The organism is Paenibacillus sp. FW507-14B1B (assembly GCF_058781425.1).
Genome location: NZ_JBYSWS010000002.1, coordinates 1,261,568 through 1,319,238 on the forward strand (window position 1 = coordinate 1,261,568; position 57,671 = coordinate 1,319,238).

The following is a 57,671-nucleotide window of genomic DNA, read 5'->3' on the forward strand; positions in this document are numbered from 1 at the left end:
TAATCCGGTTAACCCACCGCTGAATGCACTCGTCACGATTTTGGACAGCGGAGCAATTAGAAGAATAAAGAATACGAAATACGTTAGCCCGATCCATAATCTCCTCATCCACGCCGCCCCCTCTGCTGCACCCGGTTCATGATCCATAGGATTGTAAATGACAGGGTAAGCAGTACAACAGATACAGCCGCTGCGCCCGCCGGATTATCACTTTCTACCTCACCATAAATAAACACCGAGGCGACGAGTGTTCTGCCAGGAATGTTGCCGGCTACCAGTACAACAGCTCCAAACTCAGCTAAAGCCCTTGAGAAGGCCAACATCCCTCCACTAATAATTCCCGAACTCATGCTTGGAAGAATTACTCGGAGAAAGGTTCTCGCTTTCGAAGCCCCCATGGTATATGCCGCTTCTTCCTGTGATGCATCAATCTCCTCCAAAAGAGGCTGAACTGCACGTATCACAAAAGGAAATGTTACAAATACCATCGCAATAACAATAGCCGGTTGGTGGAACACGATTTCAAAACCAAGCGCTTCGGCTGCTTGCCCAATCAAACTCCCTGGTCCCAGTAAGAGCAAAATCATGAGTCCTCCCACAGCCGTTGGCAATGCAAAAGGTAAATCAACAAGACTATTGAGTAGCGTCCTTCCCGGAAAACGATATCTGGTCAAGACCCATGCAATCATCGTTCCGATCAATATATTGATCAGTGTTGAAATCATTCCAAGCTTCAGGGTTAGGAATACTGCCTTCCATGCAATCGGATCGAGAATACTAGCAGCAAAGTGCCCCCATCCCGCAGAAAGTGACTGCACATACACACCTAGAACCGGTAGAACAATGAGTACGGCAAAATAAAGCAAAATAGTGCTTCTAAATCCCCACATCCAACCTTTATGACGGATCAGTGCTGTCAAGATTCGTACCTCCTGCCTCCGGATGGCCCGGTCAACTTGATAAACTCATATTTCCTATTAGTATACTTGGAATTAATTGTTATACACACTTTACCAAAAGAAGATTGTAATCGTCAATCCATCTTTTGGACTTTATCGGGTAATATATAAAGAAACCTATTTCATTATTTCATAAGGAGCTGATGATCCATGCTGCATCATATGGAACTTTCGACCGTAAAACGCGATGAAATGAGGGACATCACGCGCGAAATCACCCGCCTTGTCAAAGAGAGCAGTGTACAAAACGGAACCGTTCTGATCTACTGTCCCCACACGACAGCGGGCATTGCCATTAACGAAAACGCAGATCCGGATGTAAAGCGCGATGTTATCATGCGTCTTGATGAGGTCTATCCGTGGGAACACCCGAACTATCGGCATGCTGAAGGGAATACGGCATCTCATCTTAAATCAATCACTTGCGGGCCGTCCCAGCATATTATCATTTCCGAAGGGGAATTATTGTTAGGCCGCTGGCAGGGCATCTACTTCTGTGAGTTTGACGGTCCCCGTTGTCGTGAATATTACGTTAAAATCATGCAGGGTTAATCTTATAGATAACACAAATAAGACAGGTAGCGTATAAAACGCACCTGTCTTTGATTTCATTAGGAAATTGACGTTTCAACGCTCCAACGAAGTAATTCGTTGAAGTGTAAATGTAACAAGCATTGTACCATTCCACATTTAGATGGGGTTAAACTCTGCTATATAAACTTCGACATAGTACTTTCACATGAGCAACAGCGGCTGGTTTAATCTCTTCGTAGTCGATTCGATCTTGAATATAGAATGATATAAAGCCATGCGTAGACAAAAACAAAGTCAGAGGCAAATTCCTTCTTTCCTCATCACAGTAAGCATCATCTAGCAAATGTTGACGAACTAACGCAGAGAACATATCAAAACATCGACTCTGCTCGGAGCGACAATAAGCAAGCAGCTCTTCATCTCGAATCATAAACATAATCTCATATTGATAAGGATTATTCAGTCCGAAACGGATAAACTCGAGCAAGAGCTGCTCCAGCTTAGATATACCATCACAAGGTGTTCTGCCAGCAGCCTGGTTCAGCAGCAAAGCAAGATCGTTGAAGTCTTTCATGACAATGGCGTAGAAAAGCTCCGCCTTTTCCTTAAAGTGATAATATAAGGACCCGTGGCTGTAACCCAGGTGCTGCCCGATACTTCGCATCGAGATGGCCCGGTATCCCTTCGTAATAAACAAATGCCTGGCCGCTTCTAAAATACGCTCCCTAGATAACTCCCGTTCTACCGCTCTTCTAGCCATATCAATTATTCCCCTTCAATAAAATAGAACCGCTCTCCCTCCGTAATTACGGACTGTCCCTGAGTCAAATCGACCATCCATGCAATAAAGGCATCCGTCTCCTGATCTTCCGGCAGACAGATGAGTGTAACTTTATCTGCGAACAACGTCTCACCCATACGGGTGTTACGGCTTCGAAGTTCATTCTCAACCTTCCCAAGCCAAGTGTAATCCAGCTCAACTCGTACTTCTCTGTGAAGCACTCTTGTGATGGGCTCACCAGCTTCTATTGCTGCTACAGCACCATCTGTATAAGCTCTGATCAGCCCTCCGGCTCCTAGCATGATTCCCCCAAAATAACGTGTCACAACAATAGCTACATTCTTAAGCTTCTGATTACGAATGACTTCAAGAATAGGCTTGCCAGCCGTTCCGCTTGGTTCTCCGTCATCCGATTGCTTCTGAATCTCATCCCGTTCCCCAATCATATAAGCGGAACAGTTATGTGTGGCATTCCAGTGCTTCTTCTTCATTTCCTCAATGAATGCGACAGCGGCTTCCTCAGTTTCCACCGGCATAATATGCCCGATAAACCGTGATTTCTTAATGACAATTTCCTTTGAACCCGCCAAGCGCACCGTTTTGTAGCGTTCCAGCATATGCCGATTTCAACCCCTTATTACCAAGAAAGCAGTCCCCGGCATAAAAAATACCGGAAAACTGCTTCCTTCAGCTTTTGTGTCTGATGTGTGATGTGGTGTTACTCGGAAAGTCTGGCTTCCAATTCGGCTTTCTCTTTCTCGTAACCCGGCTTGCCAAGCAGAGCGAACATGTTCTTCTTGTACGCTTCTACACCCGGTTGGTCAAACGGGTTCACACCAAGCAGATATCCGCTGATTCCGCATGCCTTTTCGAAAAAGTATACCAGATATCCGAAGGAATAGGGAGTAAAATCTGGAATTGTAACAATCAAGTTTGGAACTTGGCCATCTGTATGTGCCAGCATGGTTCCTTGGAATGCTTTTTTGTTAACAAAATCCATCGTCTTACCCGTCAAGAAGTTAAGACCGTCCAGATCGTCTGGATCGGATTCAATTGTAATATGACTCGCTACATTCTCAACTTGGATCACGGTTTCGAAGATGTTACGGCTACCTTCTTGAACGAACTGACCCATGGAATGTAGATCTGTTGAGAAGTCTACGGATGCAGGATAGATCCCTTTATAGTCTTTACCTTCGCTCTCACCGAACAATTGCTTCCACCACTCGGAAACAAAGTGTAGCGACGGCTCATAGTTAACAAGAATTTCAATGGCTTTACCTTTGCGATAAAGTGCATTACGAACCGCTGCATATTGATAAGCTTCATTCTCAGCTACGTTCGGGTTACTGTATTCCTTGGCAGCATCAGCCGCACCTTGCATCATCTCTTCGATGTTAATGCCCGCAGTCGCGATTGGCAGAAGACCTACTGCAGTCAGCACGGAGTAACGTCCGCCCACATCATCTGGAATGATGAAGGATTCATAACCTTCTTCATTCGAAAGCTTCTTGAGTGCGCCCTTCTCTTTATCCGTTGTTGCATAGATACGTTTGCGCGCTTCTTCCTTACCGTATTTCTTCTCCAGTGCTGCACGGAAAATACGGAAAGCAATCGCCGGCTCCGTTGTTGTACCCGATTTCGAAATTACGTTGATTGAGAAATCTTTACCCTCGATCAATTCAAGCAAGTGGTTAACATATGTGGAGCTGATGTTGTTACCTGCGAAATAAATTTCTGGAGTCTTACGCTTGTCCTTCGGAAGAATGTTATAGAAGGAATGGGACAGCATTTCGATAGCTGCACGAGCACCCAGATAAGAACCACCAATACCAATAACGATGAGAACTTCAGAATCGTTCTGGATCTTAGCAGCAGCTTTTTGAATACGAGCGAATTCCTCTTTATCATACTCGGAAGGAAGGTCAATCCATCCAAGAAAATCGGAGCCTACGCCAGTTTGTTTATGTAACTGATCATGTGCCGTACGAATCGGCTCAGCCAAATAATCAATTTCATGTTGGTTAATAAACGAAAGGGCCTTGCTATAGTCAAACTTCACTTTTTTAGACATGCTAATAGCCTCCTGTTTTATCTTGTTAGAGAGAGTCAACATTTATAAGTAGAATACTTTAATTTGGTATAGGGATCAAGTTATGCCCGTTAACCGCTAAGCTTTTTTGCCATATCTGGATAAGCCCGCAACACCAAACAGCTAGAATAAAGAATAGCCCCATGTTAAGATTAACCCGTTCGACGAATTTACATACGAAGGTGATATTTGATGAAAAAAATCGGATTTATCGGTCTTGGCACCATGGGTGCTCCCATGGCTTCCAATCTGCTTAAACAAGATTACGAAGTAACCGTCTATAACCGCACGGATGAGAAATGCCGTCCACTCGCTGAGCAAGGAGCTTCCACTGCCCCAACACCACGTGAAGCATCAGAAGAAGTCGATGTTGTCATTACCATGGTCAGCAACGATGATTCTGTTCGTGATGTCTACTATGGCGAGAATGGCGTCCTCTCCTCGCTTACAGAGGGCATGACTGTGATCGACTGCAGTACCGTCTCCCCTGCGCTAGTGAAGGAAATCGCTGCAGAAGTAACAGCTAAAGGTGCTTCCTTCCTCGATGCACCCGTGACAGGCAGCAAGCCTGCTGCGATCAATGGTACACTCGTATTCATGGTGGGTGGTGATGCATCCGTCATTGAAGCTCAAGCCGATGTATTCGATACCTTAGGTAAAAAAGTCATCCACATGGGACCCAATGGTAGCGGTGCAGTCGCTAAACTTGCCCATAATACGGTGGTTGGAATTAACAACCTTGCTCTTGCCGAAGGATTTGCTATCGCAGCGAAATCAGGAATCCCAGCGGATCATTTTCTCGAACTTGTCCAGCTTGGTTCCGCAGGAAGTAAAGCCGCGGAATTAAAAGGCCGTAAAATTATTGAGGGCGATTTCAGCAATCAATTCTCACTTGCTCTGATGCTCAAAGATTTGAAGCTCGCATCTTCACTAACTGATGGGATCGGAATGCCTTCTCCTATGCTAAATTTAGCAAAAAGCTTGTTCCAAGCAGGAGCTAGTGAAGGTTATGGCGATGAAGATCTTTCAGCTGTCGTCAAATGTTATGAAGCCTGGATCGGCCAGACGATCGGTGGTCAATCACAATCATAAAATGTGTTAAATAACACACCTGCTCTTCTTAACTGTCATTCCTTACTTTATAAGGGATGGCACTTATAGAAAGCAGGTTTTTTCTGTATGCCTGAACATTTCAGTCTGCAACCTTTCGCAAGATGTAACGTCCAATACACAGAAGGGAGGAATTACCAAGATGAAATTTAAAGGGATAAAACCACTTATGACAGCTGCCATATTATCCACCTTACTAACATCCACGCTAAACCCAGGCCAGGCACAAGCATCATCCAGTACGAATCAAGCCCTATCTGCCAAGGCTTACATTAACAGTCAACAAGCGTATGGTGATGTTCTCATAAGACAAGGAACCACCTTTATCACGCTAACCGATCTGAAATCGCTGGGAGACTATGTCTATAAGTACGACAACAATAAAAAGCAAATTACGATGATCAGCAAGGATACCACAGTTGTCATATCCGCTGGCAGCAAACTTATAAGGATTAATGGTAGTAACAAAAGCCTATATGCTGCACCGTTTCTCTATAAAGGCAAGACCATGATTCCGCTTCGTGCCGTATCAGAAGCCTTCCATGCTAAAATCTACTGGAATGCTTCTACTAAGACCGTGTATATCGCTAAAGCGGACCCTAAAGTCTTAGCAGGATTGAAGAGCGACAAGCTAGTGACCGCACGAAACGCAGCTATTAAGGCGCCTAGAATTTCCTTGATTCCAAAGCCACTCATTGAGAGGACTTACTTAGAGATGCAAGGGGTGAACTATTATTTCCCTAAACATAAAGCTGACAGATATTTCGAGCTTGATAACGACCTAATTAGCTACTACGAAATCCGAAATAGCAATGCCGAACTGAAATGGCAGGCTAAAGTGGATTCGAATAAGGGAAAAAATCCGAAGAGTGATCTCTTCTTTCTCCCCTTCTACTTTATGAAAGAGATTGGCAAACAGCCTAACACATTAGGCTGGACCGTGGCCCAGTTCAATTTCCGCTATCCTGTTGGTTCAACCTACTACAGTATGCTTAACAGCAAAGATGAACCTGTCTTTGGTGATGTTGAGCTGGACAACCAGAGTCCAGACTATCAAGGCGTTATCGTAGAAATCCCTGAGGAATCAGACAGCGAATAGTATAATATTCGCGTCTTAAAGTTCTGCAGGATAGGAACAGCAGTAATCCGTTACTGTCCGAATTTCTAGCTTAAAGGATGAGTTCCCAGGCACAGAGAATGACGTAGGCTCTTGGATCTCTTGCCAATCTTGCTCTCCTGGAAGAAGAACTCGCAAATCACCCGACAGAATTTCCATAATCTCAGGACCTGCTGTACCAAACTCATAATTCCCCGGAAGCATAATCCCCAACGTGACTTTCTGCCCATCTTCCAAAATGACGGTACGACTCGTTACTTGACCCTCGTAATAAATATTAGCTGCCTTGTGAACCTGAACATTGCTGAATACCGACATAACCTACTTCTCTCCCCTCAAGAATATGTATATATAGATCAGCACCCGCAAATAAGCGGGTGCTGAGATCTAGCTTAATCTTGATGAACGAATGGGTGATTAGATGAGTGCCTTCACTCGGCTAACCACATTTTCTACTGTAAAGCCGTATTCTGCAATGACACGGTCACCAGGAGCCGAAGCGCCGAATGTGGAGATACCCAGAATGTCACCTTTGTCTCCTACATAACGCTCCCATCCAAACGGATGAGCCATTTCAACAGCAAGACGCGCTTTTACGTCAGGCAACAAGACAGAGTCTTTATATGCTTGATCCTGTTTATCGAACAGATCCCAGCTTGGCATGCTGATAACACGAACCTGAATACCTTCTTCAGCAAGTGCTTCTTGTGCTTTTACAGCCAGTTGAACTTCTGAACCCGTTGCAATAATCTGTGCTTGAGCCTTACCTTCTTTAGCATCAGCAACGACATAAGCACCGCGCTTAATGCCTTCACGAGCATTGTCCGCTGTAGCATCAAGGATTGGCAGGTTCTGACGAGTAAGAACAAGAGCAACAGGACGGTCTTGGTTCTCAGCCGCATAAGCCCATGCCGCGGAAGTTTCATTCGCATCAGCCGGACGGATAACCGTTAAGTCAGGGATAATACGCAGGGATGCAAGTTGCTCGATCGGCTCGTGAGTCGGGCCATCTTCCCCAACAGCGATACTGTCATGTGTCAGCACGTACGTTACAGGCAATTTCATGATCGCAGCCAAACGGATAGCCGGACGCAGATAATCTGTAAATACGAAGAATGTACCACCGAAGATTTTAAGTCCGCCATGCAGTGCGATACCGTTCATTGCAGCTGCCATTGCGAATTCACGAACACCATAGTAAACATTGCGTCCTTCGTAGCTTTCTGGCGTGAAGGAAGCCAAGTCGTTCAAATGCGTCATGGTTGAGCTTTCGAGGTCAGCAGATCCACCTAGCAGATTCGGTACGCCTTCAACCAAGCCATTCAACGCTTTACCAGAAGCAATACGTGTCGATACGGCTTTATCTTCTGTGCTGTATTTAGGAAGATCCTTGTCCCAACCTTCAGCAAGTTCGCCAGATACGGCTCTTTCGAACTGAGCTGCAAGCTCAGGGTAAGCTGCTTTATATTTCGCAAACTGCTCTTCCCACGCTTTGTAAGAAGCGATACCGCGTTCTTTCACTTGTGCGAAATGTTCACGTACTTCTTCCGGAACATAGAAATCCTCTTCATAAACCCATTTGTAGAATTCTTTAGTCAACTTAGCTTCTTCAGCGCCAAGTGGAGATCCGTGAGTACCGCCATGTCCACCCTTACCTTGCTTGTTCGGGCTTCCGTAACCAATCACAGTCTTCACTTCAATCAATGTAGGACGGTTCAGATCAGCTTGTGCTTCGGAGATTGCTTTCTCGATTGCAGGCAGATCATTACCATCTTCTACGCGCAGAACTTGCCAGCCATAAGCTTCAAAGCGCTTCGCTACATTTTCAGAGAATGCAAGATTGAGCTCACCATCAAGGGAGATATCATTGGAATCATACAGCATGATCAATTTACCAAGCTTCATATGACCTGCCATGGAAGCTGCCTCAGCGGACACACCCTCCATTAAGTCTCCATCGCCGCAAATAGCATAAGTGAAATGGTCTACGACCTTATAGTTGTCTTTATTGTAAACAGCACCCATGTGGGCCTCAGCCATAGCCATACCAACAGCCATTGCAACACCCTGACCAAGTGGTCCTGTCGTTGCATCAACGCCTGCAGTATGTCCAAATTCTGGGTGACCCGGAGTTTTACTTCCCCATTGACGGAATTGTTTCAGATCATCCATCGATACATCGTATCCTGTAAGGTGAAGCAAGCTGTAAAGAAGCATCGAGCCGTGACCTGCTGATAAAACGAAACGGTCGCGGTTGATCCACGTTGGCTGATCCGGGTTATGGTTCATCGTTTTGGCAAATAGTTGGTAACCCATTGGTGCGGAACCCATTGGCATGCCGGGATGACCCGATTTCGCCTTTTCAATAGCGTCAATAGCTAGTGTCCGGATTGTAGCAATGGACAAGTTGTCAATTGTCTGATTGGTTGTCATGATTCGTCCTCCTCAAATACGGTGCTTGAATTCCATTCCACCTACATTTATTAGGTTAAAAAGGCAGTTAGGAATGTTGAGAATATCATTTTGACTCTTATTGTATCATCTGTATCTTTGCATTTCCACACACGATTTCTTTTCTTGCTAAAAGACAGTCCAGTCCTTCATGCATTATGTCCTTTATAACAGGGGTTATAACCGGGAAATATCTAGTTGAAGCATGGAGGAAATGACTATTTATTGAATAATCCCTATGTAGTCTTTACATAATAAAAAAACCGGAACTCCACATTTCTTGGAATTCCGGTTCATCGTTCTCTATTCAGCTTTCACCAAAATCTTAACTTGGTTTCTTTCTCGGAGCAGGCCTTCGAAACCTTCATCAATCACTTCATCCAGCTTAATTCGTTTGGTCACCAATTTATCAGCTGGGAAGTAGCCCTGAGCCATCAAGCTGATGACCGCCGGGAACACATCGCGGTATCCGATAATACCAGTGACTGTACGTTCTTTTAATACAATGTTTTGCGGGTGGATCGAAGCTTCTTTCTCAAAAATGCTGACGATCATCGTTTCTCCGCCAATTCTTGTGGCATTGATCGCTTGTGTTAACACAGGAGGAACGCCCGTAACTTCAAAGGAAACCTCAACGCCACCGTTCGTGCGCTTATGAATTTCCTCTACAGCGTCATATTCTTTCGGATCGATGACAATAGCACCAAGCTCGGCTGCTTTTTGCTTACGCTCTTCAGACAGCTCAACAGCATAAATTTCAGAAGCGCCGGAAGCTTTCAATGCTTCAATCACTAGCAGTCCGATAGGACCTGTACCAAATACAGCGGCTTTGTCTCCTACTTTTAATTTGCTTGATCGCACGGCATGCAGAGCTACAGCAGATGGTTCAACTAGCGCACCTTGCTCATAGGATACCGATTCTGGAATTTTATGAATCATCACTTCAGGTACAGCAGCGAACTCAGAGAAACCACCGCCACCACCAGCGAGACCATAGAAGCCCATTTTGTCGCACAAATTGTATTTGCCTTGTTTACAAGCTTCGCAAGTTCCACACGCATATATTGGCTCAACAACAACCCGATCTCCAACGTTTGCTCTCGTTACACCTTCTCCAACTTCAACAACTTGTCCGGAAAATTCATGACCCATAACAACTGGGGCTTTATCTCCACTCAGCGGATGTGTTTCCAGCGGAATAAAAATCGGACCCGCCGTATATTCGTGCAAGTCGCTACCGCAAATCCCGCACCATTCAACTTTTATTTTTACCTCACCTTTAGCAGGCTTCGGTTCTACAATGTTTTCCAATCTCAAATCTTTAACGCCGTGCCATCTCAAAGCTTTCATCAAAAATCATCTCCTGATGTAAATTTTGTTAATCGCTTCTTACACCTCAACTCTACGCCTTATTTTAATTTTAAACAAAGGTAATATATTAAACTTATGTCAATCGAGAACTACCATTTACAATTACTTACTTCGAAGTAAGTAATTAAAAAAATCCCGTCTCCAAGCTCTGTAGCTTGAAGACGGGATAAAGGGTAATACAACATACTAAATGCTTAGCGTGCATTGCGGTTTTTGGCCTTGAGTAGACGGTCCATGGCAGATCCGCTTTGCTCCTCACCATCGCCGGCTGCCTTCGGCTTCGGCGGTGGTGGGGACGGCGGGCTTGCAGCGCGCCCGCCCGCTGTGCCGGCCGGCTTCGCCTTGGCCGGCGGCTCTTCCCGCAGCGGTGCCTTCGGCCGCTGCGGCATGCGCGCCTCCGGCGGGGCCTTACGGCCCCCCGCCGGTGCGCTGGAAGCCGGGGCGGTTCCCCCGCCCACGGCTTCGCCGCTGCCCGCGCCGCGATCACGTGGCTGCGCGGGCACCTCGGCAGCAGGCGGCTTGGCGGAGCCGCCGCTGCTGCCGTAGAAGCTCGCAGCGCGCTCCTTGCGCGCAGCGAGCCGATCGAGGCCGGCGTCACGCCCGGCCTCGGCGGCAGGAGCTGGCCGCCTGCGGAGCAGGGCGGCCACGCGAGTGCCGATGGCGGCCCATGGCAGAGCCAGGCGCCGCACGGCGATGTCGGCGACCCACAAGAGGAGGGCCGCTATGAGCAGCGGGTAGCTCCAATCATGGAGCACCCGTCTAGACGTTGCCTCACGGTCGAATACATCCTCCGGCTTGTCCCAGGAGAGAACACGACCACCGGTTAGCTCAGCCAGCTTCTTGAGCCCATCTTCACCGCCTCCCGAAGATATGCGGTACTCCGGCGAATATGGAACAACAAAACCTGTGCCTGGCGCAGCTTGAACGGACTGTCCTCCACTAACATCTTCAAGTGACATCAGAAATGCACCAGGTTTAGACACTTGAACTTGACCCGTGTAACGTCCGGGTGCCTCTTGCACGAGGTCAACGGTCTTCTCCCCGGCTTCATCTCCGGAGATCTTAGCAACCATCTTCTCAGGTGGGTTATCGCTACTCTCTTCCACCTGCAGCTTAACCTGATTACCCGCTGTGGTCGTTGATACTTCATAGGGCGAGGACGTGAATTGCGGAAAGGTCCACTTTACCATTTCCGTTAAAGTATCCGCGAATGCAGGCCATGACACCCACTCCTTCGACCACTTTCCACTAAGGTCACTCGTCCATGCTACCGTTCGACCAGAGCCATACTGCCATCTTGCAAGGATTGGATCGGGCTCTGGGCTCACCAGCACCGTTTGGGCTGATGCTTTGGCCGTAGTTGCCACATAACCATATAATCCAGGTACACCTTGATCGAATAGTGAAGTCCAGTCCCCCGCATTTTGTATCGCAGGAACAAAAGGCTTATCCACAATATACGACTTCGCCATCAGCGCAGCCTCCCGGCTGAATACAGCAGGAAGTGTCGTCTCATCCTCAACATAGTAGTACCGACCTTTTGCGGCATCCGCAAGATATTGCAGTAGATTACGGTCTGCATCCATACCTACAGCGACCGATGATAACGTGATCTTATTCTTCACCATCGTACTGGTTAGATCATCGTAGCCCGAATGCAAAGCCGATTGACCATCGGTCATAAGGATAATATGTCTTCTCTGCGCTTTAATGTTCAGCATCTCATTCAGAGCCGACTCCACGGCTGGATAAATATTCGTTCCGCCCGCACTCGGGATGGACTGAATGGATTCAAGCACATCCTTCTTATCGCCCAGCTTCTGCGGTGTAACGACCCACCATGGCTGATCATCAAATGCAACCACACCTACTGTATCTTTGGAGCGTAGTAGCTCCACGGTGCGCATCGCTGATTCTTTGGCAAGCTCTATCTTTTCCCCACTCATACTACCGGAGCGGTCGATTACTAGAATCAATCCTTGGGATGGAATCTCACGTTTGCCTTCGAGCTCCATAGAGACAGGAAGTGCTTTTTCAATCGGTGTCTTGAAGTAACCACCCATCCCAAAGCTATCCTCGCCTCCAACCATCATGAACCCGATCCCGAAGCTTCGCACAGCCTGCTCAATCAGTTCCATCTGCTTCCCACCGACATTACTACCCGATACATTATTAAAAATAATACTGTCATACACAGCATACTTCGCAGGCTCAAGCGGAAGCATATGTGGTGGAATCACTTCCGTGCCAATCATGCCGGATTTCAGTGCAGCGGTAATGTTCCCGGATGTCCCCGGCGTACCCTCAACAATCAGCACGTTCGGCGGACCATCTACACGCGTGAAGTCATATCCTGCATTGTTCGCAGCTGATTCGTCACCATCCATGAAGATCTCAGCCTTATATCTGTGAAGACCCGGCGACTTCGCTAGACCTTTTACAGCAAAGCGATTCTCGCCTGCAGAAAGCTCTACACGCTCCCGTCCGATCTCCCGGTTATCCTCATAGATTCGCAGTTCTCCATTAGTCTTAAACGTACTCTTGATCATCACTTCGACATAGAACGATTCAGCTTGATACAACTTATCTGGTACACGTAATTCCTCAACAGCAGCATCCTTGATATCTAGCTGTGGAACAGGCAAAACATCAACCGCGATCCCGCGATCCTTCAGCAATCTTCCTACGCCCAGCATACTGCCAACATTCTCTTCTCCATCCGAGAGCAGCACAATCCGAGAATCCGCCGTACCTTCGAATAGATTACCTGCGAGCTGAAGTCCGGATTCAAGACCCGTGAACTTACCCTCTAACGCTGCATTAAGTGAAGCCCCTGCTTCCTCCGAGAAAGATAGTTTACGTTCAACGGCTCCCTCAAGTCCTGTAGAGACAAGAGCAGTGCTATCTTCCTCACCTTTCGCTTTAATAGAAGCTTGAATCCATTCACTGAGCCTTGATGTGTCTCCCATACTGTCAGAACGGTCTGCCAGATAGACAACCTGTTTATCGTGTAGAATCGTAAATCCATGAAGTCCCGATAAGACAAAAATAAGTAAGATAATAACGCAAGCTCTAAGAAATAATGCAAGTTTCTTACGGAAACCACCTAACCGAAAATCCGATTTATAAGCATAATAGAGAAACGCTCCAGCCGGAATCAGCAGCAATAAAAACCACGGCATACTAAATTGAACGCCCACGCTGGTACACCCCCCATTCTGCCGCAATCACAGCAAGCGCTAATGCCGCAAGCCACGGAATAAGTGAAGTTGCACTCGTATCCGCATTGTTCGATGAAGTAGGAGCCGCGCCATCCTTCTCTCCTTCGGTCTGCCCATCAGCTGATTGACTTACGAGAGGACCTTTGCCTATCGATAGCTCCCCTTCAAATGGATCAGAGATTACAGCAAGCGAATAACTGATCTTCTCTCCGGCCTTGTTCTCTTGTTCAAAAACATATAACCCTGGCGTTTCAGGCACCGTTTGTGCTGCTGAAAATCCTTTATCCGTACGCATTGCTTCACTCGGTGCGACACCACGCTCAAGTGCTAATCCATCTTTGGCAACAAATCCTGCCTTCACGGTGTCTGCAGCAATCGGAATATCAGCAACAGCCCCAGCCATGTAACGACCGAGCCCACTTCCTTTACCTGCGGTCAACCATTTCAGTGCATTATTCACAAGCACAGGAAACTCTGATGATAAGGGAAGATCGCTATCCTGTAGTAAAAAACCGAAGGATAAACGGGGATATCCCCCCTCTTTACCTGCATAAACGACAGGCGTATCTCCAAACTTAATGATCGGCTCACCCCAGATGGGTTGTTCGTCCACTAAATTACCAACATATACGCCAGATAACGTAATATACGATGTTACCGGGTGACTGACCATGACCGGTCGACCTCCAGGGTTCGGCTTCTTCGTCCCTTGAGTACCTATGGTCCAGAGAGGAGTTTTGTCTGTTAATACAGCCCACTCTCCCTTGGTATAAGCTTCTGGCATCGATCCATCCATCACGATCAGGTCAAAATCCCCCGCGGGAACAGGCACTTCATTACTCTGTCCTGTTTCTACAGCCGTGCCTGCAGTGCTCTCCGTGTTCACAACAACCTTCGTTACTTCTGCTCCGCTTAATTGAAGTGCCTTTTCCAGAAACATGTTCCCCGGCGTGAGCAGCAGAACCCTTGAGCTTCCGAGCTTCGTGCCAAAAGCATACGACTCATTATCCGCGCGATACTCATCATCCCCGGCAAGCTCCAGACGGTACACCTCTGCAAACGGAATATCTGCAAACGTGACTGTCGCTTTTGCTCCGGATTTCACTTCCACTTCTCTGCTTATGAGCAGCTTATCATCGCCATATAGATTCGCTTCCACCTCCACAGCCTGTGCTGAGTTACTACTGATCACAGCTATTGCAGAGCTGGGTGCAGCTGCGTTTGATTCTTTGTTTGAAACACCGAACTGTTCAACCGCATAATTTAGTGGCAATCCCCCAGCTATTTTCTCAACAGATATCGGTACATTGAATACCATCTGATCCGTATCTTCCTTCCACTGCCCGTCAGTGAACACGATCACTTCTGCATCCGTTTCCTCACGTGTTAAAGCTGACGCTAGTGAAAGCGTCTCTCTGTAGGAAGCTTGTCCGTAATAAAGCTGCATTTCATCTACTACCTTCCGAATTACATCCCTGTCCTCTTCACGCGACAGCAACGTAATGGGTCTTGCACCGACGGTCAACAGTGTAATGTCTTTGCCCTTCCCCTGATCTTTAACGTATTCCTGAATACGTTCCTTCAATAGATCAAGCCTAGTAAACGTGCCCGCTTCGTCCTTCGGTTTCGTTAATCCGCCTTGAACTTCCGCCTCCGCGCTCATGCTGCCTGAGGTATCGGCGACGATAACGATATGCTGACTCCCACTGCCGGACACCTTCAAAAAAGGCTGCATCAGCGCGAAAATAATGATAGCTGCTGCCAGTAGCTGCAACCATAACAATAATCGATTTTGCAGCTTCTGCCAGGGCCGGTTCGCCTCCAAATTACGCAGTACTCGGTCCCATAGCATATGGCTCGGCACTGTTGTATCTATATATTTTCGCTTAAACATATACATCAGCACGATGGCTGGTATAGCAAGTCCGAACCATAGACTAACCCAAGATTGAATCCCCAAAAAGTCCTCCTCCTTAAAACCGCTGCCTGGTATAGCCTAAGAACCTTCGTATGAACAAAACCGTAAAGGCCCTTATACCAAAGCTAACCCTTAACCAGTCCAGCACCTGCCAGAATGCCGAATACCGCTTCCTGTAGCGGCATATCCGCCGGAATGAGTACATAGGTCATACCACGCTCTGCGCATACCCTGGCTAACATCTGACGATAATTCTCCAATTCCTCTCGATATGCATCCAGCACACGCCCCGTTATAGCAACTTCTTTCCCCGTCATCCGCTCACTGTCCACTAGTCTTAAGTCTCCAGAAAGGCGTGGTTCCAGTTCTTCTCTCGATAAAACATGAACTAACACCGTTTCCTGACCGGCTCCGGCTAATAGTGACAATGATCTAGATAACTCCTCTTCTCCACCCTCTAGCCAAAAGTCCGAGAAGATCCAGGTCATTCCAGGAAGTCTTGGTAATGCACCAGGTACCGACAGGGCCGCTGCAAGACTTCCATCTCCGCCAGTAGGAGCTTGCTGCAGGTGAGAGAATAACCGATGGGCTGCTCCTTTTCCTCGAAGAACGGGCAGCCTTGAATCGAGCGTACGACTGTAACAAGCCACCTGCAAACGATCATAAGACGATAGGGCCATGTAACCAATGCTTGCTGCTAATTGTCTAGCGAGCAGCCATTTTGACCCCTGTGAGTCCTCTCTAGATGTATTGCCTCCCATAGACGGGGATAAGTCGAGCGAAGAAGTTGACGTTCTTGCATTCATCGAGGCAGAGCAATCCACGTAAATACTCACCATAAGCTCCTGCTCGTCCATGAACTGACGTACAAACGCCTTACCTGTTCTGGAATACACTCCCCAATCAAACCGCCGCACATCATCACCGGGTGTATACAGGCGATAATCTGCGAACTCAAGCGACGAACCAAGACGGCGGGAGCGCCGCTTTCCTTGTAACGTGCCGGCCACCCTCGTTCTTGCGCCTAGACTGAGCCGCTCTAGGCGAGTCATCCACTCAGGCGGAAGCAGATGTCCGGTTTTGCTCATGCTGTTCCCTCCAGTTTATCCAGTACAGCCTGAATCACCTGGTCTGTCGTTACACCCATCGCTTGCCCTTCAAAGTTCAAGAATAGCCGGTGTCGCAGTGCAGGTAATGCTACTGCCCGAATATCTCCTGTAGATAAGTGCATTCGTCCATTACAGAGCGCACGTACCTTGCCAACCGAAATGATGGATTGGACCCCACGTGGACCAGAGCCGAATCGAACATACTTACGAACCTCATCCGGTGCTGTTGCTTCTTCTGGATGGGTCATCATTAACAGCTTGACCGCATAGTCGAGAATCTCCTCAGCCACGAGCACCTCTTTGGCACCGTGCTGAATTTCGAGGAGTTGTTCAGCAGACATTTGTCTTTGAACCTCAGTCTCTTGGGAAGATGTCGTTCTTCTCACAATTTCCTTCAGTTCATCTGCGCTTGGATACGAAACCTCAATCTTCAAGAGAAACCGGTCTAACTGAGCTTCCGGCAGCGGATAAGTCCCTTCGTTCTCAAGCGGATTCTGCGTAGCCAATACGAAGAAGGGCTTCGGAAGTCGGTGCGTCTCACTACCAACCGTAACCGTCTTCTCCTGCATCGCTTCAAGCAGCGCACTTTGCGTTTTCGGTGTGGCACGGTTAATCTCATCGGCAAGCACGATGCTGCTGAAGAGAGGTCCTTTTTGAAATGACATTCCTGTGCTACCTTGCTGACCAAAAGATAAAATATTCGTTCCTGTAATATCGCTCGGCATCAAGTCCGGCGTAAACTGAATCCGTGAGAAAGATAAATCGAGTGCCTCAGACACCGTACGAACAAGCATTGTTTTCCCGAGCCCCGGAATACCTTCCAGAAGTGCATGCCCCCCAGCAAAAATACACCACAGCATCTGCTCAACAACTTCCTGCTGTCCTACAATGACTTCACCGATCTGGTTCCTCAGTTTTGATATATTGTCTACCCATTCCTGTGGTTTAACTGTAATTTCAGACATGGATTGCTACCTCTCTTCATCGTTCTATATTTATAACAGCTACGGATTGGGATTGATCTGAGTGAAATAATCCTCCACCAGTCCCTGCATCTGCTCAGGCAAGGGATTCCGCCCCAGTGACTTTCGCGCCTCGGCAGCATAGTCCTTATATACTTCCTCATAAGGTCTGGAAGTTCCCGGTATGGTCGGTGATACGCCGCCTTTTTGAACTTCGCCACCTTTACCGTTCAGGGCACCGGAATCGTTCTTCACATTTCCGCTTCCTTTCAAGTCTCGAGGAGTTGTCACCAGTTCACGCCCCCCTGAGCCTAATCCTGCACCAGCTCCTTGACCCGAACCTGTTCCTGTACCTGTTCCTGACCCATTTCCAGATCCTGAGCCACTACCTGAACCCGAGCCGCTACCGGAACCTTTACCAGATCCTTCACCGCTTCCTGAGCCCGAACCTTCTTCGTCAGATTCTTCGTCTTCGCTCTCACCATCATTTGAGCCTTCGCTCAGGCCAGCCTGAGCTAATGCCTCTGCGCTTCCTCCGGTACTCCAAGTATCGGACACCGACATACCTGCGGCAGCCATTTTATCAGCTAGACTTAGACCTTGGGAAGCTAATGCAGCAGCGAGATCAGAAGCAGCCTTTGAGGCAGCATTTGAAGATTGTTTCGCTTCTGCAGCTTTTGCAAGTTCCTCGGCAAGCTTCTGAAGAGCTTCTTCCTGTTCCTTCGTCAGCTGCTTTCCGGACTTCAATGCTTCTGCGGCTTTTTGAAGAGCATCCTTTAACTTATCAGCTTCGGGATTTTTGGCTGCTTCAGCAGCCATTTGCTTTAGCGCCTCAGACAGCTTTTTCTTCTCTTCTTCGGACATCTTCTTAACCTGCTCTGTCAGCTTCTTCATTTCCTGCTTCAGCTGTTCGGCTTTGCCTTGCTGAAGACTCTTTCCTGCGTTCGCCATCGCTTTATTGTTCATCATTTGCTTCGCCAGCTCGGAGATCGCCTTGGTCTGTTCTTCTTGCTTCTTTACCGTCTTCTCCAGCTGCTTCATCACTTCTTCTAGCTTCTCAAGTGCCTTCTCAGGATCCTTCATTTTCTCGAGCTGTTTCTTTAACGCATCAATCTGCTCTTGAAGCTTCTGTTTATCCTCCGGCTTTATAAGTTCTTTCTTTAGCTCTTCAGCCAGCTTTTCCGTCTCTTTCACCTGCTGCTTGACCCAGGTCTGTTGTTCTTTGGCAGCTTCGACCTTCTTATCCATCGGATTCGGAATGAATACCATGATTAGAACGGCAACGAGCCCAGCGCAGCATATGACAAGTTGCTTCTTCCATTTCGGTGTAGGCAAGCGGTGCTTGATGGTAGCTGCAAATTGTCCAGCATACCTCTCTGCTTGATTCCGCTGAAACTGTGCAGCCAGCGATTCGTCTTCCTTGAAGGAGAGAGCGGTGACCATCATGTCGCTCCGCTCTGTTCCTTCTATCGATTCATCCATCACCGAAGCAGCATCCTGTACAGGGACTCTACGGAACCAACCGATCACCAATCCGAGTACGACTCCAGCGACGGGCAGAATGTAAACAGCTACCTGAAGCCATAGAATAGGTATGAATCTCCCGATAATGAGCAGAAGTAACGCAGCTGCAAACCCTGCAGCTAGACCTGTTAAAGCATATGCAATCATCCGGAATCGCTGTAGCCTGCGACGGGCCATTTCAATGAAACGCATAATATTGTCCATCTTGTACTACCCTCCGGTCTTTTAAGGCTTAGACACTAGCATCCGGCATAGGGCTCGATGCCTTTTTTCTACCAAATAACTTTCCTCTGCGTACAGGGCGGATTCGGCGGATGGCAACCCATAGCGAAACAACAATAACTACCGAATACACAAGTATAAATTCAAGCCATAATGATATCGGGGCTTTACTATTAAGCGTCCCTCCCTGTACTAGGAACACCTCTTTCGAAAATGACGGTTCGAATATACTAACCATCGCTCCCGCAGGATTCAGGCCGAGCATGTAACCAATCCATGAATGTGTCTGCGTTGTAGGTGTAGGAGACATGAACATATTCCGCTGCTCAATCCCTAAGAAGAACAAATATAGTAAACCTGTAACCAAGAAGATAACGAGCCCTGTTCCATAAGTTACAATAATCGCTACAATCGTCTTTTTGAAAAGAGTCGAGAACATCACTCCTAACGAACCTAAGAGCAGCATCACAAAGAGATAGAACAAGAATACGGATACCAGTTGCTTAGGAGAAATCCCTCCGTACAGAAACACGATACTGTAGATGGGGAGTGTCGACACGATAATCAATGTCATGAAGCTAAGGGACGAAACCAGCTTACTAAGCACGATTGTCGCCGAACTTTGCTGCGTTGTAAGCAGCATACTGAGCGTCTGCTTCTCCCGCTCACTACTGATGACACCCGCTGTGAGTGCCGGTGCCATAAATGCGATCAATACGAGCTGGGCGAAGCTAAGCACATAGAACATGAGCTGGCTTCTCGTAGGATCGAAGCGCTGAGAATTGTTCTGTCCTAAATATAGAAAGATGTATATGAATCCCATAGCAATCGCACCCAGTGCCAATACATAGAACAACACAGACAACATGGAACGAGGAGAACGCATACGTAGCCGGAACTCTTTATCCATTACAGGGTTAATCATTCTTCTGCTCCAATTCATACCTGAGTCCCCCCTTTCGTAATTTCCAAGAACACATCTTCAAGATTACTTTGTGCTTCCTGGAAAGACACCACAGGTATTCCCCATGATATGACTTGTTGCAGCAGAGCACTTTGCTGATGATCATCACCGCTAAAATGAACATGAACGCCTGTATTATCCGTTAAGACCGATGTAACGAATGGCTCGTCACGCAGCTTCCCAGCTAGGCTATCCTCTTGCCCCAGTGTGCGAATATGAATGACCTTTTTGACCCTGAGTCGATTCTGAATATCGGATACCTTGCCTTGGGCAATCATTTCACCATGCTCAATAACGCCAATCTCGTCTACCATCTCTGCAAGCTCCGGCAGTATATGTGATGAGATAATGATTGTCTTACCCATCAGTTTCAATTCCTTGAGAATCTCACGCATTTCAATTCGCGCCCTTGGATCAAGCCCCGAAGCTGGCTCATCCAGAATAAGCACATCCGGATCATGAACCAGACATCTTGCTAGACAGAGACGCTGCTTCATACCACGTGAAAGACTATCTACATAGGCATCAGCCTTATCGCTCAAGTTCACAAGCTCTAACAGCTGGGGGATAAGCTTCTCCCGATCTGTACGCGGAATTCCATAACTCGCTCCATAGAAATGAAGATATTCCGTTGCCTTGAGCTGGTCATATACACCGAAGAAGTCCGGCATATACCCGATCCGCTTACGAACTTCCTTAGGGTATTCGGTCACCTCATATCCGCCCACTTTAGCTGTGCCTGAGCTTGGAAGTGCCAGTGTCGCCAAAATAGACATCGTGGTCGATTTGCCAGCTCCATTCGGGCCAACAAATCCGAATACGGTTCCTTTTTCGATATCCAACGAGATTCCCTTCAGCGCATGGAAGGTCCCATAATGCTTACTTAAGTCTCTAATCTCAATCATTCTTTTACTTCCCCTTTCAGCGACAGCTCCGGCATCTGAAACATTCCCTGATCCTTAGCAGTAACGGAGAATCGAATCTTCTTATCCACAATATATTTCTCCGTATTGTCTTTCACGGTAAAGACACCTTTACTATCAATCGGCTCCCACGTATTATCGGCAGCATTCCATATCTCCATCGTCATACCTCCGCCAAGCTTTGTTCCCTTAATTGAGAATTCGGAATAATTTATGTCCATCGCTGACATTAGCGGGAACTCAGCAACCATGGTCCCTTGTGCCAATTCTATTCCATAAGGATTAACAAAGAATGTAGGAGCATTGGCTTGCGCTACCTGGGCATTGAGATATCCGTATGGAATATTTACGGTCCCATTTTGCCCCCATTCCATAGTCACGGGTTGGATCCAGAAGTTGAGCTGATCACTCTGCACTTCCTTCCCCTTTAGTTTATAACTCGTTAACTTATCCTCACTCCAGCCAAATACATAAGCATCTTTAATGGTCGTACTCGATCTGCTCGTGTAGGAGGATAGTATATCTCGATGACGATTATATTGATCATTGTTTTGGTTGTAAGGGTAGATCATGCCGCTTAAGTCACCACCCATGATTTTCATAACCGCGTTGCCTGATGTAGGAACATCCGCTGAGCCCTTAGATGCAATATCCCCGAGCTTATGTGCTTTCCCCCCAATAACAAGGACAACCTCTTTAAGATCATTCGTCGTCTCATTCGTCACTTTACCTGTTAGTTGACCTTTGCTATCCAATTTCAACTCGGTCTGAATTTGTCCTGACTTTTCAGTTCCCGTATATTCGGCTGATAATTTAGCCAAAGACCACTGCGGCATATCTCTTAATTCCAGCTTGGTCTGTTCATCTTCGATACGAATATAATTCTTATTCTCTGATATCCCACCGCCAAAGGTACCGCCTGAACGCTGGGTTTTCAGATACGTATTCGTAGGGAACTCTAACTCGTAATCACCACTTCTCGGTGTGAAGAAAGCTGAGGCTGTTGTTTTCACCGCACTTCCTTCTCCATTCAGCTCCATGATGTTAATCGTATGAGCCATTTCTTGAGTCTTATCCGAAGAACCAATCACATAAACAGTTCCACTTGCGATTACGGCAATCAGCGGAATAAGGAACCAAGCCCATTCACGCTTATCTGCTTTTTTCAAAATATAATAAAGTACGGGTGCAACGATAAGTGCATAACCAATAAGCAACCATAGAAGTACTTGGAATGATGGCATTTTTAAGGAAGGGAAATAATCGAGCACATAACTTAAGTTATCTAAGGTTGACCCGTAGTAGTTATTCGTCAATGGAAGTGCATCTTTAAGAACAGATGCCCATACTGTACTATGACCAGCCCATGAACTAACTGGCTCCATTGCCACATCATAAGCCGCATAATACACTTTTCCCTGCTCAATGCTTCGCGAAGCAAAGAGAGGAACGCCCGCTGTTTGACTTTCAACATTTGCGCCTTCTACTAAAGTGGCTTTCGAAATGGTAAATTCACCATCGAGTTTCAGTACTTTACCACCAAGCTTTTGAAGTTCAGGAAGAGTCCCTACCTCCATCGTTCCATTTCCTTGAACAGGTGCAATATCTGTGAATGGAGCGGCTGTCTTGGAGTATCCAGCTCCACCAGCCAATACGAGCGATCCACCGGATTCCACCCATGACTTAATTGAATCCTGTTGCTGTTTCGACAATATATCGGATGCAAAATTATTAATGACAAGGACATCTAACCCATCCAGCAGCATCGGATCACTAGAGATATCCTCTTCTGTCATAGGAACTGTGATAAGCGAAGTCCCTTTTGCGTTCAGTGCACTCAGGAAATTCATCGTATCTGGATCATCAGATAGAACGCCTACAAGCCCATTCTGCATTGACGCCTTCTGGATTATGTTCTTACCTGCTGCGAATTTAACCGGCTTACCATTCTTGTATGAACCTTCATAGAATGTAATTTCATTGTTGTCCTTATTGTAGTAAAATCCAGGAACGGCCATAATCAATTCCTTTGGCGTATCCTTCGGCAGCTCGACATGCTGGACATAAGCCGCCTCCTGACCGTTTCCATTCGTATTGGTTACCCGCAGAACAATATCTCCGGAAATGTCGCGGTCACTTGTTAGTGTCAACTTCAATGGATTCCACTTGTCCTGTTTGAGGTTTCCTTTGTATCCAATCTCGGTCTTCAGTTCAATCTTCGCGCCATCAGCATATGCTGTTCCGCCCATTAACGGATACGGAAGCACCGCTGTAAGGAACAGCGCAATGGATAGCACCATGATCCCCATTAATTTTTTATAAAACGACAAAATGATGATTCCCCTCTCTTCTAATTAATAGCTACTAAACATGGTTTTTCTCATAACGACTATTTACGGTTTTTGAACGATCTCCTAGTTAATGACGAGTCTCTCCATTCAAAAGTTTGCCTTAACATCCTTTTTAGACAAAAAAACACCCCGTCTCCAAAAATGGAGCGGGATGTATGATCCAAATTGCAGCAAACTCAGCTGCTCCAATAAATCGATGATTATGATTAGAAGCGGTCGTTTAAAATACTACCGTTTTATTCTGATGAACAAGGATTCGATCCTCAATATGCCATTTCACGGCTCTCGCAAGCACAACCCGTTCAATGGTTCTTCCGATACGCTTCAGCTCATTCACGTCATCACGATGGCTTACACGCTGTACGTCTTGCTCAATGATCGGCCCACCGTCTAGCTCTTCTGTTACATAGTGAGCCGTAGCACCAATAATCTTCACACCACGCTGATAAGCCTGTGCGTAAGGTTTACCACCGACAAACGCCGGAAGGAAGGAGTGATGAATATTAATGATACGATTCCGGTAATGCGTGATGAAAGTAGGTGAGATGATCTGCATGTAACGAGCAAGGATGATGACATCGATATCATCGCCAATCACTTCAAGCTGACGCTTCTCTGCTTCCGGCTTCGTATCCGCAGTAACCGGAATATGATGATACGGAATTCCGAAAGACTCTACATATTCCTTCATATCTAGGTGGTTGCTGACTACAAGCGCAATATCCGCGTCGAGGTCTCCTGCCTGCCACTGCCACAGCAGTTCTACCAAACAGTGATCCTCTTTCGATACGAAAATAGCAAGCCGTTTCTTGCGAGCAACGTGATTCATGCTCCATTCCATCTGGAATTTCTCAGCTACGCTGCTGAAGGATTGCTCAAGATCATGAAGCTTCGCCGCAAGTTCTGGCAGATCGAACTCGATACGCATGAAGAACATGCCGCCATCCGGATCCATCGTATATTGGTCAGATTGCACGATATTGGCACCATGCTGGTGCAAAAAGTGTGATACCGCAGCTACGATTCCTGGTCCGTCTGGACAAGCGATAAGCATACGAGCGCGATTCAAATATTGTCCTGCCTCTGACGGCAAGTTCTTTTTTGCTTGAATATCCATAAAGACGACTCGTCCCTCCTCTATAAACCCCATAAATTCTTGCGATAAAATTAAGCCTGCTGTCCTTTACCAGCTAGCCAAGCGATAATGCGCTGGTTGATCTGTTCCTCGTTGCATTCTTGCAATAAACCAGCAGCCGTCACCATATCATAAAGACGTTCCATCGGCTCCCGAGGATCTGCCTTTTTCGCTTTGGCATCATTCTTCAGTACAGCCCAAGTATCCAGCACGAACTGACGACCTTCAATTCCCTCTTTGGCAAAGAACTGTCCCAGTTCTTCAACCTGAGCAATGAATTCAGAACCGAAACGCGACTCTACATCACCGCGAAGCAGTGCAATCTCGATTTCATACATTGGACGCTGAGTCTTGGCATCTTTACCAATCCATGGCGTCTCCAGAATGAATGGACGACCTTGCAGGCGCTCGTTATGAACGATGCTATTAATTGCATCAAATCCGATCCAGCCTGTTCCAAGCGGAGTGTGTCGGTCTTTCGCCGCACCGCGTGGGTTCTTACTATCGTTAATATGAACAACGGTAAGACGATCCAAGCCGATCAGACGATCGAACTCGTCCAGTACACCATCCAGGTCATTCACGATATCATAACCAGCATCATGAATGTGGCATGTGTCTAGACAAATCGCCAGACGATCATTGTATTTCACCTTGTCAATGATTTGAGCAATTTCCTCAAAACTGCGGCCGATTTCAGTGCCTTTCCCCGCCATTGTCTCAAGTGCAATCTTTACATCCGTCTCGTCTGTTCCACCGAGAACTTCATTCAGGCCTTCGGCAATGCGGTCAATTCCATATGCTGCATCTTTATCTGTAAAAGCACCCGGATGCAGAACAATGTTCTTCACACCAACTGCATGCGTACGGCGGATCTCTTCTTGGAGAAAGCTCACTGCAAGCTCAAAAGTATTAGGCTTGTACGAGCCGAGGTTAATAATATATGGTGCGTGAACGACGATCTCGTCGATACCGCACTCTTGCATCATCGCTTTGCCTTCTTCTAGAAACATCGTGTCAATCGGCTTACGGCGCGTATTTTGCGGTGCGCCAGTATATATCATAAACGAACTTGAGCCATAGGATTTGGCTTCTGTCGCTGCACTCAGCAGCCCCTGCCCTGAAAAGGACACGTGGGAACCGATTTTCAGCATGTGGCATCCCTCTCTTTCAAACAATTATCACCTATTTTAGCGTGATTACAGAAATAAATCTAGGCGAGGCATAATAAAAACAAACCTTACCCATAAATTCAGTAAGGTTTGTTTTGGCCCGTGAATATTCTCTATTTGATTTTCCTGTTGGAGACGCTCCACGGTCAAAATATTTCAATCATGCGATGGAGAGACGCTCCACGGTCGAAACATTCCTTCGAGGACAAAGGCGACCGCTTCGCTTCTACGGAATTATTTCGTCCGTTCCGCTGCTTCGTAGCTCCTAACATAAATAACAAGACACAAAGCTAAAAAATTCTCTGTTTAAAGAGGGCAGAATGAATGCTTTACCCCTTAGGAGTTCGCTGTTTCCGGCTCGTCCAGTACCGAAGTGCACTGCGAGCAGCGGGTAGCTTTAACCGGAATTTCGGATAGGCAATAAGGACATTCCTTCGTAGTCTTCTCAGGTGCTGGCTTCTCATGCTCTTTTCTTTTTAACCAATTGATTCCCTTAACAAGCATGAAAATACAGAAAGCAACGATCACAAAATCAATCACGGAATTGACGAATTGGCCAATCGCAATAACTGGGGCACCCACTGCATTCGCATCTGCTAAAGTCGTAATCTTACTGCCATCTGGCATATGCATATCCGGCTTGAGATTAATGATAAAATCTTTGAAGTCAACGCCACCAAGCAACACCCCAATTGGAGGCATGATAATATCATTGACAATCGAAGTAACAATCTTACCGAACGCGCCCCCAATGATGACCCCGACAGCAAGATCAATCACGTTACCGCGTACTGCAAATTCTTTGAACTCATTAATAAACCCTTTCAAGCGTAATCCTCCTTTTATATGAATGAACCAATTTTCAATATTCGGTACAAGATTCGTACATATCATTTTTCCTTACACATTATATAGCTACTAAACTGAGGCTATCAAGCCTATTAAAGTAAACAAGTATGGAACCTTAGCACTCTACTAGCAAGTTAGGTGCATTGATACGCCTCAGTGACCTTGCTTCACTCAAGGGTAAATTTACCTAATATGCTCGAAATATGTAGGGAACTACGTTATAATTCATATAAAAGTAATAGGTGACATTAATCATAGAGGTGAGATAAAGATGCTGAACACTGCGGCCATCCTTAAGACTTTGACTACCAGTGCACCGCCGTCTTGGTTCATGAACTCCATTGCATTTTGGGGATGGGTCATGCTCGGACTGATGTGTGTCGGTGGATTCTTCATGTTCCGCAAATTTTTAAAAGTACTGCCCAAAGCCGATGGCAAGTCCAAGCTGGACTGGCAGAATTATTGGGTTGAGCGAAGCCGTCCCCTCTGGACAGAGGATTCCAAAGCATTCTTAGGCGAACTTGTGATGCCGGTTCCTGGCCCGTTTCGGGATATCGCGAAACACTCGATTGCAGCCGAAATTGGTAAAATAGCCGTAGAGACCGGATCTAGTGAAGTAACTCGTGATCACTGCATTAAGGGTTATATCGTAGCCACACCGAAACGTGATTATAAGTTCCTTATGAACTTTCTTCACAAAAAAGGCATCGACTATACACCTTACCAGCATCTCATTAATAAGTAGAGCACTTACATAAAGCCCCCTGCATCCTGCGGAATTTGTCCGTAAGAGGCAGAGGGCTTTTTTGAGTCATAGTCAGATTAATCATAGTTAAAGTAAAGGACTACAGGGATCCGCTGCCTAATAAGAAGAACCACAATACGAGGGCTAATCGCATTGTAGTTAGTTTGCTGACAACCAATAAATCATTAGATGACAGCACAACTTCCTTTTCTGATATTCTCCAGTCAGAATATATCTCCCACGCTTCATTGATGTAACGAAATTCTAATATCGGGCCGTCATGCTCAATCGAGTTATAAATGAAATTTGTTGTCTCACCTGCATTTAATTTTATAGAATAAGTCGATCTATGTTCATCGCTCCCGAAGTAGTTTTTTGATTGTGCCCCCTTCTATTTTTACTTCTCCCTACCTAAATATGTCTTCAATGCTTTGACTCCATCCTCAGATAGAAGTGGCATTACGATATCGTAAAAAATATCATCCTCTTGAATTTCAAGCCCATTAACAAAAATGCTGTTATCATTGCCCCACATAGAAACATCAAGTATCTTACGATTCTTCTTATTTTCGAATACGTAATAAAATCGGGCATCTATACTAGATTTATTTCCAACAGGTATTAAAACATGATTATTTAATTGATTGAGAAGATCAATATGTTCTTCCAAACTGCTACCGTTAACGACCTCTTTATAGACGTAATTACTGTTAATTAAACCATCAACACTTAAAGGAGAACGAGTAAGATTTGATGGAGATATATAATATATTGTCAAACTAAGATCATCAATATTATTATTCTCTATTAATTTTGAGAAGCTATTTAATACTTTTTCTGGACGTATATTGTTCCCTCCACAACTGGCTAAAATAGTGATTGTAAGTAATATAAATATAGGGAATTTAATAATGATAAGTTTTTGTAGGTTCACTACTACTCTACCCCTTCATAAGTTTTCATAATTACAACATTTTTAAATTACGCCCTTTAATCTGTAACGATTTCCCCCTGAGCGGGCAGAAGATAGCCCACCCTCTCAATGTAATGCTGAACTAAATCACGGTGTCCAAGGATTCTGGTTCTCCAATTTTTTATTGGGTTCTCCCAAATTCCAAGTCGCTAAAATAACCTCACAACTCTACTTATTCAATTATATTACATATATCCCTTTTTACCCCTTATAAAGACACTTCTAGGCTTACGTTCAATACAGTCGAATTGCACTATCGAACAAAATGTTTTCTATCTCAGTGCATTCTAGTTTCCTTAAACTTAGGCCTGCTTAATTAATTCAATGGAATAACCGAAAAACAAACAGGTTAAGTCTCTTAGATAAGAATACTTAACCTGTTATAAATTTCGGTATTATATTGATGAAGCTGTGAATATGAGATTTTATATGAGCTAGATTCATAATAAAATCTCATCAGAGTAAGTCTATGCGACACGAAACATATACTTACCACCCGCAATCAAGAACGTATCTCCTTCTTCCAGGGAATACTCTTTATATGGAACCATCGACTCCCCTTTTAGGATCGTCCCGTTCTTGGAGCCCAGATCTTTAATCTTAAAACCAGCAGTTCCCCGAGAAATCTCTACGTGCGCTCGTGAAGTTCCTACAATCTGAGAAACATACTGAGACACCTCTGCCGAACGGCCAATAATAAAGTGTGGCTGATGAAGTTCTACTCGTTCGCTTACACCATTGTCATCCATGTTGACTTCCAGGAAACGCGTCTTCATCCTCTTTATAATATGGTGATTCGCATTCTTCAACAAACAATCCACTTGCTTGAATGCTATCTACTACGTCCTTACATTCTTTGCTTACACCAATATACATGTAATAATCATAACCAAAATGAACATACATTTTGTTCTCGTTAGTCAGCCTAAATCCCATCAGTTGCCTCAATCTCAATTTACACAAATCTTCCAATGACCTACCTGATACGTTTTGGCTTTCTGTAGCATTCCGATACAATCTTTTCATATTAGTTGTATATATTTCGTGCAATGCCGTTATCCGTAAGTTCTTGTGATATTTAATAACATTTGATAACTCCAATTCATTAAATTGCAAACAGTCCATTATTCGTTCAATAGCAGAGTCTCCGTTCGCAGATATTCCTCTAACTCAAAAATTCGACCATTAAATTCCATACCAACATTAGAGAAACAAACCCATTCCTCTCTCGTATACGCACCGAACTCATCCCTATATTTCGGATTATATTTAGTAATCCTGTAACTGTACATATACATCTCCTACTTTTTTTATATAATTTAATAATGCATCGTAAGTACCATATCTGTTAATATCCGAGTTCAAATCGCTATTCTTTTTCCAGCTTTCCACATCCCTTCATTATGTGAATCAATATCATTCAAAATGAATATATTACCATTTTTATAAAATTCAGACCATCATCAAGGGTAGATGTGAATGTTTGGGTCGAACAGTAGGAACTTCCTATAAGTTCAATGGATTCGGATATGGTAATTCATTCAGCACTGGGTGAGGTATATTGAACTTGCTGCCGCGGTTGTGAAACAAAGAAAAGCCACGATACGATGGTTAGTCGCATTGTGGCTACATTGCTTAAAACATCCCATTTTTCAGCTTGATTTCATAAGCATCCATAAGTCTAGCTTCAAGTTCTTTTAGAAATTTTTCACTAGAAACTAATAGTTTGTCAGATGACAACACAACTTCCTTTTCTGATATTCTCCAGTCAGAATATACTTCCCACGCTCCATTGATGTATCTAAATTCTAATATGGGACTGTCATGCTCAATGGAGTTGTACACAAAATTTGTTATTTCGCCATTTTTGAATTTCCTCACCCATTTTTTGAGTAGTAAACCGAACTCCAGTATGAGAAATTCCTTTTCATCGAAGTAGGCTACGTCATCAATGTAAATCTGAAAATCACCGTCAACCTCATGCAATGTTTTCCCCTTAGATTGCTTCTTCAATGAACTCTTATCAAGACTTGGATTGAGACGGAAATCAAATCTTATTTTATCGGATAGGTCGACCATATTGTTCCCTCACTTCCGATAATAGTTTTTCACCTTTGTTTGCTCTTTTGTACTATTTACGTGCACATGGATTAATTCTTGATGCCATCTACTGCGCTTTTAACATTTGTAAAAAAATACTCCAAACTAAGGATATCGGAATTTATTACTGTTTTAGTAACAAGAACAAACGGTTTGAGAACTATCTTCTCTGAGCCTGCAATATTTTTAATATAAGGCCCATCTTCTGAACTATAATCCCATTCCGCACCAAAATTATGTTTTATAATCTCCCCAAGACAATAGCTTATTGAGTATATCTCCTCTTTTGAAACTTCTTGTTTTAGCATCTTGTCTAAGATTGAAATTGATTCAATGTTATCAAATTTAATACTATTCTTCCTGATAAATGACTGAAGTAATGGAGCCCACTCCTCTTTAAGAAAGTTATCCGGCAGGTTTTTTTTCTTAACTTTTATTTGTTCAAACCATCTTAAAGCATACTTTTCTGTTATATCTACTATCAATTTCAATTCTTCTTTTAACTTAGATTCGTCTGAAAAAACATGCACCTGTTCTATACGATCTCTCGAAAAGGCAATAGTATTTCTAGTAGAAGTTCCTTTTCGATACTCACAACTTAAAGCATTTTCATACCAATTGCTTTTTTCAATCTCGATAAACTCCTTTACCCCGTCAGACTCCCTTATAAAAATCCAACCGGTATCTAATTTCTCATAGTTAAACCCAAGCTGGGCGAACCTATCTACTAAAATATCTTCAATACATTTACTAATATTCATACATTTTCTCCTCTTAACGTAACGGTATTAGGCAATGGTATCCCATTAGGAAAATAATCAGCCGAATAGAAATCCTTTATTCCTTCTCAGATAGTTTGAGGTTCTAGCTTCACTTGAAATGCATTATCTTTCACACTGTAATCAAATCCTGTTTCTAATGTAGAAAGATATCCCCAAGCCCACGTCGAATGCAGTCGATTTACGTTGTCGAACAAAATGTTTTCTATATCTCAGTGCATTCTGTTTCCTTAAACTTTGGCCTGCCTAATTAATTCAATGGAATTACCGAAAAAACAGGTTAAGTTTCTTAGATAAGAATACTTAACCTGTTATAAACTTCGGTATTATGTTGATGAAGCTATGAATCTGATATTTACCATTACTTTATCTGATGAGCTAGATTCATAATAAAACCTCATCAGAGTAAGTCTATGCGACACGAAACATATACTTTCCACCCGCAATCAAGAACGTATCTCCTTCTTCCAGGGAATACTCTTTATATGGAACCATCGGCTCCCCTTTTAGGATCGTCCCGTTCTTGGAGCCCAGATCTTTAATCTTAAAACCAGCAGTTCCCCGAGAAATCTCTACATGTGCTCGTGAAGTTCCTACAATCTGAGAAACATACTGAGACACCTCCGCTGAACGGCCAATAATAAAGTGTGGCTGATGAAGTTCTACTCGTTCGCTTACACCATTGTCATCAACAATGACTTCCAGAAACGCGCTCGGCTGCGAAGGAGATCTCCTCTCTCCCTCCTTAGTCATACCTGCCTTACGTTCCAGAAGAACAGTTCCGGCATCACCTGAGGGGGACAACATTTCTGTCCGCTGTGGCAATTGTTTGTAATAATCTCCAGATGAAGTCTCTGATTCGCTGTCATCGGGCTGATACTCCGAACTGACGTTACTTCGCCGTTCTCCAAACTGAAATTCCTGATGAGCATGTAATGAGGAGGGAGCTTGTCGTTCCCAACGCCATTCTTCATGATCAGAGGATTCCTCACCCTGCGTCTTATCTTTCGCTTTGCTTCCGAACCATCCCGTCAATTTATCCGCTTGAAATCGAAATGATTTAGGCCTCTGCCTCCCTGATTCTTCAAGCTCAACCGAATCAAACATCGGCAAAGGTTCCGAATAATCATCATGCCCATCTGGTGACTTTCCGATCTTCCCTTGCCATCCCATCAGGGATACTCCTACAAGCACAATGGTACCAAGGATTGAAACGAGCAGCATGACTTGACTAGGATTGTTCAAATAAAGGAATCTCCACATCGTTGCTGAACCCAGCAGACCACCTAAGAGCCAGTAGATTCGTACTGATGAGGTGTTCTTCTGTTCATCTGAATCATCATCTAATGACAAATCCGGTTCTGGTTGCCCTCTGGCTGGGAGCATGGCTCTTGAAGATTCCTTCCCTCTGCTTTCCACAGCTACTGAACTCCGCCCTGTACGCTGACTATCCTCATTTAAACGGTACGCGCTACTAGAATTCATATCTGTTAATGGATGATCAGAACGCGCTCCTCTTTCATATGTAAGGTTCGACCTACTTGTATGAGTGTCGGAAGCCTTTTCCCTAATAATAGCTGGGTCATCACTCATAGGGTCGCTAAATTTAGAGATCGTGGAGTCTGACATCATAATCCGTGGTTTAGAGACATCAGATGGTAGTTCTCCATGACCTCCTTCACCTGCCAGCAGATCAATTAGTATCTGTTTCAACCCAAGGAGATTAAAGCTCTCATCATTACAATACTGCATCAAGGTCTGCACTCCACTGCCTCTCAGCTCAGATACGTAAGATACAAGACGCATTACCAGGTCCTTGAATGAATGTCTTAATGCTTCTGATTCACGCTCGTACCTGTCAAGCGGCACATAAGTCATATACAATTTATTCAAGTGAAGCGGTCCTTCAATAAACATGTATTCTTCATGCAAAATGTACTGTTCTGGCCGTAGCATATACATCGAACAATCATTCAACGCAGAAACAATCTGTAACAGCAATCCATAAAATTCGGTCAGAGTTAGCTTCTCACCACGAAGTGCCTGTGATAACATCCGTTTACCTGTTATGTTGTACTGTAGCGTTACACTCAAATCCAGTTCTTTCGTATGCATAGGTAAGAAACAAGGAATACGGGAGGATCGGATCATGCCCAATTGCACCTGACTAAGATCATTGGACATCAGTCCCTCCTGTCGATCCAGAACCATAAAGGTCCCTCCCTGTTCTACAAAATCCCGAGTCAGCCCGAACAATATCCATCCCTCCTACAAGTGATCGTTCATATAGGTTAAGATCGCACCGGGCAGAACAGCAATCATAAAGGGAAATCTTAAGTAGGCCTCTTTACTGTTATTCCACGGCATTAGGCTCTTAAATATAAATACTCCAGCTACATTCTCAGCCATTCTTCGTAATCTCTTGAAGGTTTCACGGCGCCACAACAAAATGAGTATCCCAATTCCTCCTGCGAATAACACAGAATAAATGATGGCCTGAACTGTAAACCAAAGCCCGCACCACGCACCAATACCACCAAACAATTTAACATCTCCCGCACCAACCGCACCCATAAAATACATAATCAGTAATATAGCAAATCCGCCAACCATTCCTTTGGCTGAATAAGCCATTCCTTCCAGGCCGTTAGTTGCTCCATGATAAATCACACCCACTAGCATCGTGGGTAGCGTTAGAAAATTCGGGATTTTCATAGAGCGCACATCGGTAATACAGGCTGCAACTAAATATACTCCACATAATACATAAGCCAATTCCATTGCAAAATCTCCTTCTACCCGTGTCGTTACCCCTACTGTCTTTCAACGACCGTAAACATCACTTCTAGACGACCTCCATCTGCCGTCTCAATAATAAAAGGCCACGTACCCGGTGTTGTATTGAAACCTACGTTCCATTCCCATTCGATGAATCCATTCTCATCAGCAGTCTTCCAACCTAAGTACTTGGCAGTGCTCTGCCCACTTTTGTAATAGACTGATAATTGCGCATCCATTCCCGGTTCTACCCTAACCTTGACTTTAGCTTGTTTACTTGCAACAGCTGGATCTGGCTTTTCAAGCAACTCGATGCTACTATGTTCCCCTTCATCCCCGTTAGATCCACTGTCTCCACCTTCACCCGTATCTCCAATCCATAATCGTTCATGAGCTTTCGCTTGTAGCACGATCTTTTTGTTCATAAATGGAACACGAATAGGCAGCTCATAACTAAGTTCAATGCCGAAGTAAGGACTCTCCCCACTCTTTAGATTGGGAATGGAAACATTCGATATGTGAATTCTGTCGTACTCAAGTAAGCGCTCAGGCATAAATGGCTTCAAGATCGGCTTGATCACAGGATCAAGCATAGTTTCAGCCACCTCATTTCTTAGCTGCCCCAATGGTTCATCGCCCTTAGCCGCTGCTTCCATGATCCACTCATTAAGTGGAGAAGGCAGAGAAGAGCTATAATCTGATGCCCAGTCCTGAAGCGATAATTTGGGTATTTCCCAATGTGACGTCTGGTTCTCATCATTCGTATCTCCACTGCCATCGGCACCTTGATTTTGATTTATAGCAAGGGATACAGGATAGATATGGGATGTTACCGTCTTGACAGTATCCGCGGCCGTGCTCTGGAGTGCTGTGGAAATCAGTGTCATTTGGACGATATAAATAAGGAAGATGACAAAAAACATGAACATGGGCAGTACAATGGATGCCTCGACCACCATGCTGCCTAGTTCGGATTGTGAGGTTCTTCGCCTCCTGCTCCACTTCATACGCATGATCAATTAACTCCTAATAGGAAAAATCAGCTCTACGAGTAATTAGGTAGCGATTTCCCTCCACCTGATCCGTACCATCCCCAATAATGGTACCAATAGCCTTGGCGATTCCAGGCAAGAACCACAGCCGTATCCCCGTGACAATTTCACTGGATGCATAGGTCCCCCTGTCGGCCGGGTTCACTCCTGTATTGAGCCGGATTAAAGCTAACATCCGAGACAACTTCTTATCGTTATTACTATGGATAAATAAAAACATTCGTAAATGATCTCTATATGTAATTTCCACGGGTACGTATTTGGAGAGTTGAATGGAGCCCTTTTGACAGAGATGGAGCATATCCATAATGGCCTGCTCAATACCATACAAAATAGCAGCAGCCAAGATAAGCAATGGATTCCCCATCTTGCTATTGACTACAAAGCCTTCCATCGTTCGTATGGCAAGCCTTGAAGCGAATATTTCGCCATAGGCAGCTGCGATATTTCCTGCAGGATGATGAAATCCATAAAGTATGTATTCAACCTCCTGCTTACTTACAGCGAACTCGTCACTTAAATCTTTGGCTGAGCCGGGATTCTTCACAACCTTTTCTAACTGGGTAATATCAAAATGCTGAAAATAATGAACGGCATATTCATTCTGAAAAAGCTCATCTCGAATACCAGTAAGAACATTCCCCATCGAGCCGTAAGCATTGTCCATATCATTCATTGAGGATTTCCCAGCTTCGTAAGGATCTCTCTCCCTCGATGTTCCTTTACTAACACTCGGTTGTTCATTGTTAAACGTAATACTGTCATCATAGTAACGCTGGAGCTCACGGAACTGATCCAGAATCTCTTGATTCTGAGCATTTGATCCGCTTATGGCATCGATGACTTTGTAAGCTTCCTTCAGCTTCATCTGCGCCTTCTTCTCCGTCTCCTTCCGCTCCTTGTCAGAGGAACGAAACTGCTCTAACATGGCCAGCTCACGTTCTATAATGTTCTCACTCCCAGATACTCCATATTTCCTAAGATAATCCTGGGTCGAACTGCTTACACGGAGAGTAGCCCCCTTCATCCCTGATCCGCCCATAGAAGACAGGAGACTTTCAATTCGTTCATTCACTTGCCCCCATCGGGTTTGTTGAGTAGCAATTTCATTCTTAAGTCCATTCAGTAGCTCATCCGTATGGATGAGCTTTTCCGCTTGTCCACGTATCGCCTGAATCATCTCCGCATCCCCAGCACTTGAATTGTCCGCCCCTGGAGAATGGTTATTCGTTACTTGATCATACCCTTCAGTCTCAGAGCGGGCTTCCGCATCCTTGATGACCTGCTTCATTTCTTCATTAATGGATCGCGCTTCTTCCAGCCGTTCATCGGCTTCCTTAAGCAATTTATCCTGTTCTTTCTGCAGCTTCCCTGATTTGCTTGCTATATCCGAAGACACAGAAGAAACATCCCTTAGATATGAAGCGATTAGAAACGTATACAACTTCTCTTCATCTGACGCGCGTGATGCATCTTCTTGAGATTTAAGTAAGTAATCGCTATACTGTGCAGCTGCGTCTGCCGCTGTATGAACAGCGCCACCTAGCGAATCATCCGTGATGCTTGTTCCCGGTGGATGCATGATTAATTTAGATAAAGATTCTACACTCTTCCCCGCTTTACGCTGCTTCTCAAGCATGTCATCCAGCGCTTCCTCCCGTTTGTCATATAGCTTTCGTAGCTTTTTCAAAACATCTACAGCATTTGAAGCTTCTTTCATGGATTGAGATAGCGGTTTATACTTATTGACTAACTCTAATGTAAAATCAATAGGTGCTTTGTACTTCATATCTTCACTAATCTGACGATTGAAAATATCATATTTACCGAGAGGACGCTGAATTGAAAGACCTGAGCTATCAAGCTCCAGGGGAAGCAGACGAAAAGCGTCACCTCTTTCTCCTGGGCTCAAGCTGTCTTTCAGCATTTTGCCCATAATGTAGTCCCCGCTGCTCTCACCGTAAGCAAGCAATCCATATTCCTGTTGAAGCTGCGGATCATACGAGGACATAACTGACCTCACGGTAGCACGGACAAGCCGCTCACTCTGGACCTTCATGGCTGCTACGCGTGCATAATCGATAAATACTGCCACGAATATAAACACCATGGATAATGCGATAATTAAGAATATAGAGACTGCTCCATCAGAGGAGCCTCTGAGCCCGACCCATCCCTTTCTACCGACTCTCTTTATGGTCATCGACGACCTCCATACATCTGCAGTACCTCGGAAGCCGCCCCAGCATCAGTGCGACCTCCACCTGTGCCCTTGAACTTAGACCCATAGTAGCGCATGAGCTCAACGGTTCGGATAAACTCTACCGGATCAACAATATTCGAGTTAGAACGAACTTTAAGTTCTGTTCCACCTGACATCACCTTATCTAATGGAGAGATCGATATTGGCCAAGCTAATTCTGTACTCACTTTACGTATTAACACCTTATTGTCATATTTCATTTCACCCTCCATTCCATTCGGTATGGAAGCTGCCCCTTTAGTCATTTTTATATCGGTTAATTCACCACCCTGTGTCCCTCCAGGAATTGGAATGGTCCGTGCTGAGGTATCGCTCCCTAAACTAAATAAAGAAGATAACAACTGATCCTCTGTAAGTCTCCAATAGAGTGGATCGTACTGCCCTTCTGGCAACTCTCCACGAGCTACATCTTTATGACTGTTATCCCATATGAAAGCTGAACGTTCTGAAGCAGCAGATGAGGCCTGTACAAGAAAGGATCTTTGATATACATACAGACATAGAAAGAGAAGTAGCGCCGTTACCAACAATACGATCGGTAGAACAAACGATGCTTCAATCGTGAAATTCCCGTCATTGTTCTTCGAGAACCAAAGCTTAATCCTATTTAATGAATTCATCAGATTTAGAGTTAATCGTGCTAAACAATCTTTTTACCAGCTTGAGCAGCTCGTCTTTAAAGAAGAGGGCAATAATCAAAATTACTACGATAATTAGGATCATCTCAAGCGTTCCAATTCCATCCTCTTCCTTCCAAAAAGAACTCATCCCACCGCGAAGAATAGACAACATACGAATCACCAATCCCTTCTACATATTCATCATCATTAGTGCCGGCGCACCGACCAATACAATTACAATCATAAAAATAACGACCATCGGAAATATCAATTTCGATGAAGCCTGTTCACCTCTTGTGCGTGCAATAGCCTTACGCTTCTCCCACAGTACTCGTGACAAGTCTCGGAGTGCGACAACAAAGTCGTTCCCTCCACGCCGGAAGTTCAGCAGTACTGTCGTTGTAAAGATCGATACCTCTTGAATCGCGCAACGTTTGCTGAATTGCTCAAATGCCTGCTGAAAAGAATGTCCGCTCTCCCAATCTCCAATCATTTTTCGAAGCTCAACATATAAAGGATGTTTGTCCTCTGATTTACGTTCCACACAATGAACAATTGCCTTCTGAACATTCTCCCCAGCCCCCACCAGTAGAATCATCTTGTTCAACATCTCCGGAAGCTCCATGACAATATCTTGATCTCGAATCAGTGCTTTCTTACTAAGATCCTTCACCATTGAAGCTGGAAGAAGAACGCTTAGGAGAACCCCTCCCCATACACCTACTGGATCACTCGTACTCATGGACCACAAACACCCTCCAATCAGAACTAACCAGCTGTATGCAAGACAGTCAGCCATAAAAATCAGGCTCATCTCCGCGCTATGACGAAGACCATAAATCTTCTGTACTGACCTTTGTATCCGAAAAAAGAGAATGGGCGCCCGGGTAGATACCCTGGTCGTTTCCAGAATGTACAGAAATGGAGATGTTAACTTCCTTAGCCGAAGCCCTTCCATAGAAATCCTACTAAAGTGCCGATATCGCCCTCCACATTTTTGATTCAACACCACCCATCCACCCAATAACAGAATCAGTAGAGCACCGCATACCCACACTATCATTACCGAAGGTCACCTCCTCACACCTTAATGTCCATCATCTTCGTAATCCACCAGAAGCAGCCCCCAAGCGCGAAGAGTGCAAATGTAGAAATGACCAATCCTGCGGCGGAGTTATGCATAGATTCCATGTAATCCGCTGATGTCATATTCATAAATAACAGCAGCAGAAATGGAGATATGAGCAATGCCTTCGACTCAAATTTCTTTTGGGCAATCATGACTGATATTTCCTGCTGAATATCCAATTTCTCACCAATAACAGTAGATGTACGGCGTATCACCTCGACCAAGTCACCTCCATTCCTTTTGCATGTTGTGAATACATCCGCAAAATTCGTAATATCCTCCAGTCCTGCTCTTCGAGCAAAATCTTGAAGCGCTGCTTCAATCGGTTCTCCAAACTCCAGCCTTGATACAATGACTCTTAATTCAAATATCAGATCGTTTTGGGCTCCAGGATCAAGCATCAGCAGATCATCTACAGCATCACGAAAGCTATTCTCAACTGAACGTCCTGCCGACAGCGAAGATGACAAGGAGTAAAGTGCTTGCTTAAAGTGGAGGTTCAGCGTCGCTCTTCTCCGGTGAAGCAAATGCTCTCGCCAGAACCTTGGAACGATAAATCCACCAAATGCAAAAAGGAAGGACAGGACTGCATTCTGATAAAACAGATATCCCATCATGTAGAACAACACGCCTCCAAAAACCACACACCACAGACGCTGACCTCTCGAAAGAATGTATACTCTATAATCAGGAAGTTTGTTACTACGCAAGTTAGAGACTGGCTGCGCCTGTTTATCTTCATTCGTTACCAAAGACTTTCTCATCCGTCCTGCTGTTCTCATCTCACCACTCCTATATGTTGAAGCGGCCAAGAAGTTATTCCCGCCATACCTAGCTTGTCTACGTTCATCAAAGGGTTACCGCATGATTCGAGTTCTCCGGTTACGCGCCCCTCTGCTTCGCCAGTTTCACGGAAGCGATATAGTGGATTAATCATCACTTGATTCCCATCCATTCCTAAGACTTCACTGATTTCGGTGATGCGGCGAGAACGATCTCGAAGCCTTGAAAGATGTACAAAAATATCAATTGCGGAGCTAATCTGTTGACGTACGACACTAACTGGCAGATCAGCACCACTAAGCACCATTGTCTCTAAGCGACTAATCATATCTTGCGTGCTGTTACTATGCCCGGTGGATAAGCTTCCATCATGCCCGGTATTCATCGCCTGCAGCATATCGATCGCTTCACCGCCCCGCACCTCTCCAACAACAATCCGGTTAGGCCTCATCCGAAGAGAAGACCGAATCAGATCACGAATGGATACTTCGCCGCGTCCTTCGGTATTCGCATTCCGCGTCTCCAGTGACACGAGATTAGGCACGGTTACAATCTTCAGTTCAGCTGAATCCTCTATCGTAATGACTCTCTCATCAGCAGGGATGAACTGGGACAATGCATTAAGGAAGGTTGTTTTCCCCGATCCCGTTCCCCCGCTAATAAAAATGTTGTACTTCCCAATCACAAGTGTTCGTAATAAATCAGCAGTTTCTTGACTCAAGGCTCCTCTGGATACTAGATCCTCCATCGTCATAGGGGTTTCGGGGAATTTCCGAATCGTCATCGTAGGTCCTTTCAGAGCGATAGGTGGCAACACGATGTTTACCCGAGAACCGTCTTTCAAACGGGCATCCACAATCGGTGAAGATTCGTTCACGACCCGGTTCACCATTCCTACAATCGTCTGAATAATATCCTCCAGCCTACGCTGGGACTCGAATTGAACCTGAAGACGCTTCACTTCACCTTCTTGTTCAATGAACACATCCTTATGACTATTGATCATGATCTCAGTAATCGCGGGATTATCCACTAAAGGCTGAAGCACATCCAATCCACGAAAAGCATCATAAACTCTGCGTACCAAAGTGCGCCTTGCCGAAGCTGTCAGATCCGTTAGTTCAGGCCGCGCCCATACGATCTCTTCGATATATTGCATCAACTCACGATTACCAATGGCAGCCGTAACATCCAGACCCGCCCTTACCTCATTTCGTATAGAGATAAAAACCTCCTCATCCATACGCAATTCCTCCACTGCGCTCCATGTTCATCTGATCCTGTCCCCCGAGAAGCTCATTGCAAAGCTTCAATATATCCCGCTGAAAAATAGGTGAGCACAGTAGCAATTCCTCCTGCTGCACCTGCTTCCAAGAAGGAATATAAGGCAGCATTCCGTCCACCCTCATATCCTTACGCGGTAGTGGATTAGCCAGACTACCTGTAAACCGGTTAACAATGTATTTGCTTTTGGCTACGATCTGACCATATAAGTCAGGTTTCTCTTTCTCCAGATATTCAAGCCATATGCCGGTCTTATACATGCTGATGAGATCATCAAGCAGAACCCATAACAGGAGAGTACATTTCTTCATCACAGCATGAAGCCGTTCCTCACTATGATTATCTGTATCTATAACAACCACGTCGTATTGACCGCTTTTGGCGATCAGATCAATCAGAATCTCCACATCACCTGATGTCATCTCGAATACTTCCTTCAGATGATGATTCGGTTCAAACACATCACATTTCAGACCATCATGACGAATCACGTATGGTACAAGAGATATGTCCGCTTGTTCTTTCGATTCCTGAGAAGATTTGATCTCGTATAGTAGTCTAGAAAAATTAGATTCTGCCGTTCTTCTCTTAGCACTCGGAAATAAGCTAAGCGAATTCATCGTCTCCAAATTCAAATAAAAAACCTTCTTACCCAGGACGCCGAGCTGTCTTGCGATATTAATAGACATGGTCGTTCTCCCGCTCCCTCCAAGAACTGAAGCCATACAAATAATGAGCGCATCGCCGGAAAGAGAATCATTCTTGCCCACACGATTCCCCTTGATATGATTCATCCATAGGTTAAGAAGCTGAGGTAGCGGCTGATATTTGGCTGTTGTGAGTCCACCTCCATGAAGATCAGGCACATCTCCTCCTTCACTCAGAACAATCCACGGTACAGATGACTTCTCTTCAGACAACCAAGCTACAAGCATCTCGGGCTCACCCACAATAAGATCGGGTAATTCCCGATATTTACGCAAGGCATCGATTTGAGTAAACGCCGTTACCTGCATCCGCTCCACATACTCACTGCCATGAATGTATTGGAGTAATGGTTCGACATAACTGGAGTCCTGAACAGCCAGTATGACCCTGACCGGTTGCATGTTAAGACAACCCTTCTTTCGTAAAGACAACGCAAAAAAGCACCATTCAAGCCGCTTACAAGCGGTCATTGAACGGTGCTTCCGTTGTCTTGTTATAATTTTACATAAGAATATCATAACTTGCTGTATGCCAGCAAGCTAATTTTTTTATAATCATATATAACTCCTCCTCCATCCTCTTGCTAAAAAGATGAAATACCTTCATAATGAATTCGGCAGGAACAGACGTTCCTAGAAGGAATCGCTCTATATTACGTCATCCTATATAGCAGCTCCTATAGTCATAATAAACAGCATCTTAGCCAGGAGAGTGACAACTTATGAAACGACGAATCTTACCCTTTCTAATTGCCGGCCTAATCTTGTTATCAGGTTGCAGTGATTCAGGAATCACGCAGGATTTAGGTGTGGGTGCTCCTTCAGAGCAAACCGGTAATACAACCACACAGCCAAACACCTCTAAACCTACGAACTCAAATACGAATAAGAAATATCCTACAGATGATCTCAACATAAAAAGAGTCCCTGTTACACTCGTGAAAGCGGTGGACGGAGATACAATCAGCGTGAAATACGAAGAAAAGACGGAAAAGGTACGCTTTCTACTCGTAGACACACCAGAAACGAGCCACCCTCGTCTTGGTGTACAGCCATTCGGTCCAGAAGCTAAAGCATTCACGAAGGATATTGTAGAAAATGCGAAGAAACTTGAGCTCGAGTTCGATATCGGACCCAACCGTGATAAATACTCCCGATTACTCGCATACGTATATGCCGATGGCAAAATGGTTCAAGAGCTTCTTCTCGAACAGGGCCTTGCCCGTGTAGCCTACATCTATCAGCCCAATGTAAGATATGTTGATAAATTCAATGATTTACAACAGATCAGCCGCAAGAAGGCTCTCGGGATCTGGAGTGTTGAGAATTACGCGCAGAATGACGGTTTTCATGCCGAAGAAGTGAAAGGTGAAAGCAGTTCAGCTGAAAATACAACCTCCAAGACAAATACGGACAAACCCAAGAATGCTTGCAATATTAAAGGCAACATTAATTCCAAGGGTGAGAAAATATATCATACTCCGGATTCCCCATACTACGACAAAACCAAGCAAGAACAGTGGTTCTGTAGTGAAGCCGAAGCCAAACAAGCTGGATTTCGTGCTCCAAGGTAATTAAGTCTACTTCCAATATACTCTTAAGCCCCAGTACTTATAAGAACCGACGCCGGATTTCCGGTGTCGGGATCATGCATTCATCGTCTTTACCAAACCAGCGATACCGATTCTTTGCTACCCAGTTATAAATGACATTACGAAGCCCACGTGGCACGATAATAAATCCGTACAGCAGTGGCCATGGGAAGGGCAGGCGGCGGGCAATCTTAAGAGCAGCTGCTGATTGGGTATAGTAGGAACCTTTCTCTACAACAACCACTGTCTCCATTAAATTCTCTGGCAATCCTCCTCGCCGTAGCATCTCCTGTCCAATTTCAGATTGAAGTGAAGCGAATCGAAAAACACCTTTCGGATCCCTTTTTATAATAAATTTGGTGAGCCCCTGACACATATGACATACACCATCAATCAGTACAATAACATGATGTTCAGTACTTTCATTAGGTCTACTCATTCAAATCGCCCCCAAGCCTTAGGTTATGACCTCTACCTTACTTAAACATCATATCCTTAATGAATCCCGTTTCCTATATATAAGAAAAAAACGCAGGAGAATTTCTCCCGCGCTCTATCGTACCATGTTCAATTACTCTGCAACTGCTTTGCTCAGCCATTCGCCATCTTTCATCTGCTGGTCAAGTTCAGTGGAGAACTTCTCCATACATTTGCAAATGAAATCTTTACGGCACACCGGACATGGTGTTTTTCCAAGTCGGCTCACATTAGTCATTTTCCATTCCGGAAAACGGTTGTAGAATACACGGCATTTTGTTCCATCAGCTAGGCTGACAATGAACTCATAAAGCCCATCTTTATCGTTGCTTCCGGCTTTAGTTACGTTGGAAATTTGCGGTCTGTATGACACATGCATCACCCATTTATTTAAATTTCTTCTTAATTACCTTGTACTTTCTAGTACTTAGACATAATAAAGATTTTTAAGGGTGATGTCAACCAAAGAACACATCCAGTATCGAGCCGAGCTGTCCACGCTTCTTCCCTTCCAAGATATCTGGATTAAATACTTCTACATATCCGCAATTCGTACAGGAGACAAACAGGAAGTGATTATGCTGGATATCAAACATTTTGCTCAGCCCTGAACCAGACATAGACACTTCCTTCGTCTGACAATGGGTTCCCCCACACTTAGAGCACACGAACCGTTCCTCGATCATTTCTTCTATACGCATTGTTAATTTCCCCTTTCAATAACTGACCATACAAGTATCTACGGACCATAGGGGCATCACGTCGCATAATCAAAAAACAACCGATTCATAGGAGGCTGATACTTTCTAACTGCAAGAATCATTCATCAAAAAAAAGAAGAAGCCGCCATATAGTAGATAGATCTACTGATTTGGACAGCCTCTTCAGGAATTCGCATCTCTAATATGCTTAGGCAACATCAGCCTAACCATATCGTTGAATGGCTTAAACTACATTTAACTCCACATCAATATTGCCTCGAGTCGCTTTAGAATACGGGCAGAAAGCATGAGCCTTCTTAGCCAGATCTTCCGCTTGACTCCGTTCAATGCCAGGCATCGATATATTCATCTTCACAGCGAGCTTAAAGCCGTCTGCACCTTCATCTTTACCAATCATGACTTGGGAATGGATTTCGACATCCTTAAGCTCTACGCCTTCTTTACGTGCGATATTCGCCAAGGCACTTTCATAACAAGCGCCATAGCCTGCTGCGAATAGTTGTTCTGGATTGGTTCCTTCACCACCAGATCCACCTAATTCCTTAGGCATGCTTAAGCTGTGCTTCAAAACTCCATCAGACGATTCGACCGCACCTGTCCGGCCTCCGGTTACTTTTACATCTGCTGTGTATAATGGTTGCATACTCGATCATCTCCTCTGTCTGATTTAACGTTCTCTATAATCACTTAAACTTATGAGCGAAATTGAAACGGATTGTTTTCCGATAAAGATAAACGTGTTTATCAACTCAGATATATTTATGGGATGAAATGAATAGACAAAAAAAGAACAACCTCTTGCTAAGCAAGAGGTTGTTCTTCTGGTTTATGATGCGGTAGAGAGGACTCGAACCTCCACGGGTATACACCCACTACCCCCTCAAGATAGCGTGTCTGCCATTCCACCACTACCGCATATATAAGGGAATGTTCCAAAAGAGAACATTACTTATTATATCGCTCTCTTACTAAGAAGTAAAGTGGAAATTCACATGCAGCCACTCCCCTGATCCGATGCCGCTATGGTGGAATCCATTCACCCTGTGGGTCTCAAAGCAAGGCACCACAAACCATAAACCATACCCACGTTCCTTCACTAATACATCCTTACTTGCTTGATTCCTCTCCAGCACTTTTACGTCTCTTTTTTCTGTATTTAGCAAACTCTAAATATTCTCTTATAAAATGCTTCTCATCATCTGTAAGGTTTGAAACCTGAAGTCGTCCCTCGCCTTGTGCATTATGGGCCCCATAGATTTCTCGAACTTCCATTATACCTGGGGAGGGAGATCCCTTACCGACTATGAGCCAGTCCAGACTAACCTCAAAATAGCCTGCAATCTCAATCAGTTTATTTGTGCTTGGGGTTGTCTTTCCTCTCTTCCAATCACCAAAATTTCCTGTGCTGATCCCGAGGGTTTCACAAAAAGCTTTCTTAGTCATACCCCGGCTTTCAATTAGATGTTCGATTCGTTGGTAAATAGACTGCATGAAACAACCGCCTTCCCCAATCCTGTAAGAAAATAAATACGTATGTACGCTATCAAACCCTTGTAAAATGACTTATGTAAGTGTATAATGAAAGGAAGCGTATCTAAATTATACCATTTTTATCAGCTTCTTGTCTCATACCATAAGTCTCTATAACGGGGGAGCGAGTCCTTTGCCTGAATTCTCTTCTACACCTTGGTGCTACGCTGTCCACTCCTTAAATTCTGGACTGATGATCATCCGTCCGGACGGCAAGATAGACCAAATTAATGATTCACTAAGAATGATGTTCTCGAAGTATGGTGCCTCTCCCCAATTTGATTGGCAAGGGGTTTCTTTTTTTGAACTACCTCCAGCCGTATTCGGAAGATCCTCCTATGAGGATTTTTTTGAAGAAGTCTACTTGCCTTCGGTTCGGGACGTTCTATTAGGCAACCATAATTATTATTCAGCAGAATATGCGATAGACGTAATCGGTAAGACCGTCTGGATTCTGTGCGAAGCGCGTACTCTTGTAACCGATACAGAGAATACCGCCCAAGGAATCGTTGTATCGTTTACGAACATAACTCGTTATAAACAGCGCGAAATCCGGCTAGAACATGCGCTATCTCATTCATGCTCTATCCACGGTCATGTTCCAATCTGTGCTGTATGTAAACATGTAAGGGAAGGCGAAGAATGGGAGCCGGTAGAGAGCTTTTTGGAAAGCCGTACCTCCATGGAATTCACACACGATATTTGTCCTAGTTGTATTCGTAGACTATACCCTAAATACTCATCTGTCCTAGATGAACCACGCAACTCAAGTGAAGTAGATTAATATACGTCAAATAGCCTTAGTTCAGTATTCTAACACTTGAACTAAGGCTATTTATATAGCATTTTATTCCTACATAATTATTTCGTAATAAACGCCTGTTTGGAACGATCTATCATTTAGTTCGTTTCTATCTCAGGCTTCAAATCTTCTTCAATAAAAATAAGAAAGTCCTCTATATCGCCAGTATCAGGTCACCAGGAGCCATCTAGACGAGTTGGAAACTCTGCTTCATCTACTTGCACCGTATAATCATAAAAGCGCTCTTTCGTTACAATAGGTGCCTTAGAATCATAGCCTATGCCTACGATAACAGCCGGTGATATGCCATGAGTACGCCTTGATTGCAGCCACATGAACTCAGTAAATTGCGCCAAACGCTTGGCCCTCTATCCAGCATCAAACTTACCCTCGTTTTTATATGAGACTGATTATATTTTCATTAAATTAGTATATCCTATTCAGTCTGTCCAATAAAAAACAAAACAGCTATAGCCCGGTTTATCCCAGACTATAGCTGTTGAAATATTTCATCTTCATATATGAATACGTTTAGGGATTGCTAGCTTCTACGCTGGCGAGCACGAGCCTGTCCGCCTTTACGCCCAGCTTCTTCGCGGCTCATCTTCCCATTATGCTCCGTGTGATTACGGGATTCGCCACCCTTTTGACCAATCTCTTGGTAAAATTCTCTTCCATGCGAATCTGAGGTTGACTCTCCGCCTTTTTGACCGATTTCTTGGTAGAACTCCTTGCCACGCGAATCTGAAGTCGATTCGCCACCCTTACGTCCGATCTCTTGATAAAAATCTGTGTCATGAGACTCTGACGTGGATACGCCACCCTTCCGGCCTATTTCCTGATAGAATTCTTTGTTATGGTTCTTGGCAGTTGCTTCTCCACCTAAACGTCCTGCTTCTTCACGGCTCATCTTCCTGTCGGTATTTCTAGCCATTTTGAATCACTCCTTATAGGTTATCGAAGTTTCTCGTCCACGTTATCCTATTAACCGCCTGACCCAAGATGAAACAAATTGTCCTTATTTAAAAATGAACAAAAAAAAGCCCCTGCAATTTGCAGGAGCTTTTTAATATGCGGTAGAGAGGACTCGAACCTCCACGGGTATACACCCACTACCCCCTCAAGATAGCGTGTCTGCCATTCCACCACTACCGCATAATAAAAGGGAACTACTTTTAAAAAAAACTGGTGAGCCATGAAGGACTCGAACCTTCGACACCCTGATTAAAAGTCAGGTGCTCTACCAACTGAGCTAATGGCTCTCGATGACAATCTTGATGATGCCATATAAGTAAAATGGTGACCCGTAGGGGATTCGAACCCCTGTTACCTCCGTGAAAGGGAGGTGTCTTAACCCCTTGACCAACGGGCCTTATTAGTTGTCATCTCCGTGACGACAAGATTGAGTATAGCATAGATTTAAATATGTTGACAAGCTTTTTTAATAATTTTTTTTAAGGAAAAATTATACTATAAAATAAGCTAAATTATCCCATTAATCTACTCATTTATAACCAAGAAATCACGAGTCGGGATAAGCACTCTTCTCTATTACGTGGGAGCTTCATTTGATGGATCTCCAACCGGAGAAAGAGGGATTCTATTCTTTCTGTCGAGACTGCAATATACCTCCTAACAAAGTTTATACATAGGCGTCCCCAAAAAATAGTTCTTATCCCTTTACACATAAAAACAACCTGCCGGAAATGAGGGCAGGTTGTTTAAAAACGATGTATTTCTAAACGGAGAGAGAGGGATTCGAACCCTCGCACCGCTTACGCAGTCTAACCCCTTAGCAGAGGGTCCCCTTATAGCCACTTGGGTATCTCTCCAAAAAATAAAAATGGCTCCCCGAACAGGACTCGAACCTGTGACAACTCGATTAACAGTCGAGTGCTCTACCAACTGAGCTATCAGGGAACATTATGGTATTAATTTATCATAGGCTAAGCAATTAGTCAAGCATTAAAAGACGTAAATGTCCGCTACATCGACCACAGCGATATCGAGCTGGGTCCATTTTCCGTTTTCGCTTATACTCCGTGCCACATTCGACACAGCGGAGTACGTAACGGTAAGGTTCAGGCTTTCGCTTCTTCCCATCTGACTTCACAATTGCTTTACAGAAGCGACTTCCGCCAACGGCTTGAAGAAGCTTCTTAAAATCCGCATCCCTGTGCTTATATCCCCTTCCAGCCAGATGCAGATGATAGTGGCAGAGTTCATGCTTAATAATTCGCTCTACCTCTTCCTTCCCATGAATCTCAAGCTGATGAGGATTAATCTCAATATTATGGCTTTTCATAAAATATCTTCCCCCCGTAGAGGAAAGTCTACGGTTAAATGTAGCACGGTGCTTGAATGGAATATGAAAACTATGGATTGATATTTCTTCCACCCAAGCCTGTAACTCTTCATTACTCATTTCATGCATAACGTACCCTCTTCTTTCTTTGCGCCTTATCTCTAATCATACCCGCAAACATATAACGGATCCTACTTGAATTTTAACTTCCCCCTAAGCTACACTGTCAAGTAAGGATGCTGCAAATGAACGGCTTTCGTCTGCAACAATCTGAAGCTGGAAAGTATGGAGGGAGAACTTACAATCATGCCGAACATGCGTTATGTGATTTTACAATTAAACGATAAGCTACAATACGTAGAAATGCCTGCGGATTACGCTTACCAGCTAAGTGCACTCAATCTTCGTCTTAATAAGGAAATTAGCAAGCTTACGGTGACAGACAAGCCAGATTTACCTCTTGCAGTAGCAGAATGTGATAACTTGGATTTGCTGCAGGAGACCGAACAGACTGTTAGTGGCCTGGATTACATAAACGAACTAGAGCAAACTTTTGCATCCTTAAACGAAGCCAACTACCCACTTATATCACTTCTGACGGAAATTCGTGCTCTTCAAGCACAACTTGAGCAGTGGTATGAAGATGAAGCGGTTTAAAATGATGTAGACCTGCACGCTTTGGGCAGATTCCCCATATGCTATCCTTACAGACGGATCGCAAGAGGAGGAGATACCCTTGCCGCAATGGCTCTGCAATCAATTGACACGTGCCTTTCGTAAGAAAGACAGACGCCAGATTAAACTGCTGAATGAGTGCTGGTTCTTTTATCGGAACTCACCGGGTGAGAGCTCGGATGCACAGTAATAAGTACACATAACAAGCCCCGATCCATTTGCGGATCGGGGCTTGTCTATTATATAGCTATTTTACTGATCTTTAGGCTGACGCATCGTTAAGCCAACACGGCCCTTTTTCAGATCAACATTCAGTACCCATACCGTCACATTGTCACCAACAGACACAACATCCATCGGATGCTTTACATATCCATCACTAAGCTGTGAGATATGAACAAGGCCATCACTCTTGATTCCAATGTCAACGAAAGCACCGAAGTCAATGACATTTCGAACGGTTCCCTGAAGCTCCATACCTGGCATCAAATCTTCAATCTTCAGTACATCCGTACGGAAAATTGGAAGTGGCAGCTCTTCACGAGGATCGCGTCCTGGGCGCTGAAGGCTGTCTAGAATGTCCCGCAAAGTTGGCACACCGACATCTAGCTTCACAGCCAGTGATTCCGTTGGCTGACGATCTAGCAGCTCAGACAGCTCTTTCGTGCCTACCTTATCAGAGCTCACGTCCAGCTCCTTGAATAGACGATCAACAACCGGATACGATTCCGGGTGAATCGGTGTATTATCTAGTGTGTTATCTCCGCCAGAAATTCGCATAAACCCAACACACTGTTCAAAGGTCTTCGCTCCAAGACGAGGAACTTTCTGCAATTGCTTGCGGCTAACAAACTTCCCGTTCTCCTCACGATACTTCACAATGTTCTTAGCGATTGTAGCATTTATACCTGCCACATAGGAGAGCAGCGAAGGAGAAGCTGTGTTCACGTCAACACCCACATGGTTAACCGCGGATTCCACAACTGCTTTCAGGCTTTCTTCCAGATGTTTCTGCGAAACATCGTGCTGATATTGACCTACCCCAATGGATTTCGGATCAATCTTCACCAGCTCAGCGAGCGGATCTTGAACACGGCGTGCAATGGAAGCTGCGCTTCGCTCTGCAACATCTAGATCAGGGAACTCTTCTTGAGCCAGCTTAGAAGCAGAATATACACTCGCTCCCGCTTCATTCACGATTAAATATGCAAGCTCTGGGTCGCCAACTTCTGAGATAACCTCTGCAACAAACTGCTCCGTCTCTCTTGAACCTGTACCGTTCCCGATAACAATAAGCTGAATGCCATATTTCGAGATAAGCTCTTTGAATTTAACAGAAGCCTCATGCTTCTTGTTATTCGGAGGTGTAGGATACGTGACAGCTACCTCAAGCAGTTTGCCTGTATCATCTACAACGGCAAGCTTGCAGCCTGTACGGTAAGCCGGATCAACGCCAAGCACGCAGCGTCCCTTCACTGGAGGCTGAAGCAGCAGGCTGCGTAAGTTACCAGCGAAAATAGAGATCGCCTGATTCTCACCCTTCTCCGTTAATTCCCCACGAACTTCCCGTTCGATGGATGGAGCAATAAGTCGTTTGTAAGCATCTTCAATTACGGCAGTTAGAATATCGGATACCGCTGAAGTGCCGTTCATGACTTGTTTACCGATATAGCCATATATCGAATCCGGCTGAACCTCAAGACCCACCTTAAGGATGTTCTCACGCTCACCCCGATTGATCGCTAGAATACGGTGAGGAGGCATTTTTTTGGCAAGCTCCCGATATTCATAATAGTTCTCATAGACGGATTCAGCCTCTTTATCTTTCGCTTCTGAGGTTAATATCCCGTGGTCTATACTAAATCTGCGCACCCAGGAACGAATCGTAGCGTCATCGGCGATATTCTCTGCCAGAATGTCCATAGCTCCTTGAAGCGCTTCTTCCGCAGTAGCCACTCCCTTGTCCTCATCCACATAATTTGCAGCTTCTATGAGGGCATCCCCTTGCTTAGGCTGACTCCAGATCCAAGAAGCCAGTGGCTCAAGCCCCTTCTCCTTAGCGACACTTGCCCGAGTCTTACGCTTCTGCTTATATGGCCGGTATAAATCTTCCACTTCTTGAAGCTTCACAGCCTGTTCGATCGATGCTCTGAGTTCATCCGTCAACTTACCTTGTTCATCTATAATCCGAAGGACTTCCCGCTTTCGAACGCCGAGATTACGTAAATAGTTGGTGCGTTCCTCAATTAGACGAAGGACGTTCTCATCCAACTCTCCAGTCATCTCTTTACGGTAACGTGCAATAAACGGTATCGTATTTCCTTCATCCAACAGCTGAGCGGTTGTACGAACCTGCTTGACTGACAACTGAAGCTCCTTGGCGATTTGCTTGACGATCCTTTCACTTTCTTCTTGGCGGATCTGTTCCTCATTCACTTCCACGACAGCTTCTAATTCAGACAATATTTATCCCTCTCTCTTCAAAAAAACTATAACTCCATTATCCCAAATCTTTGTCCTTATTTCCAGCTTGCCCAATTCTTCGCCGCGTTTAAGTAAAATTCATCTATTTTTCATCTGATTTTAAGATTTCGATATTACACTGGATATACAATTACTCATCACTTATCGGCGCATTTTAGTCAGACTAACCTGGTAATGGAGGTATTACATTTGAATAACTTGAAATCCTGGGCATGGCTTACCGTTCTTATGGTTGGTTTTATCGCAATAATTGCAACTGCGTACTCCCTCATACCCGAAAGTATCCCCTTGGAGTTACAAACATTAGAAGAACGTTGATCATCAGCACATACATATACTAAATAACCCGCCGAGATATACTCTCGACGGGTTATTACAGTCTCTAGATCCCATATGTTTAAACGTTAACTCACTTAAAAATCAATCAAACCCAAACTGATCTGCAGGGAATCATCCACCTTGCTCATCGTTTCCTCGTCCAGATGGGTGATCTTATCGGTTAATCGCTGCTTATCAATCGTTCGGATCTGTTCTAGCAAAATAACGGAATCTCGATCAAATCCATGTGACGCCGCGTCAATCTCAACGTGGGTCGGAAGCTTAGCTTTCTGGATTTGAGCGGTAATAGCCGCAACAATTACTGTAGGACTGAACCGGTTGCCGATATCGTTCTGAATGACGAGGACCGGCCTTACACCGCCCTGTTCGGAACCGACAACGGGTGAAAGATCCGCAAAAAATACGTCGCCGCGTTTTACGATCACTGTCTACACCCCGCTTACTAAGCGGTCCAGAGTGCTGTCTGCATCTTCCTCCGCGTGAAACGCTTCAGATGCCATAGTCAGGTTGATCTTAGCCATTTCCATGTAACCTCTCTGCATGGATTCACGAATGTAACGCTTCTTGCGTTCATTCAGGTATAGCTTCATGGCCTGCCTGATAAGCTCACTACGGTTGGAGTTTTCCAGCTGAGCGATCCCGTCCACTTCCTGCAAAAGATGATCCGGTAAACTGATCATGATTCGTTTGGTGTTCTGCATGTTGGCCACCTTCTATTACACCCCCACAACCTTCTTGCCCTGTGCACCAGTATTACGTTATTCAAGGAAATTTATACAAAAGAATATATATGCCGTAGATATATCAAGTATGCTGCATCTCATTATAAACTACATTCGGCACGTTCGTACAGACTAACTGTTATATTCTTAGTTCGTGAAAACCTGTACTTATTCCTTCTTTTCCGAATAAAATAACTACGGATGTGGAACAAAAAGCGTTATTACCAAAGGGGATTTACTCGCTTAATAGGTGTACCTTGGCGCATATATGTACGCGGTACACGATGGGCGATCATGCAGACCAACTCGTAAGGGATGGTCCCCAGCACGGAGGCCAGCTCATCTGCCGTTATACACGAACCAGACTGCTGACCGATGAGTACAACCTCTTCACCGGCTTTAATTTGTTCCGCCTCTTCGGCGAAAGATTTTAATGATATCATACACTGATCCATACAAATATTACCAACTACTGGGACGCGTTGACCACGTACAAGTACTTCCGCTTTACCACTCAGCATACGGGAATAGCCGTCAGCATAACCAATTGGGAGCGTTGCAATCACTTCCTCCTCTTCGGTTACATACTTACTGCCATAGCTGATGCCGTAATGGGGTGGAAGTTTCTTGACGTAAACAGTTTGCGTCTTAAGTGTCATGACCGGGCTCAAGCTGACCGATGATCGATTTACTTCATCCGATGGGTACAATCCATACAATGCGATGCCTACTCGCACCATATTATATGATAGATCGGGAGTATCGATAGCGGCTGCACTATTACCCGTATGTATTATCGGGATGGTGTAACCCAGATCCCTCAGCGCGTCAGCCACGCTTTTGAAACGTCTGTACTGTTCCAGTGTATAGCCCTTATCTTCTTCATCCGCTCTTGCAAAATGAGTGAACATGCCTTCGACTAACACCTGCGGCACCGAGAAAGCTTCTTCAATAAAGGATAGAGCATCATCACCTGGAAGCAGACCTAACCGGCCCATTCCACTATCGATTTTGATGTGTACCTTCAGTCGCTTCTCTCCCACTTCTGGCAAGGCTTTGATCGCTTCGAGTACTTCTAGGCTGAACAAGGTTACGGTAACATCATGCTGCCATGCAGTCTCGATCCCTTCTGGAGGTGTATAGCCCAGCACAAGAATTGGCATTTGTATCCCTGCCTGACGAAGCTCAAGTGCCTCATCCAAAAAGGCAACACTCAAATAATCTGCCCCCAGCTCCTCCATCTCTCGTGAAATCTCAACAGCTCCATGTCCATAAGCATTCGCCTTTACACAGGCTAATAGCTTCATCTGTTCAGGAAGTGAATTCCGGAAGCTGTTATAGTTGGCACGTAGATGATCCAGATTGATTTCCGCTTGCGTAGGTCGATATGTCATTTGCAATTCCAGTCACCTTCTTACCATTTTGAAAAACCTTCATGCTTGAATCAATTTCATACCATCACCAAGAGATATGTAATTGATCGGTCCATAATAGATTAATGGTAATGTTCCCAAAGGCAACTGTCAATTCGTTCAAAGGAGCCAGATCTTTGCAATGACCATAGTAGCCTAGGCAGACAAGCAGGAATGGATTGACCCGCTTGAAATATAAGGGAAAAATAATGACCGAATGCATTAACCTTATATTTTGAAGAAAGAGGCGAATGGCCTTTATTGCAGAGATTTTACCCTTCTACAATAATTGGTATCCGCCTTCATCCTATTATTTACCCGATTGTCCTTGGGTGGAAGCAGCGATTTCAATCAATTCCGGAGTTGGAAGGTTTGCACTCGTAATCCGGAACTCAACCCCATCTGACATCCAGGTCAGTGTCTTTTGCTCATCGCCTGTAAGCACACCCATCGTAAAGCCTAAATCCACAGCACTTCCTGGTGCAAGGGACACTGCACGATCCTTCGGACGAGATTCCATAATGGTGTATTGGTATACTCCATCATAACGAAGAATAACTGTATGGTCCTTGCTGTCAGCTACTTCTTGCGTATCCTTAATCTTTACACCAGCTGGTGTATATTCAGGCTCGATAATGCCAAACGCTCCAAGCTGCTGGGATACCACAGGCTCTACCTCTACTCCGCTATCCCCGGTACCTTCCGTCGAAGCAACAGGCATACCATTCTCATCGATTTCTGTCATCGTATCTTTCGCTTCTGGATTCATAGCGCTAAGATTACGATTCGTATCAAATGAATCTTTTGTCAAATTTGTATCGAAAGTAAAGGAGTTGAATTTCACATCAACAACCACTTTTGCCTCCGAATCCGATACTTGAACTTGTTTTGGTGTATAGTTGTCCTTCGCAAGCCAAATCTTCTGACGAACCAATGAATGACTATGATAATTGGCTGCCACATCAAATACATAGCTGTCTTTATCCTCTGCAAACTGTCTTGTGTTATCACTTAAGATACTGCCAAGCATGGTCTGATACAGGTAAACCTGTCCTTGCTTCTCAGGCCAGTCACTCTTAAACCGGAAACTCTTGTTAAGGCTTGGTGTCAGGACAAACACACCGTCATCATTACGCAGTACAATCTGTGTAATATCCTTCTGCCCGTTCGTTAAGCTGATTCGGTAGTAGGACGGAGCTTGGTACCATACTTCCACCTGATACTGCTGAGGAGTCGAACCTGTATGTATGGTCATCACTCCAGCACCTTGATAAGCACCCTTGGCGCTTTCTAGTTTGTCAGCTACCTTACTCAGATCCTTGATAACTCCGTCAGCGCCCTTCTTCCCACACCCTGATAACACCAAGGTAAAGCATAGAACAGCAGCGAGCAGCACCCATGAAATCCGGCGCATGTCATCATCCCCTTCAGCATGTTTTGAATTGATTGATACATGTCTATGTGGGACTTGTTCACATTATGCAGACGGGCATGACAAGCCGGAAGTTGTCTTTAACAAAAAAAGGCATTACATCAAGGATGTAGTACCTTTTTAGTGAATATTATTTTGTAGGTTCGTTATAGATAGCTGTTACCCGAACCTTGAGCAGTTGTTGGTATAACACGGCTCTCGGCACCAAAATGACCAAACAACGATCCATCTATCTCATCCGAAGCCGGGAGTCGCCGGGTGACAGGGTCAATCCTCCAGTACATGCTAACTAGAAAAATAGCAATTCCACACCCAACAATAACGCCGCTGCCACCAATCCATAACCCAAGTGCGCCACCGATCAGACTTCCCACAGGCGAGGCAATACCGCTTAGTCCAGAAGCTGCAGCGAATACGGAGCCTAAATTCTTGGCTGGTACCCCTTTTTGAATAACGGTATTGATAATCACATTCGTGATCCCGCCTGGAACCCAAGATAATCCATATACAATAATTATTAGCCAAGTCCAAGGAATGAACATACATAGACACCACGCTAAACCGCAGATCATAAAAGCTCCCGAGTATAATGTTCCCAGACGCATACGCTCTAATTTCAAATATGGAGTAGCTACTGCTCCAAGTAAACTTCCCAGGGCTTGGGCCATTAAGAGCATTCCATAAATACTAGCACCTCCAAGTCGGTCACTGAATGCGGGTAATACAGTGAACGTTGCACCTCCAGCAGCATTAACCATAATGATGCCAAATAGCAGCCTAGAGAGTGGAGTGGCTACCAGCAACCTAATCCCTTCGCTCATCTCCGATAAATAACTTTTCATAAAATTCGGTTTTGTGTCTATGTGCTCTGCACGTTTCGATGGGATACGAATCTGAGTGAATAAAAGAGCTCCAATAAAGAACCCTATCGCATTCCAAAAATATAACGATACGGCTCCCACCACCACGATCAGGACACCCGAAATTGCATTACAAGCGACATCAATGCCTTGATAAGCTATTGAGAATAGGGAGTTGCCTTGAGTTAACGATTTCTTATCTAAAATTTTAGGAAGTGCGGACATCTGGGCTGGATACACCCACATATTGCACGTCGATAAGATGGGTGTAATCGTTAATACCAGACCCACCGTTAGAAATCCAGTATAATAGGCAATCGGAACAATGAGTAGAACAATGC

The 57,671-nt window shown here is 44.8% G+C and carries 59 protein-coding genes, 6 tRNA genes and 1 pseudogene (2 of these 66 running past the window's edge); 9 read left to right on the top strand and 57 right to left on the bottom strand.

The genetic code is table 11. The features are described from left to right. Together AC3WJJ_RS14435 and cysT are read right to left on the bottom strand one after the other, a co-directional pair. Positions 1-108, bottom strand: the 5' end (the start) of a protein-coding gene (locus AC3WJJ_RS14435; protein WP_422658061.1) for a sulfate ABC transporter permease subunit. It extends 690 nt beyond the left edge of the window; 108 of the gene's 798 nt are visible here — the first part of the coding sequence; it begins with the start codon at positions 106-108; the stop codon falls past the left edge of the window. Next, entirely contained in the window at positions 105-920 is an 816-nt protein-coding gene (gene cysT / locus AC3WJJ_RS14440; RefSeq protein WP_492541608.1) for a sulfate ABC transporter permease subunit CysT, read from the bottom strand. Before cysT ends, AC3WJJ_RS14435 begins: the two co-directional genes overlap by 4 nt. A 189-nt stretch (positions 921-1,109) precedes the next feature. On the opposite strand from cysT, the gene AC3WJJ_RS14445 reads away from it, so the two are divergent. Continuing rightward, the gene (locus AC3WJJ_RS14445) at positions 1,110-1,511 is read left to right on the top strand and encodes a secondary thiamine-phosphate synthase enzyme YjbQ (RefSeq protein WP_492541610.1); all 402 of its coding nucleotides are present in this window, start codon (positions 1,110-1,112) and stop codon (positions 1,509-1,511) included. A 148-nt stretch (positions 1,512-1,659) separates the two neighbouring features. Here AC3WJJ_RS14445 and AC3WJJ_RS14450 read toward each other — a convergent pair whose 3' ends face one another. The 3 genes from AC3WJJ_RS14450 to AC3WJJ_RS14460 all read right to left on the bottom strand — a co-directional run bounded on the left by AC3WJJ_RS14450 (position 1,660) and on the right by AC3WJJ_RS14460 (position 4,348). Further along, the gene (locus AC3WJJ_RS14450) at positions 1,660-2,253 is read right to left on the bottom strand and encodes a TetR/AcrR family transcriptional regulator (protein ID WP_492541612.1); all 594 of its coding nucleotides are present in this window, start codon (positions 2,251-2,253) and stop codon (positions 1,660-1,662) included. 5 nt (positions 2,254-2,258) lie between these two features. Further along, the gene (locus AC3WJJ_RS14455) at positions 2,259-2,891 is read right to left on the bottom strand and encodes a YigZ family protein (RefSeq protein ID WP_422658065.1); all 633 of its coding nucleotides are present in this window, start codon (positions 2,889-2,891) and stop codon (positions 2,259-2,261) included. 101 nt (positions 2,892-2,992) lie between these two features. Then, positions 2,993-4,348: a glucose-6-phosphate isomerase gene (locus AC3WJJ_RS14460; RefSeq protein WP_492541614.1), complete on the bottom strand. Its 1,356-nt coding sequence runs from the start codon at positions 4,346-4,348 to the stop codon at positions 2,993-2,995. Between the two features lie 210 nt (positions 4,349-4,558). Here AC3WJJ_RS14460 and AC3WJJ_RS14465 point away from each other — a divergent pair, with 210 nt between their 5' ends. Both AC3WJJ_RS14465 and AC3WJJ_RS14470 read left to right on the top strand, forming a co-directional pair. Then, complete coding sequence (locus AC3WJJ_RS14465) at positions 4,559-5,458, top strand: NAD(P)-dependent oxidoreductase (protein WP_492541616.1); 900 nt, start codon at positions 4,559-4,561, stop codon at positions 5,456-5,458. Positions 5,459-5,618: 160 nt separating this feature from the next. After that, the gene (locus AC3WJJ_RS14470) at positions 5,619-6,575 is read left to right on the top strand and encodes a copper amine oxidase N-terminal domain-containing protein (RefSeq protein WP_492541618.1); all 957 of its coding nucleotides are present in this window, start codon (positions 5,619-5,621) and stop codon (positions 6,573-6,575) included. 15 nt (positions 6,576-6,590) lie between these two features. Here the strand turns inward: AC3WJJ_RS14470 and ppnP are convergent, their stop codons facing one another. The 14 genes from ppnP to mscL form a co-directional block, all read right to left on the bottom strand. Beyond that, entirely contained in the window at positions 6,591-6,911 is a 321-nt protein-coding gene (gene ppnP / locus AC3WJJ_RS14475) for a pyrimidine/purine nucleoside phosphorylase (RefSeq protein WP_422658069.1), read from the bottom strand. A gap of 99 nt (positions 6,912-7,010) precedes the next feature. Further along, positions 7,011-9,026 carry a transketolase gene (gene tkt / locus AC3WJJ_RS14480; protein ID WP_492541621.1) on the bottom strand — a complete coding sequence of 672 codons (2,016 nt, stop codon included), beginning with the start codon at positions 9,024-9,026 and terminating at the stop codon, positions 7,011-7,013. 321 nt (positions 9,027-9,347) lie between these two features. Beyond that, positions 9,348-10,394: a 2,3-butanediol dehydrogenase gene (locus AC3WJJ_RS14485; RefSeq protein WP_492541623.1), complete on the bottom strand. Its 1,047-nt coding sequence runs from the start codon at positions 10,392-10,394 to the stop codon at positions 9,348-9,350. Between the two features lie 215 nt (positions 10,395-10,609). Further along, the gene (locus tag AC3WJJ_RS14490; RefSeq protein ID WP_492541625.1) at positions 10,610-13,615 is read right to left on the bottom strand and encodes a VWA domain-containing protein; all 3,006 of its coding nucleotides are present in this window, start codon (positions 13,613-13,615) and stop codon (positions 10,610-10,612) included. After that, entirely contained in the window at positions 13,599-15,596 is a 1,998-nt protein-coding gene (locus AC3WJJ_RS14495; RefSeq protein WP_492541627.1) for a vWA domain-containing protein, read from the bottom strand. Before AC3WJJ_RS14495 ends, AC3WJJ_RS14490 begins: the two co-directional genes overlap by 17 nt. A gap of 83 nt (positions 15,597-15,679) precedes the next feature. After that, entirely contained in the window at positions 15,680-16,642 is a 963-nt protein-coding gene (locus tag AC3WJJ_RS14500; protein WP_492541629.1) for a DUF58 domain-containing protein, read from the bottom strand. Further along, positions 16,639-17,628 carry an AAA family ATPase gene (locus AC3WJJ_RS14505; protein WP_492541631.1) on the bottom strand — a complete coding sequence of 330 codons (990 nt, stop codon included), beginning with the start codon at positions 17,626-17,628 and terminating at the stop codon, positions 16,639-16,641. Before AC3WJJ_RS14505 ends, AC3WJJ_RS14500 begins: the two co-directional genes overlap by 4 nt. Positions 17,629-17,667: 39 nt before the next feature. Then, entirely contained in the window at positions 17,668-19,353 is a 1,686-nt protein-coding gene (locus tag AC3WJJ_RS14510) for a DUF8809 domain-containing protein (RefSeq protein ID WP_492541633.1), read from the bottom strand. 28 nt (positions 19,354-19,381) lie between these two features. After that, complete coding sequence (locus tag AC3WJJ_RS14515) at positions 19,382-20,314, bottom strand: ABC transporter permease (RefSeq protein WP_492541635.1); 933 nt, start codon at positions 20,312-20,314, stop codon at positions 19,382-19,384. Then, the gene (locus tag AC3WJJ_RS14520) at positions 20,311-21,240 is read right to left on the bottom strand and encodes an ABC transporter ATP-binding protein (RefSeq protein WP_492541637.1); all 930 of its coding nucleotides are present in this window, start codon (positions 21,238-21,240) and stop codon (positions 20,311-20,313) included. The genes AC3WJJ_RS14515 and AC3WJJ_RS14520 overlap by 4 nt, the downstream gene beginning before the upstream one ends. Beyond that, positions 21,237-23,567: a DUF8725 domain-containing protein gene (locus tag AC3WJJ_RS14525; RefSeq protein ID WP_492541639.1), complete on the bottom strand. Its 2,331-nt coding sequence runs from the start codon at positions 23,565-23,567 to the stop codon at positions 21,237-21,239. Before AC3WJJ_RS14525 ends, AC3WJJ_RS14520 begins: the two co-directional genes overlap by 4 nt. Before the next feature lie 262 nt (positions 23,568-23,829). Then, positions 23,830-24,726, bottom strand: coding sequence for a formyltetrahydrofolate deformylase (purU, locus tag AC3WJJ_RS14530; protein WP_492541641.1), 897 nt, complete (start codon positions 24,724-24,726; stop codon positions 23,830-23,832). Between the two features lie 50 nt (positions 24,727-24,776). Next, positions 24,777-25,898 (bottom strand): deoxyribonuclease IV, encoded by a 1,122-nt coding sequence (locus tag AC3WJJ_RS14535; RefSeq protein ID WP_422658081.1) that lies wholly within the window; start codon positions 25,896-25,898, stop codon positions 24,777-24,779. A 354-nt stretch (positions 25,899-26,252) separates the two neighbouring features. Further along, entirely contained in the window at positions 26,253-26,744 is a 492-nt protein-coding gene (gene mscL, locus AC3WJJ_RS14540; RefSeq protein ID WP_422658082.1) for a large conductance mechanosensitive channel protein MscL, read from the bottom strand. A gap of 292 nt (positions 26,745-27,036) precedes the next feature. Between mscL and AC3WJJ_RS14545 the strand changes: the two genes are divergently transcribed. Continuing rightward, a complete protein-coding gene (locus tag AC3WJJ_RS14545) occupies positions 27,037-27,510 on the top strand; it encodes a DUF2621 domain-containing protein (RefSeq protein ID WP_422658083.1) in 474 nt (157 codons plus the stop codon). Between the two features lie 100 nt (positions 27,511-27,610). Here the strand turns inward: AC3WJJ_RS14545 and AC3WJJ_RS14550 are convergent, their stop codons facing one another. From AC3WJJ_RS14550 to AC3WJJ_RS14635, 18 genes and pseudogenes are all read right to left on the bottom strand, one after another. Further along, entirely contained in the window at positions 27,611-27,844 is a 234-nt protein-coding gene (locus AC3WJJ_RS14550; protein WP_492542061.1) for a DUF7878 domain-containing protein, read from the bottom strand. A 63-nt stretch (positions 27,845-27,907) separates the two neighbouring features. Beyond that, positions 27,908-28,444: a hypothetical protein gene (locus AC3WJJ_RS14555; protein ID WP_492541644.1), complete on the bottom strand. Its 537-nt coding sequence runs from the start codon at positions 28,442-28,444 to the stop codon at positions 27,908-27,910. A gap of 506 nt (positions 28,445-28,950) precedes the next feature. Then, positions 28,951-29,232, bottom strand: a complete 282-nt coding sequence (locus tag AC3WJJ_RS14560; RefSeq protein WP_492541646.1) for an FHA domain-containing protein — start codon at positions 29,230-29,232, stop codon at positions 28,951-28,953. After that, complete coding sequence (locus tag AC3WJJ_RS14565) at positions 29,225-29,389, bottom strand: hypothetical protein (protein WP_492541648.1); 165 nt, start codon at positions 29,387-29,389, stop codon at positions 29,225-29,227. The genes AC3WJJ_RS14560 and AC3WJJ_RS14565 overlap by 8 nt, the downstream gene beginning before the upstream one ends. A 218-nt stretch (positions 29,390-29,607) precedes the next feature. Continuing rightward, complete coding sequence (locus AC3WJJ_RS14570; protein WP_492541650.1) at positions 29,608-29,775, bottom strand: hypothetical protein; 168 nt, start codon at positions 29,773-29,775, stop codon at positions 29,608-29,610. A gap of 69 nt (positions 29,776-29,844) precedes the next feature. After that, a pseudogene (locus AC3WJJ_RS14575) lies at positions 29,845-29,922 on the bottom strand (hypothetical protein); the annotation flags it as partial. A 196-nt stretch (positions 29,923-30,118) separates the two neighbouring features. Beyond that, positions 30,119-30,562 (bottom strand): DUF7878 domain-containing protein, encoded by a 444-nt coding sequence (locus tag AC3WJJ_RS14580; RefSeq protein ID WP_492541652.1) that lies wholly within the window; start codon positions 30,560-30,562, stop codon positions 30,119-30,121. A 71-nt stretch (positions 30,563-30,633) separates the two neighbouring features. After that, the gene (locus tag AC3WJJ_RS14585) at positions 30,634-31,344 is read right to left on the bottom strand and encodes a hypothetical protein (RefSeq protein ID WP_492541653.1); all 711 of its coding nucleotides are present in this window, start codon (positions 31,342-31,344) and stop codon (positions 30,634-30,636) included. A gap of 429 nt (positions 31,345-31,773) precedes the next feature. Continuing rightward, on the bottom strand, positions 31,774-33,618 hold the full coding sequence (locus AC3WJJ_RS14590) for a DUF6382 domain-containing protein (protein WP_492541655.1): 1,845 nt from the start codon (positions 33,616-33,618) through the stop codon (positions 31,774-31,776). Between the two features lie 12 nt (positions 33,619-33,630). Then, entirely contained in the window at positions 33,631-34,143 is a 513-nt protein-coding gene (locus tag AC3WJJ_RS14595) for an A24 family peptidase (RefSeq protein WP_492541657.1), read from the bottom strand. 32 nt (positions 34,144-34,175) lie between these two features. Continuing rightward, positions 34,176-35,153, bottom strand: a complete 978-nt coding sequence (locus AC3WJJ_RS14600) for a TadE/TadG family type IV pilus assembly protein (RefSeq protein WP_492541658.1) — start codon at positions 35,151-35,153, stop codon at positions 34,176-34,178. A 13-nt stretch (positions 35,154-35,166) separates the two neighbouring features. Continuing rightward, entirely contained in the window at positions 35,167-37,395 is a 2,229-nt protein-coding gene (locus AC3WJJ_RS14605) for a hypothetical protein (protein ID WP_492541660.1), read from the bottom strand. Then, positions 37,392-38,075 (bottom strand): pilus assembly protein, encoded by a 684-nt coding sequence (locus tag AC3WJJ_RS14610; protein ID WP_492541662.1) that lies wholly within the window; start codon positions 38,073-38,075, stop codon positions 37,392-37,394. The genes AC3WJJ_RS14605 and AC3WJJ_RS14610 overlap by 4 nt, the downstream gene beginning before the upstream one ends. Next, positions 38,059-38,247 (bottom strand): Flp1 family type IVb pilin, encoded by a 189-nt coding sequence (locus AC3WJJ_RS14615; protein ID WP_492542063.1) that lies wholly within the window; start codon positions 38,245-38,247, stop codon positions 38,059-38,061. The genes AC3WJJ_RS14610 and AC3WJJ_RS14615 overlap by 17 nt, the downstream gene beginning before the upstream one ends. An 18-nt stretch (positions 38,248-38,265) precedes the next feature. Next, entirely contained in the window at positions 38,266-39,138 is an 873-nt protein-coding gene (locus AC3WJJ_RS14620) for a type II secretion system F family protein (RefSeq protein WP_492541664.1), read from the bottom strand. 17 nt (positions 39,139-39,155) lie between these two features. Continuing rightward, the gene (locus tag AC3WJJ_RS14625) at positions 39,156-39,986 is read right to left on the bottom strand and encodes a type II secretion system F family protein (RefSeq protein WP_492541666.1); all 831 of its coding nucleotides are present in this window, start codon (positions 39,984-39,986) and stop codon (positions 39,156-39,158) included. After that, on the bottom strand, positions 39,983-41,230 hold the full coding sequence (locus tag AC3WJJ_RS14630) for a TadA family conjugal transfer-associated ATPase (RefSeq protein ID WP_492541668.1): 1,248 nt from the start codon (positions 41,228-41,230) through the stop codon (positions 39,983-39,985). Before AC3WJJ_RS14630 ends, AC3WJJ_RS14625 begins: the two co-directional genes overlap by 4 nt. Next, complete coding sequence (locus AC3WJJ_RS14635) at positions 41,223-42,380, bottom strand: AAA family ATPase (RefSeq protein ID WP_492541670.1); 1,158 nt, start codon at positions 42,378-42,380, stop codon at positions 41,223-41,225. The genes AC3WJJ_RS14630 and AC3WJJ_RS14635 overlap by 8 nt, the downstream gene beginning before the upstream one ends. A gap of 320 nt (positions 42,381-42,700) precedes the next feature. On the opposite strand from AC3WJJ_RS14635, the gene AC3WJJ_RS14640 reads away from it, so the two are divergent. Further along, on the top strand, positions 42,701-43,552 hold the full coding sequence (locus tag AC3WJJ_RS14640; protein ID WP_492541672.1) for a thermonuclease family protein: 852 nt from the start codon (positions 42,701-42,703) through the stop codon (positions 43,550-43,552). Positions 43,553-43,589: 37 nt separating this feature from the next. Here AC3WJJ_RS14640 and AC3WJJ_RS14645 read toward each other — a convergent pair whose 3' ends face one another. The 6 genes from AC3WJJ_RS14645 to AC3WJJ_RS14670 form a co-directional block, all read right to left on the bottom strand. Next, on the bottom strand, positions 43,590-44,009 hold the full coding sequence (locus tag AC3WJJ_RS14645; protein WP_492541674.1) for a thiol-disulfide oxidoreductase DCC family protein: 420 nt from the start codon (positions 44,007-44,009) through the stop codon (positions 43,590-43,592). Positions 44,010-44,141: 132 nt separating this feature from the next. Continuing rightward, a complete protein-coding gene (locus tag AC3WJJ_RS14650) occupies positions 44,142-44,420 on the bottom strand; it encodes a hypothetical protein (protein ID WP_492541676.1) in 279 nt (92 codons plus the stop codon). A gap of 85 nt (positions 44,421-44,505) precedes the next feature. Continuing rightward, positions 44,506-44,748 (bottom strand): zinc ribbon domain-containing protein, encoded by a 243-nt coding sequence (locus AC3WJJ_RS14655; RefSeq protein ID WP_422658108.1) that lies wholly within the window; start codon positions 44,746-44,748, stop codon positions 44,506-44,508. A 244-nt stretch (positions 44,749-44,992) separates the two neighbouring features. Then, on the bottom strand, positions 44,993-45,412 hold the full coding sequence (locus AC3WJJ_RS14660) for an organic hydroperoxide resistance protein (protein ID WP_422658109.1): 420 nt from the start codon (positions 45,410-45,412) through the stop codon (positions 44,993-44,995). 189 nt (positions 45,413-45,601) lie between these two features. After that, positions 45,602-45,684, bottom strand: a tRNA-Leu gene (locus tag AC3WJJ_RS14665). A gap of 192 nt (positions 45,685-45,876) precedes the next feature. Then, positions 45,877-46,260 (bottom strand): helix-turn-helix domain-containing protein, encoded by a 384-nt coding sequence (locus AC3WJJ_RS14670; RefSeq protein WP_492541679.1) that lies wholly within the window; start codon positions 46,258-46,260, stop codon positions 45,877-45,879. 130 nt (positions 46,261-46,390) lie between these two features. On the opposite strand from AC3WJJ_RS14670, the gene AC3WJJ_RS14675 reads away from it, so the two are divergent. Continuing rightward, on the top strand, positions 46,391-47,083 hold the full coding sequence (locus AC3WJJ_RS14675; RefSeq protein ID WP_492541681.1) for a hypothetical protein: 693 nt from the start codon (positions 46,391-46,393) through the stop codon (positions 47,081-47,083). 191 nt (positions 47,084-47,274) lie between these two features. On the opposite strand, the gene AC3WJJ_RS14680 is transcribed toward AC3WJJ_RS14675, so the two are convergent. From AC3WJJ_RS14680 to AC3WJJ_RS14715, 8 genes are all read right to left on the bottom strand, one after another. Then, on the bottom strand, positions 47,275-47,457 hold the full coding sequence (locus AC3WJJ_RS14680; protein WP_492541683.1) for a hypothetical protein: 183 nt from the start codon (positions 47,455-47,457) through the stop codon (positions 47,275-47,277). 185 nt (positions 47,458-47,642) lie between these two features. Further along, positions 47,643-48,035, bottom strand: a complete 393-nt coding sequence (locus AC3WJJ_RS14685) for a KGG domain-containing protein (RefSeq protein WP_492541685.1) — start codon at positions 48,033-48,035, stop codon at positions 47,643-47,645. A gap of 138 nt (positions 48,036-48,173) precedes the next feature. Continuing rightward, positions 48,174-48,256: transfer RNA gene (locus tag AC3WJJ_RS14690), tRNA-Leu, on the bottom strand. A gap of 31 nt (positions 48,257-48,287) precedes the next feature. Next, positions 48,288-48,363, bottom strand: a tRNA-Lys gene (locus tag AC3WJJ_RS14695). A gap of 35 nt (positions 48,364-48,398) precedes the next feature. Further along, positions 48,399-48,473, bottom strand: a tRNA-Glu gene (locus AC3WJJ_RS14700). 371 nt (positions 48,474-48,844) lie between these two features. Then, a tRNA-Ser gene (locus AC3WJJ_RS14705) sits at positions 48,845-48,933 on the bottom strand. Positions 48,934-48,945: 12 nt separating this feature from the next. Next, positions 48,946-49,021: transfer RNA gene (locus tag AC3WJJ_RS14710), tRNA-Asn, on the bottom strand. A gap of 34 nt (positions 49,022-49,055) precedes the next feature. After that, positions 49,056-49,526: a SprT family protein gene (locus AC3WJJ_RS14715; RefSeq protein ID WP_492542065.1), complete on the bottom strand. Its 471-nt coding sequence runs from the start codon at positions 49,524-49,526 to the stop codon at positions 49,056-49,058. Between the two features lie 186 nt (positions 49,527-49,712). On the opposite strand from AC3WJJ_RS14715, the gene AC3WJJ_RS14720 reads away from it, so the two are divergent. Both AC3WJJ_RS14720 and cmpA read left to right on the top strand, forming a co-directional pair. Continuing rightward, positions 49,713-50,063, top strand: a complete 351-nt coding sequence (locus AC3WJJ_RS14720; protein ID WP_492541687.1) for a hydrolase/acyltransferase — start codon at positions 49,713-49,715, stop codon at positions 50,061-50,063. A 79-nt stretch (positions 50,064-50,142) separates the two neighbouring features. Further along, complete coding sequence (cmpA, locus tag AC3WJJ_RS14725) at positions 50,143-50,271, top strand: cortex morphogenetic protein CmpA (RefSeq protein ID WP_208918012.1); 129 nt, start codon at positions 50,143-50,145, stop codon at positions 50,269-50,271. A gap of 62 nt (positions 50,272-50,333) precedes the next feature. Here the strand turns inward: cmpA and AC3WJJ_RS14730 are convergent, their stop codons facing one another. Next, entirely contained in the window at positions 50,334-52,544 is a 2,211-nt protein-coding gene (locus AC3WJJ_RS14730; protein WP_492541689.1) for a Tex family protein, read from the bottom strand. A gap of 210 nt (positions 52,545-52,754) precedes the next feature. Between AC3WJJ_RS14730 and AC3WJJ_RS14735 the strand changes: the two genes are divergently transcribed. Further along, the gene (locus AC3WJJ_RS14735) at positions 52,755-52,883 is read left to right on the top strand and encodes a hypothetical protein (protein WP_422658123.1); all 129 of its coding nucleotides are present in this window, start codon (positions 52,755-52,757) and stop codon (positions 52,881-52,883) included. Positions 52,884-52,978: 95 nt separating this feature from the next. On the opposite strand, the gene AC3WJJ_RS14740 is transcribed toward AC3WJJ_RS14735, so the two are convergent. The 5 genes from AC3WJJ_RS14740 to AC3WJJ_RS14760 form a co-directional block, all read right to left on the bottom strand. Continuing rightward, positions 52,979-53,329 carry a type II toxin-antitoxin system PemK/MazF family toxin gene (locus tag AC3WJJ_RS14740; RefSeq protein WP_422658124.1) on the bottom strand — a complete coding sequence of 117 codons (351 nt, stop codon included), beginning with the start codon at positions 53,327-53,329 and terminating at the stop codon, positions 52,979-52,981. Positions 53,330-53,332: 3 nt separating this feature from the next. Continuing rightward, positions 53,333-53,614 carry a CopG family ribbon-helix-helix protein gene (locus AC3WJJ_RS14745; protein WP_046681343.1) on the bottom strand — a complete coding sequence of 94 codons (282 nt, stop codon included), beginning with the start codon at positions 53,612-53,614 and terminating at the stop codon, positions 53,333-53,335. A 233-nt stretch (positions 53,615-53,847) separates the two neighbouring features. Next, positions 53,848-55,026: an alanine racemase gene (gene alr / locus AC3WJJ_RS14750; RefSeq protein ID WP_492541692.1), complete on the bottom strand. Its 1,179-nt coding sequence runs from the start codon at positions 55,024-55,026 to the stop codon at positions 53,848-53,850. A gap of 322 nt (positions 55,027-55,348) precedes the next feature. Next, positions 55,349-56,452 (bottom strand): LolA family protein, encoded by a 1,104-nt coding sequence (locus AC3WJJ_RS14755; protein ID WP_492541694.1) that lies wholly within the window; start codon positions 56,450-56,452, stop codon positions 55,349-55,351. Between the two features lie 164 nt (positions 56,453-56,616). Further along, positions 56,617-57,671 carry the 3' portion of an MFS transporter gene (locus tag AC3WJJ_RS14760; protein WP_492541695.1) on the bottom strand. 244 nt of this gene lie beyond the right edge of the window, so only the last 1,055 of its 1,299 coding nucleotides appear in the window; its start codon lies beyond the right edge, outside the window; the stop codon is at positions 56,617-56,619.

Bases quoted from the DNA above. Each gene is read 5' to 3' on its own strand.
- AC3WJJ_RS14505 (WP_492541631.1), bottom strand. From the start codon at position 17,628: ATGTCTGAAATTACAGTTAAACCACAGGAATGGGTAGACAATATATCA.
- AC3WJJ_RS14565 (WP_492541648.1), bottom strand. From the start codon at position 29,389: ATGTATGTTCATTTTGGTTATGATTATTACATGTATATTGGTGTAAGC.
- AC3WJJ_RS14500 (WP_492541629.1), bottom strand. From the start codon at position 16,642: ATGAGCAAAACCGGACATCTGCTTCCGCCTGAGTGGATGACTCGCCTA.
- AC3WJJ_RS14685 (WP_492541685.1), bottom strand. From the start codon at position 48,035: ATGGCTAGAAATACCGACAGGAAGATGAGCCGTGAAGAAGCAGGACGT.
- AC3WJJ_RS14610 (WP_492541662.1), bottom strand. From the start codon at position 38,075: ATGAATTCATTAAATAGGATTAAGCTTTGGTTCTCGAAGAACAATGAC.
- AC3WJJ_RS14465 (WP_492541616.1), top strand. From the start codon at position 4,559: ATGAAAAAAATCGGATTTATCGGTCTTGGCACCATGGGTGCTCCCATG.
- AC3WJJ_RS14640 (WP_492541672.1), top strand. From the start codon at position 42,701: ATGAAACGACGAATCTTACCCTTTCTAATTGCCGGCCTAATCTTGTTA.
- AC3WJJ_RS14715 (WP_492542065.1), bottom strand. From the start codon at position 49,526: ATGAGTAATGAAGAGTTACAGGCTTGGGTGGAAGAAATATCAATCCAT.
- AC3WJJ_RS14525 (WP_492541639.1), bottom strand. From the start codon at position 23,567: ATGGGGATCATGGTGCTATCCATTGCGCTGTTCCTTACAGCGGTGCTT.
- AC3WJJ_RS14545 (WP_422658083.1), top strand. From the start codon at position 27,037: ATGCTGAACACTGCGGCCATCCTTAAGACTTTGACTACCAGTGCACCG.
- ppnP (WP_422658069.1), bottom strand. From the start codon at position 6,911: ATGTCGGTATTCAGCAATGTTCAGGTTCACAAGGCAGCTAATATTTAT.
- AC3WJJ_RS14470 (WP_492541618.1), top strand. From the start codon at position 5,619: ATGAAATTTAAAGGGATAAAACCACTTATGACAGCTGCCATATTATCC.
- AC3WJJ_RS14585 (WP_492541653.1), bottom strand. From the start codon at position 31,344: ATGAATATTAGTAAATGTATTGAAGATATTTTAGTAGATAGGTTCGCC.
- AC3WJJ_RS14580 (WP_492541652.1), bottom strand. From the start codon at position 30,562: ATGGTCGACCTATCCGATAAAATAAGATTTGATTTCCGTCTCAATCCA.
- AC3WJJ_RS14485 (WP_492541623.1), bottom strand. From the start codon at position 10,394: ATGAAAGCTTTGAGATGGCACGGCGTTAAAGATTTGAGATTGGAAAAC.
- AC3WJJ_RS14720 (WP_492541687.1), top strand. From the start codon at position 49,713: ATGCCGAACATGCGTTATGTGATTTTACAATTAAACGATAAGCTACAA.
- AC3WJJ_RS14755 (WP_492541694.1), bottom strand. From the start codon at position 56,452: ATGCGCCGGATTTCATGGGTGCTGCTCGCTGCTGTTCTATGCTTTACC.
- AC3WJJ_RS14635 (WP_492541670.1), bottom strand. From the start codon at position 42,380: ATGCAACCGGTCAGGGTCATACTGGCTGTTCAGGACTCCAGTTATGTC.
- AC3WJJ_RS14630 (WP_492541668.1), bottom strand. From the start codon at position 41,230: ATGGATGAGGAGGTTTTTATCTCTATACGAAATGAGGTAAGGGCGGGT.
- AC3WJJ_RS14560 (WP_492541646.1), bottom strand. From the start codon at position 29,232: ATGGATGACAATGGTGTAAGCGAACGAGTAGAACTTCATCAGCCACAC.
- AC3WJJ_RS14595 (WP_492541657.1), bottom strand. From the start codon at position 34,143: ATGGAATTGGCTTATGTATTATGTGGAGTATATTTAGTTGCAGCCTGT.
- AC3WJJ_RS14600 (WP_492541658.1), bottom strand. From the start codon at position 35,153: ATGCGTATGAAGTGGAGCAGGAGGCGAAGAACCTCACAATCCGAACTA.
- AC3WJJ_RS14615 (WP_492542063.1), bottom strand. From the start codon at position 38,247: ATGTTGTCTATTCTTCGCGGTGGGATGAGTTCTTTTTGGAAGGAAGAG.
- AC3WJJ_RS14620 (WP_492541664.1), bottom strand. From the start codon at position 39,138: ATGATAGTGTGGGTATGCGGTGCTCTACTGATTCTGTTATTGGGTGGA.
- AC3WJJ_RS14660 (WP_422658109.1), bottom strand. From the start codon at position 45,412: ATGCAACCATTATACACAGCAGATGTAAAAGTAACCGGAGGCCGGACA.
- AC3WJJ_RS14445 (WP_492541610.1), top strand. From the start codon at position 1,110: ATGCTGCATCATATGGAACTTTCGACCGTAAAACGCGATGAAATGAGG.
- tkt (WP_492541621.1), bottom strand. From the start codon at position 9,026: ATGACAACCAATCAGACAATTGACAACTTGTCCATTGCTACAATCCGG.
- AC3WJJ_RS14625 (WP_492541666.1), bottom strand. From the start codon at position 39,986: ATGAGAACAGCAGGACGGATGAGAAAGTCTTTGGTAACGAATGAAGAT.
- AC3WJJ_RS14515 (WP_492541635.1), bottom strand. From the start codon at position 20,314: ATGAATTGGAGCAGAAGAATGATTAACCCTGTAATGGATAAAGAGTTC.
- AC3WJJ_RS14570 (WP_492541650.1), bottom strand. From the start codon at position 29,775: ATGTACAGTTACAGGATTACTAAATATAATCCGAAATATAGGGATGAG.
- AC3WJJ_RS14535 (WP_422658081.1), bottom strand. From the start codon at position 25,898: ATGCTGAAAATCGGTTCCCACGTGTCCTTTTCAGGGCAGGGGCTGCTG.
- AC3WJJ_RS14450 (WP_492541612.1), bottom strand. From the start codon at position 2,253: ATGGCTAGAAGAGCGGTAGAACGGGAGTTATCTAGGGAGCGTATTTTA.
- AC3WJJ_RS14655 (WP_422658108.1), bottom strand. From the start codon at position 44,748: ATGCGTATAGAAGAAATGATCGAGGAACGGTTCGTGTGCTCTAAGTGT.
- AC3WJJ_RS14455 (WP_422658065.1), bottom strand. From the start codon at position 2,891: ATGCTGGAACGCTACAAAACGGTGCGCTTGGCGGGTTCAAAGGAAATT.
- purU (WP_492541641.1), bottom strand. From the start codon at position 24,726: ATGGATATTCAAGCAAAAAAGAACTTGCCGTCAGAGGCAGGACAATAT.
- AC3WJJ_RS14510 (WP_492541633.1), bottom strand. From the start codon at position 19,353: ATGGACAATATTATGCGTTTCATTGAAATGGCCCGTCGCAGGCTACAG.
- AC3WJJ_RS14645 (WP_492541674.1), bottom strand. From the start codon at position 44,009: ATGAGTAGACCTAATGAAAGTACTGAACATCATGTTATTGTACTGATT.
- AC3WJJ_RS14670 (WP_492541679.1), bottom strand. From the start codon at position 46,260: ATGCAGTCTATTTACCAACGAATCGAACATCTAATTGAAAGCCGGGGT.
- AC3WJJ_RS14520 (WP_492541637.1), bottom strand. From the start codon at position 21,240: ATGATTGAGATTAGAGACTTAAGTAAGCATTATGGGACCTTCCATGCG.
- AC3WJJ_RS14605 (WP_492541660.1), bottom strand. From the start codon at position 37,395: ATGACCATAAAGAGAGTCGGTAGAAAGGGATGGGTCGGGCTCAGAGGC.
- AC3WJJ_RS14460 (WP_492541614.1), bottom strand. From the start codon at position 4,348: ATGTCTAAAAAAGTGAAGTTTGACTATAGCAAGGCCCTTTCGTTTATT.